Genomic DNA, 56,379 nt, shown 5'->3' with positions numbered 1-56,379 from the left:
AGAACAGGCACTGGACAGGGGGGAACGACGACTTCTCAAGCATGTGACCTTCGTGCGACCGAAAAAGCAACAACTGCGGTCTCCCGTTTTTTGATCTTGCCCGCATAACAACGTACTCCCTACCCGCCCATTTAATGCAGAGATGGCGGATTGAGAATTGAGAAAAGTCAAAGAAAAGCAAGCCGCCCATCGCCAAAAACAAACACCCGCTGACTCTGCCGAGCCAGCGGGTGTTGCGGGTGAAAAAAGTCAGATTCAGCGGTTGCTTGGGAAGCTGAACAGCGTGCCGTCCCGCACACCAGCCGAGGGCCAGCGCTGCGTGATGGTCTTGCGTTTGGTGTAGAAGCGCACGGCATCCGGGCCGTAAGCGTGCAGATCGCCAAACATCGAGCGTTTCCAGCCGCCAAACGAGTGGTAAGCCACTGGCACCGGCAAGGGCACGTTCACACCCACCATGCCGACCAGAATGTTGTCGCTGAAGTAGCGTGCCGCCTCGCCGTCGCGGGTGAAGATGCAGGTGCCGTTGCCGTATTCGTGGGCGTCGATCAGGTCCATCGCTTCCTGCAGGCTATTCACGCGCATCACACCCAGCACCGGCCCGAAAATCTCTTCCTGGTAAATCACCATGCCGGGTTTGACGTGGTCAAACAGGCAGGCGCCCAAAAAGTAACCTTCTTCATGGCCGGGCACCCGGATGCCACGGCCATCGACCACCAGCGTCGCGCCCTCGGCCACGCCCTGGTCGACAAAACCCTTGACCTTCTCAAAGTGGGCCTGGGTAACCAGCGGGCCCATGTCATTGGCGGCATCGGTGCCGGGTCCCACCTTCATCTTGGCGATCTCGATTTTCAGGCCGGCCACCACGGCATCGGCCGTGGCATCACCGATCGCCACCACCAGCGGGATCGCCATGCAGCGCTCGCCGCAGGATCCGTAGGCCGCGCCCATCAAGGCGCTCACGGCGTTGGCGATGTCGGCGTCGGGCATCACCACGGCGTGGTTCTTGGCGCCACCCAGGGCCTGCACGCGTTTGCCATTGGCGCAACCCGTGGCGTAGATGTATTCGGCAATCGGCGTGGAGCCGACAAAGCTGATGGCGGTCACGCGCTTGTCGGCCAGCAGCGTGTCCACGGCTTCCTTGTCGCCGTTCACCACATTGAGCACGCCCGGTGGCAAGCCGGCTTGCAGCGCCAGTTGCGCCACCAGCAAGGCGCTGCTGGGGTCGCGCTCGGATGGTTTCAGCACAAAGGTGTTGCCACAGGCGATGGCCATGGGCCACATCCACAGCGGCACCATGACGGGGAAGTTGAACGGCGTGATGCCGGCGGTCACGCCCAGCGCCTGAAACTCGCTCCACGAGTCGACCCCGGTGCCGACGTTCTTGCTGTGCTCGCCTTTGAGCAGCTCCGGGGCGTAGCTGGCGTATTCGACGTTTTCGATGCCGCGCTGCAACTCGCCCATGGCGTCGCCCAGCACCTTGCCGTGTTCGGCGGTGAGCAGGGCGCAGATTTGTTCGGCGTTTTCTTCCAGCAAGACTTTCAGCTTGCTCATGACGCGCGCGCGCTTGAGCGGCGGCGTGGCACGCCAGGCCGGGTAGGCGGCGTGGGCGCTGGCGATGGCCTGCTCGACCGTGGCTTTGTCGGCCAGCAGCAGGCGCTTTTCGGGCTTGCCGGTGGCGGGGTTGAAAACGTGCTGCGAGCGGCTGCCGCCATCGACCAGTTGGCCGTCGATCAGGTGTTGAATCAGGGGAAGTGTTTGCATGGTAAATGGGCTTTAAGCGGTGTGGCTGATGGTTTCGCCCAGCGCATTGATCAGACTGTCAATCTGGGCCGGGGTCGAGATGAATGGTGGCGCGAGCTGGATGGTGTCGCCACCGTAGCGCACGTAAAACCCCTTGTTGAGCATGGCCATGGCGATGTCATAGGGACGACGGGCCGGTTCACCCGGCAAGGCGTCGATGGTGATACCGGCGGCGAGGCCGTAGTTGCGGATGTCGGTGACGTGTTTGCTGCCCTTGAGGCTGTGCACGGCATTTTCAAAATACGGCGCCATTTCTTTGACCCGGTCCACCATGTTTTCTTTTTCCAGCAGGTCCAGCGTCGCCAGGCCGACAGCGCAGGCCACTGGGTGGGCCGAGTAGGTGTAGCCGTGCGCGAATTCGAGCATGTAGTCCGGTCCGCCTTGCGCCATGAAGGTGTCGTAAATGTCTTTTTTGGCCAGCACGGCGCCCAGGGGCTGCGAGCCGTTGGTTATCTGCTTGGCCACGTTCATGATGTCGGGTGTGACGCCAAAAGCCTCGGCGCCGGTCCAGGCGCCACAGCGGCCAAAGCCGGTGATCACTTCGTCAAAAATCAGCAAGATGTTGTTGGCGGTGCAGATCTCGCGCAGGCGCTGCAGGTAGCCCTTGGGGGGAATCACGACGCCGGCCGAGCCGGAGAAGGGCTCCACAATCACGGCCGCAATATTGCTGGCATCGTGCAGCGTGATAAGCCTGAGCAGGTCGTCCGCCAGTTCGGCCCCCTTGTCCGGCATGCCGCGCGAAAATGCATTGCTGGCCAACTGGGTGTGGGCGATGTGATCGGCCTCGATGCCCTGGCCAAACATCTTGCGGTTGGCGGCGATGCCGCCGACCGAGATGCCGCCAAAGTTGACGCCGTGGTAGCCTTTTTCGCGCCCGATCAGGCGCGTCTTGCTGGCCAGACCCTTGGCGCGCCAGTAAGCGCGTGCCATCTTGAGCGAGGTGTCGGCCGACTCGGAGCCGGAGCCGGTGAAAAACACATAGTCCAGCCCGGCCGGGGTCAGTTCCTTCAGCTTGTTGGCCAGCTCGAAGGACAGTGGATGGCCAAACTGGAAGGCCGGGGAGTAGTCCAGCGTCGCCATCTGGCGGGTGACCGCTTCGGTAATTTCCGTGCGGCCATGGCCCAGGCCACTGCACCACAGGCCCGACAGGCCGTCAAAAATCTGCTGGCCATGGTTGTCGGTGTAGTAGCAGCCTTTGGCACTCACCATCATGCGCGGGTTGGCCTTGAAATTCCGGTTGCCGGTGTAGGGCATCCAGTGCGCATCAAGCCAGGCAGCGTCCGTGCGGGGCGTGGTCAGGGCTTGGGCATCGTTCATGTTCATGGGGTGTCCTGAATGGAGGGAGGGATTGGCGATTTTGATCGGCTCTGTTACTCTTATAAATGTATATGTATCACTATTAAGTTAACAATTTATGCAAGTAAATAGCCGCGCTGCCTTGGGTCAGTTGAGCGATATGGACATCCGCCTGCTGCGGGTGTTCAAAAGCGTGGTCGAGTGCGGCGGCATGGCGGCGGCCGAGCTGGAGCTCAACATCGGCACCTCTACGGTGAGCCGTCACATCAAGGACCTGGAAACCCGGCTCGGCCTGACCTTGTGCCGCCGCGGCCGGGCCGGTTTTGCCCTGACCACCGAGGGCCAGCAAATCTACAGCGAGACCCTGCGCCTGCTGGCCGGGGCGGATGCGTTTCGCAATAGCGTGGACGAAATTCACCGGCGCATGGGTGGGCAGCTCAATATTGCGGTGTTTGACAAGACCGCCAGCAACCCCCAAGCCCACATTGGTGAAGCCATCGCCCTGTTTTCGGAGCTGGCGCCCGAAGTGAGCCTGCACTTGTTTGTTGCGCCCCTCAATGCCATTGAACGCGGCGTGATCGACGGGCAATTTCAGGTCGGGGTGATTCCGGGCCATCGCAGCTCGGAGACTTTGGCCTACGACGCCTTGTTCACCGAGACCATGTTCCTGTACTGCGGCGCGCAGCATGGCCTGTTCCAGGCCGAGCCGCCTGAGATGACGTGGGACGATGTGCGCACCCATGCCTTCGCCGGCCTGGGCTACCACTCGCCCAATATGGAAATCAGCCAGCAGGTGCGCCTGACGCGCAAGGCCACCGGTTATGACCAGGAATCCATTGCCACGCTGATCCTGTCGGGCAAGTACCTGGGGTTTTTGCCCGATCATTACGCCGAAGGTTTCGTGCGCACCGGTCAGATGCGTGCCGTCAAACCGGCGCTGTTTCGCTATACCTGCAGTTTTCTCAGTATCGTGCGGCGTTCGCCGCAGCCGTCCCGGGTGACGCGCGCGTTCCAGGACTGTTTGCTGCAAGCGCATGGCGTGACCGGTCGATCCGTGATTTTATAAGCTAATTTGGCCTGTAGCCCACGTAGAATAAGCGTAAGTAGCTATTATAATAATAGCTACCAGCTGTACGTCAGCGTCATCTGCAGGCCGCTTCCGGTGGCACCTGTGCCGCCCTGGCCGATGGAATAGTCGGTGGTGCGCGAATACTCCAGCTGCACCTTGAGTCCTTCCTGCAGCCATTCGCCGGCGGTCAGCGTCCAGCGCGAGCGCGGCAGGAAGCCCACGCGCGTGAGCTCCCCGTTCAACAGCTGCGCTGCACCGGCGAGGTCGCGGCTTTGGGAGTAGCCGAGGGCCACATAGGTGCCCTGGGCGCCAATGGTCTCGACCCACGGGTTCCAGTCGAACTGATAAGCCAGGGCCAGCTGCCAGGCGCTCGGCTTGATGCTGATCGGCGTGCCCGCGCCATCCTGGAACACGGCGCGACCGGTGGCGCCGGTCCATTCGCCCACCAGCTGCACCGGGCCGAGTGACATTTTGACCGTCGACGCCAAGCCGCGCACGGCCCCGAACTGGTCCAGGAATGGACGGTATTCCGAGGCGAGGAAGCGGCTGTCGAAGACCGATGAGATGTAGTCGACGCTGAGGTCGAACGACCAGGGGCAGAAATCGGTGCGGCGAAGGTCGCTGTAGGGCTTGCCGCAATGTCCGCCGGTCCGGTAGCCGATCCGGCCGTTGACGTTGTGGCTGAAGCCGCGCGGTGTGCCCACGTTGTGGCCTTCGTAGAACAACAAGCCACCGTAGAAGGGCGGCGCCTCGGGCGGGAAGCTCACCGGCGTGGGCGGCGGCAGGCGTTCGGGCGGTGGCGCGTAGCCGAGTTGCCGGCCGAGAGTGCCTACCAGCGGCGCCAGCAGCAGCGGCCGCACCGTCGGCACGATCACCGGCGGTGGCGTGCGGGAGAGGGCCGGCGTCGGCCAGCCGAAGCCGATGCCGATGGCGTCCCGTCGCGTCTCGAAGGCGTCAGTCGTGAGCGGGTTCTCGATGGAGAGCACGTCCGCCCGATGCACGCCGGTCGAGCTGCCATAGCCCAGATTCATCCGACCCGCCTTCAGGTAGAGCGGGAAGCGCTGCACATCGCCGATCGTGATCGACGCGGTGTCCACGGTGAATCGGTCCACTGCGGAATCGAAGCCCCGGGTGTCCTGGAACAGCACGTCGCTGCCGTCAACATAGCCGACCACCAGATTGGCCGTGGTCCACGGGTTGACCTGAATGTCCAGGTCCAGCTCGGCGGTGTTGAGCCGCAGCGCACTGGTCGTCGTCCCCGAAAAATCCCGGACCCGGCCCGCGAGCATCTCGACGGCGCCGCTAAGAGACACGGCCGAATTAATTTTGGACCCCAGCGTTGAGACGGAATTGCGGATGATGGTGCGCGTCGCATCGGCCTGGGCGCCTTTGGTGATTTCCAGTTCCTTCACTCGCTGCGCGAGCGCCTGGTTCTGCGCCCGCAGTTCCTCGATGGCGCGCATCAACTCGGCCACATCGGCGTCGCTGGCCGCGGCGCCGCGGCAGGGCGCGCCGACCGCCAGCAACAACAGGGCAGACGCGATGCTGCGGGCGAGGGCGGAGTCAGGGTTCATGGGGGCCTTTGAATCAGGAGTTATGGAAGGCTTCTGCCGGTTCGAGCCGCGCGGCCCGTGACGCCGGGTAGAGCCCCGACAGCAAACCGATCACGCCACCGACCACGGGCGCCAGCAAGGGTGCCGCCGGGTCCAGCACCGGGCTCCAGACTTGGTAGGCCGAGACGCCAATCACGACCAGCACACCGAGACTGGCACCGAGGATGCCACCGACCACGCCCATCGACGCGCTCTCGAACAGGAATTGCAGGGCGATATGCCGACGCGTCGCGCCCATCGCCCGGCGCAGGCCGATCTCGCCGGTGCGTTCCATCACCCCGACCAGCGTGATGTTCGCAATGCCGAGCGCACCCACGATCAGCGACAGGCCGCCGAGGATCAGGAACATGAGGTTGAGGTCACTCTGCACCTCATCGCGCACGCGCTTGGGTTCCTGCGGTACCTGCACTTTCAGCAAACGCGGGTCGTCGGGCCGCAGCGCCAGGCGGGCCTGATCGGCGATCAGGTAGGCGGCGCCGATTTGGGTCTCGACGACCACGGTACCCGGTCCGGTCAGGCCGAAGTAGCGGCGCGCCGTGCCCTCGGGAATGAGGACGGAGCCCAGCAGCTCCGGCTTTCTACCGACGTCGCGCAGGACCCCGATCACCATGTAAGGCTGGTCACCGATGGCGATCGCCGGCAGCCGCTCCAAGGCGTTAATCCCCAGCCGCGTCGCCGCATCCGGCCCCAGCACGGCGACCCGGTCGGCGCGGCCGGAATGGCCGGCGTCGGGAAAGCGCCCGCTCGCCAGATCGGCTCGCACGGCACGGAACAAGTCGGGCGAGGCAGCGCGCACCGCCAGCTTGAGGGCACTTTGGTTCAGGGGATCGCGCACGGGCGAGGCGCTCACCAGGGCATCGCCGATGTCGACATCGCTGAGCAAACCCACCGCCGCCACCCCGTTGAGGCGCTGCAGCCGTGCCGGCGCGTCCCAGGGAATGGCGCGCGGATCGACCATGCCCGTGGCCGTGCCCGGGCGCGCGGTCACGAACAGCTCGGTGGCCGCCAGCTGGTCGAACTGGCTGATGATGCGGTTGCCGGCGGTGCGCGTCAGACCAACCGTTGCCACCAGCGCCGACATGCCGATCACCACGCCCAGCACCGTCAGCAGCATGCGCCCGGGCCGGGCGAACATGCCGGCCAGCGCTTCGTTCAGCAGGTCGTGTGTGCTGATGCCCGAGCGTGGCACGGTCGCGACGGCGGGCGGGGATGCAAGCTGGGCCGGCGCATGGTGGTTCGTGGCAACGCTGGCATCGGTCTCGGTCATCACGCCATCCACGATGTGTACCCGCCGGCGTGCCCGGCGCGCCACGTTTTCGTCATGCGTGACGATTACCAGGGTCAGCCCCTCGGCGTTGAGTTTCTCGAAAAAATCGAGGATGGTCGCCGAATTTTTCGAGTCCAGGTTGCCGGTGGGCTCGTCACACAGCAGCAGGCTGGGTGAGCCCACCAGGGCGCGCGCGATGGCAACGCGCTGGCGCTCGCCGCCCGACAGCTTGATGGGAAGAAAGTCGGCCCGGTGCGCGAGCCCAACCCGTTCGATCGCCGCCATCGCCCGCTCGCGCCGGCCGCGCTGGGGCAGGCGACGGTAGACCTCGGCCAGCATGACGTTTTCCAGCACGCTGCGGTACGGCAGCAGATGAAAGGACTGGAACACAAAGCCGATGCGCTGACTGCGCACGCCGGCCCGTTCATCGTCGCTCAGGCTGGTCGTATCGATGCCATCGATGAAGTAGCGCCCGCGGGTCGGGCGGTCGAGACAGCCGATGATGTTGAGCAGGGTCGACTTGCCGGCGCCCGATGGGCCGGTGATGCTCAGCCAGTCGCCGCGCTCCAGCGACAGATTGATATCGGTCAGGGCATGCACCGCCGGATCGGTGCCATATTGCCGGCTGATGCCACACAGTTCAAGCACCTTGGCCGGTGCGTCGAGCCCAACCGGGATCATTTCTCGTCCCGGCCCTTGGGCTGGTTGTAGCCGACCACCACCAGTTGCCCCGGCTCCAGCTTGCCGCTACGCGGGGTCACTTCGACGAAGCCGTCGGCGGCCAGCCCGGGCACGACCACCACATAGGCCAGCCCGCCATTGTCTTGCACCTGGACCCGTGAGCTGCCATCGGCCGCCAGCGACAGGGCACTGACGGGAACGGCTGTGACCGCGCCATTCGTCGACTTGATGGGAATGGTCAGTCGTACGGAAAAGCCTTCGAGCGGCGTGGCGGTCGGCTCCACCCGCACTTCGAAGTAAATGTGAAAGCCATCCGCGCCGCGCGTGCCTGGCGTGCTGGCCACCTGCTGAACCACGCCCGTGGCGCTAACCGCCAGGGCCGGCTCGTCGATGGTGACCTTCATGCCCGGCTTCACCAGCGGCGCGGCTTCCAGCGGCAAGGTCGAGTCGATTGACAATTGGTTGTCGGTGACCGACAGGACTGGCCCGCTGGCGGCGGCGCCGACCGTCGCCTTGATTTCTTCAACCCGGACCGGCAGGGAGCGAACAAACACCAATTCGTCGACCGGCACTTGCACGCCGAGCTTCTTGCGCGCGAATGCCAGCTCCTCGGCCAGCTGGTGCGCCCGCTGGTTGGCGAGGCGGGCGTCCAGCCCGGCCAGCGCCTGGGCGTCCAGCGCCGCCCGCACCGCGCGCTCGCCTTCGAGGCGGGCGGCCTTCTCGGCCATGCGCGCCGAGTTCACGGCAGCCTGACCGAGCTCGACCTTGCGACCCACCTGCGCCGCGGCCCGCTCTGCAGCCAGCACCGCCGCCTGGCCTTCAAGACGCGTCTTGTGGGCCGTCGTGCGGGCCAGTTCCACCTTGGCCCGAGCCGCCAGGCGCGTCGTCTCCGGTTGGCGCGGATCCAGGCTGATCAAGGCCTCGTCGGCGATTTGCGCGGCCAGGTCGGTCTCGGCGGCGGTGTTGGCGTGTTCGGCTTTGGTGCGCTCGTATTGCAGCGCCAGCACGGGATCGGTCTCGCGGCCGGCTTCAAGCCCGCGCAAATCGTCCAGCCGGACGGCGAGCTCGGCCGCGGCCGTGCGGGCGTTGTGCTCGGCCGTGGCACGCGCCGCTTCGACCGCTGGCGCTGCGGCGGCCGCCGCCGCCGTGGCGGACATGGCGGACTTGGCGGCATCACCCGATTCGCGTTCAAGTGTGTGGATGGCGGCCAGTTGCTCGCGCGTCGGTCCGAACGGCTCCCAGCCCTTGGCCTTGTACCACTGGGCCACGGCCGCCGCGGTCTGCTGGTCGTAGACGCCGTCGACCGGACCGGGATTGAGGCGCAGCCGAGTCAGCGCCTGCTCCAGCTGGCGCACATCATCGCCACTGAGGCCGGGCACAAGGTCACGGTAGGCTGGCAGATCGCCCTGGAGCACGAACACCGGGCGCCCAGACGCGGTGAGCAGCACGCCGCCCTCCTGCACCTGGGTGTTGCGCACCGGCAGGATGGTGATCAGGCCCGCGGCCGCTTTCAGCGTCGAGGGCGCGATCGACACCGGCTGCGGCAAGCCGAAGCGGGCCGTGCCACGCGTGACGATGCTGGCGCCGAGCACGCGCTTCTCGACCGGCACGAAGATGGGCGAGGGCGTGGGCGGTGCGGTTCTGGCCGCAACTTCCGCCGGCGACTCAATGCGGGAACCTGCAACCCAGGCCAGTCCCGCGGCCACAGCCACCCCCGCCAGCACGGTAGACAGAAGTCTGATGCGTCGGGAGGCCATGCGTCACCCGCCCGTGCGGCTCATGGCTTGCCCGTCTTGTTGCCAGCGCGCGTGAACATTTCCTTCGCGATTTGTTCCTCGACCGGTTCGATCAGCGCCTCCATCATGTCGAGGTTCTTCTTCGCGACCCGGCGTTCATAGTCCTGCAAGGCCTTCAGCGCCGTGCGCTGTTCGGCCGACAAATTGTCGGCCGGGATTGACTGACCTTGCGTCAGCGCGTCAAGCCGTTTGCGCACATCGGCTTCGACCTGGTCTGGATGCGTGTAGTCAAAGCCCAGTTTGCGCATGCCATCTGCATATTTGCGCAGCGCCGCCTTCATGCGCGGGTCCCTGTTGATCTGCTCATCTTTCGGGTTGTAGTAACTCGCCGCCAGCTGCTCGGGGGTAAAGACCTGCTCCACCGCCTTGCGCGTGCAGCCGCCGGCGCGGGCGAAGTTCTCGCGCTCCAGACTGGTCGCAAAGGTGGCGTCCGGGTTCTGGCCGAACAGGGCGCGGCTGTAGGCCACCTGGTCGGCCGCGGACAGTCCTTTGTAGAGGGCCACGTTGCGTTCGCCCAGACCTACCTTGGCGGGGCTGTAGCCGGTTTCCAGCTGCGGTGGCCGTCCGGTATACAAGGTCGATACACCAAAGCCGTACTTCTCGGTGAATTCCGCTTCGCTGAGGCCGGGCAGGTTCTTGTCCGCACTCATGCCTCGGCGCACGGTGTCGTAGTCGACCGCGAGGTATTCAAAACCCTGCGCCCGCATGCACTGGGCAATCAGGCCTTCCACCTTCTCGACCGATGTAACAAGTTCTTTGTGGCTCATGCCGAACTCCTCGGTGCCGGCATCCTTGCGTACTTCAGCGCTGCTGGCACTTCCCGCGAGCAACAGCCAGACCGCAACACTTGCAGCCGCTGGACGCAGAATTTTCATGGTCTCACTCCTGCGGTCAGGGAACAAATTCATGGAGTCTTCGCCAGCGGGACGTGCTCAATCGGCGACGGGGGATACATGGAGCCGCGTTTCTCCAGCTCCAGTGCCAACGCACGGGTCTTCGCGAGTTCGTCGGGGCTTAGCTGGTGTACCTTGACCAGATTCAGCACCTCGGCCGAATCCCCTTTTTTGCCCCTGTGACCCACCGCCACGTTGCCGACGCCGCGCGCGTAGTACTTGAGCTGGAATACGCCGGGATTGCTGGCATCAAATTCATCCATGATTAGCACATCCTCGTAGCTTCCGGCCGGGACTTTGATCTTCTGGCCCATCTTGTGGACGCGCCCGCGGTCGGTCCAGTTATAAGGCGCGGGTGCATAGCCCTGGGAAAAGCTCGGCGTGCCAGGCTGCGGATTCGCCGGCATCACGATGCCGGCTTTGGCGCCGTCCGGGTTGCCGAAATGCCAGATCTGGCCGCCAACGAAGCCGCCTTCCTCATGCACTTCGACATATTGCCCCAGATGCCAGACATTACCCCCCTTGTCTTGAGCAAAGAAGGTCAACTCCTTCTCGACCAATACACCGTTGCTGTAATCAGCGTCGAAAATCACGCGGCTGCGGACGCCCCCGATCTTCTTGACAAGGTCTGTGACGCTGAACACCAGGCGATGCGGGATGCGCTTGCCCTCCTCCTCGGTATAGCCCTCGAAAACCCACTGCATGCCGGGTTTTAGCGGCAGCCATGGGTTGTCAATATTCTCCGAACGGTCGAATTCCTTCAGGTCAAGCTCTTCAAATTTCTTGGCCCCCTGCTCGATGGGGGTGTCAGCCGCCGGATCGGCCTTCGCTTTCTTGCCCGCCGCCACGGCGGCGGCGCCCAACAGACCCAGTCCAACACTGGCGACAAGCAGCGCCCTCAATAATTTCGCGATCGGCGCCAGGCCCATGCCGAACCGGTTGTATCTTGTTCTCATGGCTGATGTCCTTTTTGCAGGTTAAAAATGAGTCGATAGGGCGCTGCCTGGGCGCTCAGTCCGTACCGACGACCGCGCCCGACTGCATATCGATGAAGACATCCTTTTCTCCCTGGCTCTCGGTCATGACCTCAACGACGTAGACGGTCTTGCCGCGCTTTTTCTCGATAGCCACGTCAGTCACCTTGCCGGGCATTTTCTTGAGAGCAATCGCCTTGGCTTGTTCCTCGCTGATTTTGACGGCCTGCTGCGGCTTGTTCTCGGCGCTGGCCACGCTGGCCAATGCCAATGCCGTGCAGCTGAGGATCAGCGCGCTGCGAGTCCGGCGACTTATCCCTTGCAGTATGTGAGCTCGTTTCATGAGGGCTTCCTTGCACAGACGTCAAAGTCATTTCTTGCCGGTGACGAACCCGGTCTCGATGAACGAGGAGTTGCCGTCCCGGGCCACGGTGCCGACAGCCAGTTTGTATTCAGTGTCCGGCCGCAAGAAACCGTTCGGCACATTGAACGTCGTGGTGTTGGCCGGCAGGTTGACCTTGATTTCTCGACCCGAGGCCTCTTGCTCGATGACCACGATATACGCCGCCAGCCCCTTGACAGGGCGCCAGTTGACCTTCAGCCCTTGGTGCGGCACGTTTGTCGCGTCGGGCCGCGGGTGTACGAAAGCCGTTGGGTCAGGGAACACATGGCTCAGCATCGCTGTGCCTTCGAGCCGTTCGCCACTCGCGCTACGGCCTGAGAAGGTGTAAGCGCCGGCAGGGAAGTCAGCCTGCACACGGCCATCGTTCTTGGGTTCGGGGGATTCGAGCAGCACGGTTCGCATGCCGAGCCGGGAGTCGGGCGCCTTGAAGTCGATGACGGTGCGGCCGTCAGGTGCCTTGACTTGCAGGCTGGTGAGACCCCCTTTACCACCGGTGGCCTCGATTTTGAATTCAGCATCCTTGTCCTGAACGTTTTGTTCCAGGAAGACCTTGATCCGCTCGAACGGTTCGTCCGCGTAGGCGATGCCGTGGCACACACCCAGAACCAGGGCCGCTGCGATGAACTGTCGTCCCATGCTGATCTCCTTGATGACACGGCTGCGAGGTGACGGCGCGGCGTGTTTGGGGCGGTGCGAGTTCATACAGCGGCGGCCTTGAGTGTTGCCGTACGCATTGAGTCCTGCGCGGTCCCGGCGCCAAAACGCAGGTACAGGGCGGGCACGATGAAGAGGTTCAGCAAGGTCGAGGTGACGAGACCGCCAAGGATGACCACCGCCATCGGATACTCGATTTCCTGCCCCGGCAGATTGCCAAAGATGACCAGCGGCAGCACGGCCAGCCCGGCGGCACCCGCCGTCATCAGGATCGGCGAAAGCCGCTCGCGCGCGCCGCGCAACACCAGCGACAGGCCGAAGGGCTCGTCTTCATGCAGCTCCAGGTGCTGGTAGTGGCACATCATCATGATGCCGTTGCGGGCGGCGATGCCCAGTACGGTGAGAAAGCCCACCAGTGAGCCCAGTGAAATGACGCCGCCGGCGATATAGGCGGCAACCACCCCGCCGACCAGCGCAAAGGGCAATGTCAGAAAGGTAATCATGGCCAGCTTCCAGCTGCGAAAGGTCAGTTGTAGCAGCAGCAGGATCGCAACCAGCGCGAACCCGGTGTAAAACAAAATGCGCTCACGGGCGGCCTTCAACTCAACGTACTCGCCCTGCAACACGGCCCGGTAGCCGATCGGGAAGTCAATTTTCTGCAGCCGGCTCTGCACGTCCTGGGCCACCGATTCGAGGTCCCGTCCCTTCACATTGGCATCGACATCCATGCGGCGCGAAGCGTTCTCGCGCTTGATCACATTCGGACTCGGCACCACCGCGATATCGGCCACATCGCCCAGGCGTACCCGTTCGCCCGTGGGCGTGTCGATCAGCATGCGCTGCAGCGAGGTCAGGCTGTGGCGCCATTCGCGCGAGGTCCACACTTGCACGTCGTAGGTGCGGCCACTGTTGAAAATATCGCCAACCTCCTCGCCCGCGACCAGGACGGCCGACGCGCGCCTGACGTCACCCGGTTTCAGACCATAGCGCTGCGCCGCATCGAGCTTCAGTTTGACTTGAATCTCCGGTACCTCCACGATCAGTTCCTTGTGCAGGTGATCAAGGCCCTCGACGTCTGCCATAGCGAGTCGTACTTCCTCCGCTTTCTCGCGCAACACGTCCATGTCTGAACCGAAGATGCGCACCACAATGGCTTCGCCTGAACCCGTCAACACCTCGCGGATACGCTCCTTCAGGTAGGTCTGCAGGTCGCGGTAAAGGCCTGGGTAGCCTTTGACCAGCTCATCGATCGCCGCAATCGTCTTGTCGTAATCGACGTCGGGCGAAATGCTGATCCAGTTCTCGCCGAAGTTGACGCCCACCACTTCGTCGGCCGCGAAAGCCTGGCCGATATGGGCGCCGAAATTGCGCACGCCGGGGATGGCCCGCAGTTCCTTGCTGGCCTGGGTGGTGATGCGCACCATCTCGGGATGGGATGTGTCGGGGCTGGTCACCCAATGCATCAGGAAGTCGCGTTCCTTGAACGACGGCAGCAGTGAATGGCCCAGCAGTGGCCACATCACCGCGCCACCAAGTGTGACCAGCACAACCACCACCGTGGGGGTCAGGCGCGGGCCCTGAACGATTTTGCTCAACAGCACGGAATAGCGTTGTGCAAGCCAGGTCACCAGCGGCGAGCCTCGACCTTGCAGCGGGGCGTTGCGCAGCAAGATCAGGCCCAGTGCGGGCGTCACCGTAACGGCTACGACCATGGATGACAGGATGGCCAACACATAGGCCAGTACCAGCGGTTTGAAGAAGGCACCCGACAAGCCTTCCATGAAAAGAACCGGCATCACGGCCATCACAACAATCAGAGTCGCATAGACGATCGGCCTGCGCACCTCCAGTGAGGCTTCGAGGATCACCCGTGCGGTGGTGCGATGACTGCCTGCGGCCCGTTCCTGGCGCAGGCGCCGCATGATGTTCTCGATGTCGATGATGGCATCGTCGACAACCGCGCCAATCGCAATCACGAAGCCTGCAAGCACCATCGTGTTCATCGACACGCCGCTGCTGGCGAGCAGCAAGCCGGCCGCGAGCAGGGACAGCGGAATCGCCACGCTGGCAATCAGGGCCGCGCGCCATTCGTAGAGAAAGGCGATCATGACGAAGACGACCAGCACACAACCGATCAGCAGCGCCTGCGACAGGTTATTGATTGAATCTTCAATAAAGGTGGCGGGCCGGAATATCTTGGTGTCGATTTCGACACCGGGCAAGCCGGGTTTCATGGCTTCAAGCGCAGCCTCCACGCCACGGGTTACCTCTAGCGTATTGCCCCAGGGAAACTTCTCGACAATCAGCATGAGCCCTGGCCCATCATTGATGACGGCGTCGCCAATCGCGCCCTGTGGCCCGAACACGATGTGCGCCACCTCGCCCAGCAGCAGTGGCTTGCCGCCTTTCAGGCCGATCGGGACCTGCGCCAGCGTTTCGGGCGTCTGGCTGGCGGAGGTCAGCAGAATTTCCATGCGTTGGTTGGGTGTCTCGATAAAGCCGCCAGTACCAATATGGGCGCCACCCGAGTAACGCAGCAGGCCCACGTCAAGCGTGTCGGACACGGCCTCCTGGACATCGTCAAGCGTCACGTTGTAGGTGGCGAGGCGATCCGGATCGACCTCCACCTGCAGCATCTTCAGCTGCTCGCCCCAGATGGCCACATTGGCCACGCCAGGCACGCCCAGCAGGCGCGCCCGAATCGTCCAGTAGGCCAGCATCGACAGATCCATCACAGAGTGCTTCGGTGACGTGATGCCGATTTTCATCACGCGGCTGGTCGACGACAAGGGCGGCATGATGAACGGGGGCGCGGCCCAGGTTGGCAGGCTCGGGGTCGCCAGGGCGACGCGTTCGGTCACGAGCTGTCGGGTCTTGAGCTCATCGACACCCGGCTTGAAAATGACAACCACGGAGGACAACTGCGGCACTGACTTCGAGCGCAAATCGGCAACGCCCGGAACGCCGGCGAGTGCATTCTCAAGCGGTACGGTGATCAACGACTCCACCTCGGAAGGTGAGAGGCCGAGTGCAATCGTCTGGATCTCGACCTTGGCCGGTGCAAACTCGGGAAACACGTCGATCGGCATTTCCCGCAGGCGCAGAAATCCGAAGTACATGAGGCTCAGGCCGATCGCCATCACGAGGAAGCGAAAGCGCAGGCTGGTTCCGATTACCCATCGCATCATGACTTTCTCCTCCGGGTGGTGGCGTAAGGACTAGTGCCCCACGCCGCTTTCAATGCCGTGCAATTCGGACGCCCCGACCACGACGACCACGGTGCCCGCAGGTGGGCCTTCTTTCAAGAAGGCCACCCCGCCCTTGATCGATTCGACGACGACGGCGTGCCGTACATACACGAGGGGTTCGGGGTTGGTATACGCCCACGTTTTGCCGTTTCGGTCATACAGCAATGCGCCGTAGGGCGCGGTCATGATCCCGGATGAATTGACCGCGACTTGACCGGTCTTGATGTCGAGTCGTTCGGCCGCCCGCTGGCTCAGGGTTATTTTCTTCAGCGCTGAGCCGTTAATTTTTTCGACCGTCGACGCGGCGGCCGTTTTGGCCAGGGCGACACCGCCAGCAGCCATCGCAGCCCACGGTGAGAGCGAAGCGCCCAGTACCAGTGTGACAAGGCCTAGTCGATTCAAAGTGTTCATGTCGGGTCTCCATTCATCGTTGGAAGATTGGCGTTGCTCAGGCTGACCCGGCCGCCACGTCGAGCGTGCCTTGCGCGGAGCGCGCACCGAAGCGCAGATAGAGCGCCGGAATACAGACCAGCAGCCACAGCGTGGTACTGACCAGCCCGCCAAGGATCACGACCGCAGATCCGTGCAGGATTTCGAGGCCGGCCACATCACCCAGCACTACAAACGGCAGAACCAGCATAGCGGTGGTGATGGCACTGATGAGTACGGCCGGGATACGCTCACCCATGCCCCGGCGCACCAGGGCCGCGTCAAACGCTTCGCCGTGCAACTCGAGTGACTGAAAGTGCCGCACCAGCAATACCGTGTTGCGCACACTGAGCCCGAGCACTGCGCCGAATCCGAGCATGGACCCCAGCGTGAAGCCGTCATCGCCAGCGAGCACCGCGAGGAAGCCCCCGAGCATCGCAACCGGCACGCCGAGAAGGCTGAACAAGGCCAAACGCCAACTACCGAAGGCTGCTTGCAGGAGGAGGAAGATCAACGCCGCGGCAGCCAGCAAATAGCTGTACAGCGAACGCAATGCTGCCTGACGAGCGAAGTGCTCGCCCAGCACTTGCGCGTGGTACTCGAACGGAAAAGGCATTTCCTTGATGCGGCGGGCCACTTCACGCGACACGGCGGAAACATCGCCCCCGGTGACGTCGGCCTCGATATCGATCCGCCGCGATACGCCCTGGCGCCGGATCACGCCGGGCGAGGCCGTCGTGTTCACGTCGGCAATGTCGCCCAGGCGCACCTGGGGCCCAGCCGGCGAATCAATCAGCAGATTGCGCATGTCGCTCAGGTTGTTACGCACGTCCGGGCTGCCCACGACGATGACATCGAACACCTTCTGGTCCTCAAACAGCGCGCCAACCGTGATGCCCGACATCAACGTCGAGGCGGCGCGGCGCACGTCGCCCGGCTTCAGGCCGAAGTGACGGGCTTTGTCGAGATCTCCCTTGACCTCAATGGTGGTCTTCTCGGCATGCGCCTCCACGCGCGGATTCGAGATGCCGTCGATTTTGGCCAGCACGTCGCGAATCTCCTCAGCCTTGTCTTGAATGATCTTTTGGTCGTGCCCATAGACGCGCACGCTGACGGTCTCGTCATCGCCGGTCAGGGTTTCTCGCATTCGTTTCGACAGGAAGGTATGGACTTCGCCTTTGAGGCCGGGGTATCCGGCCACCACCTGCTGCATCGCTTCGAGCGTGTCTTCGTAGTCAGCATCTGGATCGATGCTGACCCACACTTCGGCGGAATTCACATCGGCTACTTCTTTGGAAAGCACTGCACGACCTACTTGGGCGGCCGCGTTGCGAACCCCCTTGAGCGCCAGCAAATCCTTCATCACGGAAGCCGCCGACCGGTTCATCGCCGGCAGCGAAGTTCCCGCGGAGCCCTCCAACTCCACCACGACATCGGTCTCCTTGAAGCCCGGCAGATACGTGCGCTCCGAATTGGTCCAAACCAGCACGCCAACAACCACTCCGATGGCGCCGAGTGCGAATGCCGGTAGCGGTGTGTGCAACGCGGCATCCACCAGACGAGCGGAGCCGCTTTTCATCTTCATCATCACGCGCGATCCGGTGCGCTCTGGCAAGGAAGTGGAGGACAACAGCAACAGGCTGAGTGCCGGTGTCAAGGTCAATGCGACTGCCAACGACGCCAGCACCGCCACAATGTAAGCCCAGACCAGTGGCTGGAAGAAAGGAGCGGACGCGCCCTGCATGAAAAGGGCGGGCAGTACCGCGAGCAGAAGAATCGCCGTCGCATACAGCATGGGCCCGCGCACCTCAAGGGCCGCCCGAACAATGATGTCCAGCGCTGGCTGCTGACTGTCCTCGCGGCGCGCTTCGCGCAGCCTGCGCGCAATGTGATCGACGTCAATAATCGCATCGTCAACGATGACAGCCACCGCCAGCATCAGGCCCGCAACCATCAGCATATTGATGTCGGCGCCCCATGCTTGAAACACCCAGACCGCCGCCAGCAGCGACGTCGGAATGACGAGTGCGGCGACCAATGCCGCCCGCCAGCTGCCAAGCAGCAGGCCGACCGCAATGACGACCAACAGATAGGCGATCACGATGCCGGTGGCGAGATTCCTGGCGGCGCGTTCGATGAAACTCGCCGGCCGATAGATCTTGGTGTCGACCTCGATGCCCTTCATGCCAGGGCTCAGTTCCCGCAGAGCCGCCTCGACGCCTTCGGTGACTTGCGTTGTATTGGCGCCAGGAAACTTTTCGACCACCAGCAACAGGCCGCTGCCGTCCTTGAGAATGGCCGAGCCAATCTGTGGCTGGCTGTCCTCGACCACCCGAACCACATCCTGCAGCGGCAACGAAGTACCGAACACGGGTACCTTGGCAAAGCTCTCCGGAGACGATGTGGGCGATACGTGCCGCACGCCGAGGCGCTGGTTTGGCGTGTCGATAAAACCACCCGCGCCCGGCGTCGACGAGTTGAGATAGGTCAATGGCGATGCCCATACGGACTCGCCTGCGGTCTTGACGATCTGCTCAAGCGTGACGCCTTTCGCGCGCAGCCGGGCGGGGTCGACCTGCACATGCACTTGCCGGTTGTGCATTCCCCACACCGAGACGTTGGCTACCCCCGGTACGCCGACCAGGCGCGGCACAATGTTCCAGCGCGCCTGCACCGACATCTCAATCAATGACACGGTCTTGGAGCTGAGTCCGATATTCATGATCCGGCTCGCCGATGAAACCGGTTGCAGCATCACCGGTGGACTCGATACATTCGGCAGCGCGTGGGCCTGGGTCAGCCGTTCCTGCACCATCTGGCGCGCCTGCATCAAGTTGGTTCCCGGCGCGAAGAACATCTCGATCGACGACAAGCCGGTGATCGATTCGGATTCGATCGAGTGCAGCCAGGGTACGCCATTGAGCAAGTCCGCCTCCAGCGGTACCGTGATCAAGGACTCCACTTCGGACGCCGACAAGCCGAGCGCCTCTGTTTGAACTTCCAGGGAAAGTGGCGAGAACTCCGGTACCAGATCAAGCGGTACGTTGCGGGTGTGCCAGATGCCACCGACGAGGAGCACTACAGCCAGGGAAATCACGACCGTTCGAAGTCGCAGGCTTGAGGAAATGATCCATTGCAGCATGACATGACCCTCCGTTCCGAACTGGGAGAGCCAGCGGCGGTGCGCGTTGTTCTCCTTCACGGGCCGCCTATAACCAACCGTTACGCCTTCGCACCAATCGTTACGCTCTCATGGTGAATACTAGGTATGCGGGGGGCGTTCGTTTTTGCGAAATGTCAATGGCAAGGGTGGGGGGAGCGTGGCCTGTGAGTCGCCTGTAGTCAACGCGACTGCTTGTCGCATTCATACGATAAAAAAGCGTTCTGGAACCGGGGTTTCCCCTGACTCCAGAACGCCCGTGTGGCCTATGCCTCAGTCGGTTAAGCGCGCTTGCTGGCGACCACCGGCACGGCGACCGGTTGTGGCCGCTTGCCGCCGGTCAGCAGCCGGACCGCGAACCAGGCCAGGCACAGGGTGCCGATGGTGAAGACGATATCGCCCGGCACCCGCAGCCAGACCATGGTTTCCATGAACGGTGAATGGACAAACTCCGCGGAGCGGGCATACCACATGCCCTCGGTGACGCTGGCCCAGGCTTGGTAGATGCCGGCCGGCACCAGCGAGAGAAACACCATCATGGCCAGGCCGATATTGAGTGACCAGAACATGACTTGCAGCAGTTTGTCAGACCAGGCGGCCCGATTCGACAAGCCACGCAGGCAGAACAGCAACAGGCCAATGCCCAGCATGCCGTAGACACCAAACAGGGCGGCGTGGCCGTGGGCCGCCGTCATGTTCAGGCCTTGCATGTAATACAGCGCGATCGGTGTGTTGATGGAGAAGCCCAGCAAGCCGGCGCCCACCACGTTCCAGAAGCCGACGGCGATGAAACACAAAATTGACCACTTGTAGCTTTGCACCCAGGGCGCGGCCTTGGAGCGCTGGTAGTTGCGATAGGCCTCAATCCCGATCATGGCCAGTGGCACCACTTCCAGCGCCGAGAACATGGCACCGATGGCAATCACGAAAGTCGGCGTGCCGGTGAAATACAGGTGGTGCAAGGTGCCCAGAATGCCGCCGAACAGGAACACGATGGTTTCCAGCACGATGGCGCTGTTGGCGGTGCTGGCGCGGATCAGGCCGAGGCGGGTGAACAGCAGGGCAATCACGGCGGTGGCGAACACTTCAAAAAAGCCTTCAACCCAGAGGTGGACCAACCACCAGCGCCAGTACTCGATCATCGAATAATGGGTGCGTGGGCCCCAGGTCAGGGAGGTGGCATAAAAGCCGCCGATGCACAGCGCGGCCAGGAACACCATGGCAATAAGGCCGCGGCTCTCGGAAGGTTTTTTCAGGGCCGGCATCAGGCCGCGACCCAAAAGCGTGACCCAGAACAGCAGGCCGATGAACAGCAGGATTTGCCAGATGCGGCCCATGCTGGTGAATTCCAGGCCCTGGTTGCCGATCCAGAAAGAGAAGTCATTGCCCAGGCGCTGCAAAGTGCCGAGCCAGCCGAAGGCGGTAGAGCCGACGACGATGAACAGCAGGGCGTAAAACAACACGTCAACCCCGAGCTTCTGGTATTTGGGCTCATGGCCGGAGATCGCCGGGGCGATGTACAGGCCGGTCGCCAGCCAGGCGGTGGCAATCCACAACACGGCAAACTGGGTATGGATGGTGCGGCTCACCGTGAAGGGCAGGATCTGCCCGAGCGGGAAGCCAAAAAAGCTCTGGCCCTCGACCGCGTAGTGCGCGGTGATCACGCCCATGCCGACCTGCGCCAGGATCAGGCCGATCACCACGTAGAAGTATTTGCGCGTTGCCTTCATCGACGGCGTCGGTTTCAGGTCGAACAGCGGATCGTTCTTGGGCGGCGTCGGATCGCCCTCTTCCTTGTGGGTGGAGTGGTAAAAAATCATGCCGGCGATGGCGGCGAGCATGAAGATGATGCTGGCAATCGACCAGATGCCGGCGCCTGCCGTCGGGGTGTTGTCCACCAGCGGTTCATGCGGCCAGTTGCTGGTGTAGCTCAAATCCGTTTCGCCCGGACGGTCCGTGGCGGCCGACCAGGACGCCCAGAAGATAAAGGCGGGCAGGGCCTGCAGGTCCAGCGGATCGGCCAGGGAGTCGGGGTTCATCGCATACTGTTCGCGCAGCTTGTCGAGCGACGGCTCGTTGCCAAACAGGCCGACGTAATGGGCCACCACCTGGGCCACCGCCTCGGCGCGCTCGGGCGAGAGGGTCAGGTTGCCGGTGCTGGCGTCATAGCTGTTGCGCCGCATCTCTTCCTTGAGCCGGCCGTTGAGTTCGGCTTGCGGGCCCACCTCCAATTGCGCATAGGGCTTGCCGAAATCACGCTGGGCCCAGACTTCACGCAGGGCCAGCGCTTCGCGGTGCAGCCAGTCGGCCGACCAGTCGGGGGCGAGATAACTGCCATGGCCCCAGACCGAGCCCAGCTGCTGGCCGCCGGCCGACAGCCAGGCTTCCTGGCCGCGCTGAACCTGTCCTTCGGAGAACAAAACCGTCCCCTTGGTACTGATGACTTGTTTGGGAATAGGCGGCGCTGTCACATAAATCTCGGTCCCGACCCAGCCCAAAACGGCGAAAGACAGTACACAGATGACGGCGAGCCAGGTCCAGAGTTTGCGTGTGGCATGCATGGCAAAGATTCCTTGTTGGTGGGTTAAAAATTTCAGTGGACAGAGCGTGAGCCCGGCATCACTTAAGAGGTATTCTAAATGCATCTATAAATAAGATGCAAGTAAAATACTTCTTTTAAATGAATTTTTATTACCACCCATGACGGCCATGCTCCAACGCTTGATCAAAGCCCCTGACGGGCGCAGGGTGCTGCATGGGCAGGCCGCATAATGAGCCCGATCAGAGGCGCGCGCGCCAGCGCCAGCGCTTGAAAAACACCATCGACAGGTCATCCCATGAACACATTGCCAGACATCGAATTTTCCGAAGCACTGATACGCCGCTTTGACAAACTCGGTCCCCGCTACACCTCGTACCCCACGGCCGACCGTTTCCATGCGGAATTCACCGAGCAGAGCTATATCGAGTACCTGGCGCAGCGCAGCACGCAGGCGGGCAACAATCCGCCGCTGTCGATTTACGTGCATTTGCCGTTTTGCGAGTCCTTGTGCTACTTTTGCGCCTGCAACAAGATCATCACCAAGGAACATGGCCGCACCACCGAGTACCTGCGTTACCTGGCCAAGGAGATGGCGCTGGTGGTCGCCCACATCGGCCCGGACCGGCGCACGGCGCAGCTGCATTTCGGCGGCGGCACCCCGACGTTCTTAAGCCCGGATGAACTGCGCGAGTTGATGACGATGCTGCGCAGCCATTTTGATTTTCTGCCGGACGCCGAACTCGGCATCGAGATCGACCCGCGCACCGTCAGCGACGACACCATGGCGATGCTGGCGGAACTGGGCTTTAACCGCACCAGCTTCGGCGTGCAGGACTTCGATCTCGCGGTGCAACAGGCGGTGAACCGGGTGCAGCCCTACGAGATGGTGGAAAAAGCCGTCACGGCCAGCCGCAAGGCGGGTTTCGAGTCGATCAACGCCGACCTGATTTACGGCCTGCCCAAACAGTCGCTGGAGAGCTTCAACCGCACGCTGGACAGTGTCATCGAGCTGTCGCCGGAACGCATCGCGCTCTACAACTACGCCCATCTGCCGAGCCGCTTCAAGGCGCAGCGCCTGATTGTCGAAGCCGACCTGCCGACCGCCGAGGCGCGCCTGCAGATCTTCCTGATGTCGGTGCGGCGCTTGCTGGACGCCGGCTACATCTACATCGGGCTCGACCATTTTTCCAAGCCGGATGACGAGCTGAACAAGGCGCGGCTGGACAAGAGCCTGCACCGCAACTTCCAGGGCTACACCACGCGCGCCGACTGTGACTTGATCGGTTTTGGCGTCTCCGCCATCGGCAAGGTCGGTCATTCCTACAGCCAGTCGGTGCGCACCGTGAACGCCTATTACCAACATCTGGACGCGAATCGGCTGCCGATCGAGAAAGGCTTTTCACTCAGCGCCGACGATGTGCTGCGGCGCCAGGTGATCATGGAGCTGATGTGCAGCGGACCGGTTGACTTTGCGGCGATCAACCGCACGCACGGCATCGACTTTCGCAGCTACTTTGCGCAGGAGCTGGCGCAACTGAAACAGTACGAAGAGGCCGAACTGATTCAGGTTGACGAGCACCGGATTGCAGTCACGCCCAAGGGGCGGATGTTCGTGCGCGCCGTCGGCATGGTGTTTGACAGCTACCTGGCGCAGCAATCCAGCGCCAAGTTTTCAAAGTTGATTTGAGCGCTGGTGCGCGATCCGCTTGCCGTGCGGCAGGGTGGCCAGGCGCGTGAACATGTGCCGGCAGTAACCGCTGATCTGCAGGCATTTGTTGATCTCATCGACCGGCAAGGGGCCGGAGACCACCACGATGTCATTGGCGCGGTCCAGCGCGCCGGCGGCGCGTAAGCGCCTGCGGGCCGTGGTGGCCCAGGAATTGATGCGAAAAGGGCTGCCATGCTCATGCAGCGCGCCGGTGCTGGCGTCAAAAGCAATGGCGACGTTGTCGGTTGTGAGGCGCAAGCGGTGTTCCCCGGTGACCGCGCTGGCCGGTGTGCTCATGTCGTACAAATGGTAGTTACCTTCTTTGAGCTGGTATTGCAATGCCATGGGGTCTCCTCGTTGAAGTGTATTGTGGGTTGCGGCGCGCCGGCACTAAAGTTAAAAAAGAGGGTAAAAACCAACGCTGTTTATTCGTCCCCTGAAGGCAGGAGTGCCGCGCCGGAAGCTGGACTCAGGCGAGTCGGACTTGCAGATAGTCCAGCACGTCGTTGAGGGAGACCAGCCGGGCGTAGTCCGCCTCCGGGATGTTCACGCCAAAACGCTCGTGCAGGCTCACCAGAAAATTAAGCCAGTCCATCGAGTCCAGATCCACCTGCTGGCGAAGCGGTTGCGCGAGTGCCAGCGCCTCAGGCTCCAACTCGGGCGCAATCGAACGCAACAGGGTGATCACGGTATCCGTCAGGGTCTGACGATCAAGTGTCATGAGGAGGCTCCTGGCTTGGGTTGGCTTGGGTTATGGCGTGGCGCAGGCGTCCGCCAGCGCTTGGGGTTGCTGCAACAGTTCGCGCAGCTCGACCAGAAACAGGGCGCCACGGTGGCCATCCGAGGCGCGGTGATCGGCGGCCAGGGTCGCGCACACCAGTGGCTGCGCGCGCACGTCGCCGTCCACCACCCAGGGGCGCGTGGCGATGCTGCCAAAGCCCACCAGCGCTACCTGTGGCGGGTAGATCACGCCAAACACTGAGGCCGCACTTTGCTCGCCGAGGTTGGTGACGGTGAGGGTCGGGTCGCTCATTTCGGAGCTGCGCAGCGAACCGGCCCGCGCCCGCTTGACCAGGTCGGCCAGCTCGCGCATCAGCTGCGCCAGCGGCTTGGCGCCGACGTCGTGTAGCGCGGGCGCGACCAGGCCCCCACCCCGCAGCGAAATCGCCACGCCGGTGTGCACCGCCGTACTCGGCTGGAACTGGCCGTCACGAAAGAAACCGTTGAGCTCGGGCGTGCGCCGCAGCGCCAGCGCCACCGCCTTGAGCAGCAGCACGGCCGGCAGGATGCGTTCGGTGATGGGCAGGCCTTCGTTGTGCTGCTGCAGCCAGGCCAGCGCCGTGGCCATTGAAATCATCTCGCTCAGGTAATAGTGCGGAATCTCGCGTTTCGAGCGGCTCATGGCTGCGGCAATCGCCTTGCGCATTTCCTTCTGGCGATCGACGCCGGCTGGGGTGGCCGAAGCGGCTTCGGCGGCTGGCACTGCAGCGGCTGCGGCGACCGGTGGCGCAGGCGCATGAAGCCGCGCCGCCGCTTCGATGTCGGCCAGCGTGACCGAGCCCTGCGCGCCGCTGCCACGCACGCTGTCGGGGTCAATGCCGAGTTCCTTCGCCCGTCGGCGTGCGGACGGCGACACCGCATGGCGCGCGGCACTGACGGGCGCTTTCTCAAACGCGGGCATGGGCTTGGGTGCAGCGGTCTCGCCCGGTTCCAGCAGCGTCGCCAGCACGGTGCCCACCGGCACCTTTTCGCCCGGCTGCACCAGCAGTTCATGCAGGATGCCGTCATGCCAGATCTCCACATCGACCGCCGCCTTGGACGTGTCCACCACCGCCACCACCTGGCCGCGGCGCACCGTGTCGCCCGGCTTGATTTGCCAGCTGAGCAAAGTGCCTTCGTCCATGTCGGCGCCGAGCGAGGGCAGCTTGAACTCGATCACGCCGTGTTCCCCAGCAAGGCCTGCACCGCCGCCACGATCTTCGGCACTTGCGGCAGTGCGGCTTCTTCCATGTGGCGGGCGTAGGGAATCGGCACCTCTTCGCTGCACACCCGCGCCAGCGGTGCATCCAGATCGAAAAAAGCCTGCTCCATGATCCGCGCCATGACCTCGGCCGCCAGACTGCCGGAACGCCAACTCTCGTCGATGACAAGCGCACGCCGGCACTTGCGCACCGAGGCCATCACGGTGGCGTCATCCAGCGGGCGCAACACGCGCAGGTCGATCACCTCGGCGGCAATGCCCAGGGCCGCCAGTTCCTCCGCCGCCCGCAAGGCCTTGGGCAGGCAGCCACCATAGGTGATCAGGCTGACATCGCTGCCTGCGCGGCGAACGCAGGCGCTACTAATATCCACCGTCGGCGCGTCCCCGTCGGGCAGTTCGCCCTCCAGGTTGTAGAGCTGCGCGTGTTCGAAGATCAGCACCGGGTCCGGGTCGGCCAGCGCGGGTGCCAGCATGCCGCGCGCGTCCTCCACCGTGGCCGGGGTCAGCACGCGCAGGCCGGGCACATGGGCGTACCAGCTCTCGAAACTGTTGGAATGCTGGGCCGCCACCTGGCGCCCGGCGCCGGTGGCCATGCAGATCACCAGCGGCACCGAAAACTGGCCGCCCGACATGTGGTGCAGCATGGCCGCCGTGTTGACGATCGGGTCCAGCGCCAGCAGGCTGAAGTTGACGGTCATGACTTCGACAATCGGGCGCATGCCCCCCAGCGCCGCACCGATGCCGGCTCCGACAAAACCCAGCTCGGACAGTGGCGTGTCGCGAATGCGCTCGGGGCCGAACTCTTCCAGCAGCCCCTTGGACACCGCGTAGGTGCCGCCATAGCGGCCCACGTCCTCACCCATCAGGAACACGCGCGGGTCGGCCTGCAGTGCTTCGCGCAGCGCCTCCCGCAAGGCTTCTCGGTAGCTGATACGCCGGCCCATCACAGCGCCCCTTCGGCTGTGTACACATGGCGCAGCAACTCTTCCACCGGCTCCCAAGTACCGGCCTCGGCAAAAGCCACCGCGGCCTCGACCTCGGCCTGCGCCGCCGCATCCAGCGCCAGGAACTCGTCTTCCGTCAGGCTGCCTTGCGCCTTGAGGCGGGCGCTGTAGGTGTGAATCGGTCCGCGTGTCTTCCAGGCCTCTACCTCGCGTTTGTCGCGGTACAGCTCGGGGTCAAACATGGAGTGGGCCCGGAAACGGTAGGTGCGCAGCTCCACAAACACCGGGCCCTTGCCGGCGCGCACCTGCTGCGCGGCGCCCTGCACGGCGTCCACCACGGCCACCACGTCCATGCCATCGACACTCACGGTCGCCATGCCGTAGGACGCGGCTTTCACGCACAGATCAGTCTGCGATTCGGAGCGCGCCAGCGCCGTGCCCATGGCGTAAAAATTGTTCTCGCAGCAAAACAGCACCGGCAGCTGCCACAGCGCGGCCAGGTTCATGGCTTCGTGAAACGCCCCCTCGGCGATGGCGCCTTCACCGAAGAAGCAGGCCGTCAGCGCCGGGCGGCCGGCCATCTTGTCAGCCAGGGCCAGCCCGACCGCCAGCGGCAGGCCGCCGCCGACGATGGCTTGCCCGCCGTAAAAGCGCGCCGCACGGTCGAACAAGTGCATCGAGCCGCCCCGGCCATGCGAGCAGCCCTCCTGTTTGCCATACATCTCGGCCATGATCGGCCCCATGCCAACGCCGCGCAACAGCGCGTGGCCGTGCTCGCGGTAGGTGGCCACGACGTTGTCGTCCGCCGTCAGTGCGCGCACGGCGCCGACCGCCACCGCTTCCTCGCCGATGTACAGGTGCAGGAAGCCGCGAATTTTTTGCTGGCCATACAACTCGGCCGCCTTTTCCTCCATGCGACGCACGCGCAGCAGGTCGGACAGCACGGCCAGCGCCAACGGCTTGTCCCAAGGCACCGGGCCACTCGGTGGCGCGGGCACTTGAAACGAGTTCATGCGCCGCCTTCAAGCGTCGAGGTATCGCCTTCCGGCAGGCCCAGTTCGCGCGCCTTGAGCAGGCGGCGCATGATCTTGCCGCTGCGGGTGCGGGGCAAGCTGGGCAGAAAAGCGATTTCCTTCGGCGCCACGGCCGCCCCGAGGCGCTTGCGCGCATGGGCCGAGATGTCCATGCGCAGCCCTTCGCTGGGCTGGTAGCCGTCCTTGAGTGAGACAAAGGCCTTGACCACTTCGCCCACCATCGCATCGGGCTTGCCGATCACCCCGGCCTCGGCCACCGCCGGGTGTTCCATCAACACGCTCTCCACCTCGAACGGGCCAATCAGGTGGCCGGCCGACTTGATGACATCGTCGGCACGGCCGACAAACCAGTAATAGCCATCGGCGTCAACCCGCGCCAGATCACCGGTCAGGTACAGGTCGCCGGCAAAGCATTGGCGGTAGCGCGCCTCGTTGTTCAGATAACCGCGAAACATCGACGGCCAGCCGCTCCTCAAAGCCAGCTCACCTTCAACATTGGGGGTGTCGATGATGCGCACCCGCGGCGGCTCGCCCTCGGCCTCCAGATGCTCGACGATGAAGGCCTCGATGCCGGGCAGGGGCCGGCCCATGGAGCCGGGCTTGATGTCAAAGGCCGGGGTGTTGGCGATCATGATGCCACCGGTCTCGGTCTGCCACCAGTTGTCGTGAATCGGCAGGCCCAGCGCCTCCTGGCCCCACCACACCGCTTCCGGGTTGAGTGGCTCGCCGACGCTGGCGACAAAACGCAACGCGGGGTAGCTGTGGCGCCGTGCCAATTCGGTGCCGGCTTTCATCAGCATCCGTATCGCCGTGGGCGCGGTGTACCAAACGCTGATTTGCTCCTGTTCCAGCAGGGTGTACCAGCGCTCGGCATCAAACTCTTCACGGTCAATCAGCGAGGTTACGCCCTGCAGCAGCGGCGCGATGATGCCGTAGGAGGTGCCTGTCACCCAGCCGGGGTCGGCGGTGCACCAGTAGCGGTCATCCGGGTGCAGATCCAGTGCATAACGACCAGTGGCAAAGTGGGTCACCACGGCCCCATGCACATGCAACGCGCCCTTCGGTGTGCCGGTGGTGCCGCTGGTGAAGTGCAGCAAAGCCGGGTCGTCGGGCTGCGTGGCCACCGTGCTGAAGGTGTCGGGTGCTAAGGCCATCAGCGTGTGCCAGTCGAGCGTGCCCGGTTCGTTCGTGATGCCACCATCTTCGGCCACCAGCAGCACATGGCGCAACGAGGACATCTGTTCGCGAATCTGCTTCACCTTGCGCCGGTACAGCGCATCGGTGGTCACCAGCACCTGGCCTGCGCCGAGCCGGATGCGCGTGGCAATAGGCTCCGGGCCAAAGGCGGAGAACAGTGGCGTCACCACCGTGCCATTTTTCAGCGCCCCGAGTACCGCAACATAGAGCTCGGGCATGCGCCCGGCCAGTACAAACAGCCGGTCGCCCTTGTTCACACCCAAGTCCTGCAACACGTTGGCAAAGCGGTTGGTTTGCTGCGCCAGCTGGCCGTAGCTGAGGTCCAGGGCGGGCGTGTTGCGCGCAACGAAACGCAGCGCAATGCGGTCGCGCAACACACCGCCAGCATGCCGGTCCACTGCCTCGAAGCCCATATTCAGGCCACCACCTGGCAGACCCTGCAAGGCCCGCCGGGCCAGACCCCACACATCCACGCGACGCTCCGCCTCAAAGTCGGTCCAATGCGGCGGCGTGCGCTGCTCAGACGCGAGCTTGTGAATGATAGCCGGTCTCTCCATACCCGCCCTTTGGTTGGTGCACGCCGGGGTTCGCCCGTGCCGCGTCAAGTCCGCTCGGTGACTTCCCGGTCCCGCGCGCCGGCCAGCCCGGCGGTCAGGTCCGCCAGTTCGCGCGTCAGGAGTTCAAGGATGTCTTCCATCGTCACGATGCCCATCAGCCGGCCGGCGTCGTCCACAATCACCAGGCGACGCAGCCGGTGCGTCTTCATCAGTTGCACCGCCTCCATCGCGTCCATGTCCGGTATGGCCAGGACCAGATCCACCGTCATGATGTCGCCCGCGGTAAACACCGCCGGATCCAGCCCTTCGGCCATCAATTCCAGCACCAGGTCACGATCCGTCACGATGCCGACGGGCCGGCTTTTTTCCTGGGCCTCCACGACGACCAGAGCGCCGATGTGATGCTTGCGCATGAGCTGCGCCACGACCAGCGCAGGCGTTTCGGGCTCGACCACGGCCACCACCGAGGTCGCGAAGTCCTTCAATTGCGTTGCCATCAGCGTTCTCCCAAAAAACTCGGCGTGCTAGGCATCGTCAGTCGTCAGCTCGTTGTTGACGCGACTCACCCCCGGGGCCGACCAGGTGGCTCCTTCGGCCGCACTCCGCTCGGCCCAGGAGTGAACATGCCCGCGCAAGGTCACCACGCTGCCGTCGACTGAAATCTCGATCCGGCGCGCTTCGCGCTCGGCCTGGCGGGTGAGCGCATCCTGAATCCGGTGGGTCAGGTTGGCCGGTATGGGCAGTACCTTGAGCCGGATGTCGTCGGTGATGCCCACCACCCCCTTGAGTGGCCGGACCATGCGCTCCACCGCGCGCCGCTGAAAATTCCAGTCGAGTTCCCCACTCAGGGTGACCCAGCCTTTTTCCACCATCACCTTGACCCGATCCTGCGGCACCGAGGTGTTCCAGCCCAGAACATGTTCCACCGCCGTGGCGATTTCAGTGTCGCTGCGCTGGTGAACGCCGAGCGGGACAACATCCAGCTCCACGGCAATCGCCTTCACGCCGGCCACACGTTCAACCGCGCGCTTGGCTGCTACCTTTTCCGAATAGGTGTCCAGATGACCGGTCAGGGTCACCACGCCTTCGCTGACCGCAACACCGACACGGGCTTCAGGCACGAGCGGATCCCATGACAACTCCGTCAATACATCCTTCTTTAACTCTGAATCAGTTTTCATGTTCGCTCCTGATAGAGAAATGGCAAAACGACGCTCGCCATGCCATCTCAGGATAATCTGGACAGGGTGCCTCACGTTGAGAAAAATCAAGTTGGCATCGGCGCAAGTCAGCAGACTTCAGCATCACAGATGAGGGATTTTTTACAACGGGGAGGTGAATCATGAAGCTGTCAAATTTGGGGTTGAGCGCGGCCTTGCTGGCGCTGACTTGGTTCAGTAGCGCAAGCTTCGCGCAAGGCAGTGCTGACTTGGGAAAAAATGAGTACATGGCCAGTTGTGCCAGTTGTCACGGGGTGTCTGGAAAAGGCGATGGGGCGATGCGCAGCTACCTCACCAAGCCGCCGTCTGATCTCACTATGTTGTCCAAGCTCAATGGCGGCGCTTTCCCCAGTCAGCGCATCGGAGAATGGATTGACGGGAGAACATCGGCTGTGATCGGCTCCCATGGGGCGCGTGAGATGCCCGTGTGGGGCCAAATCTACCGTGCCGAGGATACAGGGCCGAAGGACTTGAATGCGCGCAACCGCATCACTGCCTTGCTCGATTACCTGTCGCGGATTCAAGAAAAATAACGCGCTTGTCGACGTGGTCCATGTTTCGCGATCGTGATGAAGCGGCCATTCGGCTGGCCGAGAGGCTCAAGGCCTACCGGGGCAAGAATCCGCTAATCCTGGCGATTCCGCGTGGCGCGGTGCCGATGGCCAAAATCATCGCGGACAAGCTGGCAGGGGAATTGGATGTCGTGCTGGTGCGCAAGTTGCGGGCACCGAACCAGCCCGAACTGGCGATTGGCTCGGTCAATGAAAGTGGCTGGATGTATCAGTCCGACTACGCTGAACTGTACGGGGCAGATTCGGCCTACATCGAGTCCGAGAAGCGACTGCAGATGGATACGCTTCGGCAGCGCCGCGCCCAGTACACGCCGGTGCGCGCGCCGATTGATCCCGCTGGGCGCATCGTCATCGTGATCGATGACGGCTTGGCCACGGGTGCCACCATGATCTCCGCGCTGCACGGCTTGCGCGCACGCCGGCCCGCCAAACTGATCTGCGCCGTGCCGGTCTCACCGCCAGACACGCTGCTTAAAATGGCGGATCTGGCCGATGAAGTGGTGTGTCTCGAAGCCCCCGCGGTTTTCCAGGCGGTGGGCCAGTTTTACCGGCATTTTCCGCAGGTGGATGACGAGGAGGTCATCGAGTTACTGCGGAAGAATTGAGCCCCGTCAGGAACAGACCGCTGTCCGCGGCGACTTCAGGCTTTCAGATACTGGCTGAACCAGATGGCTGCCTGGCGTGCCACTTCCTCCAGCGTGCCCGCTTCCTCGAACAGATGCGTCGCGCCCGCAATGATGCTCAACTCCTTGGTGCAAGGCAGGCAGGCATAGGCCTCGCGGTTGAGTTCAAGCACCTCTTCATCCCGGCTGCCTACCAGTAACAAGGTGGGGGCTTTGACCCGGGCGAGATCATGGTTCCCCGCCAGATCGGGACGCCCGCCACGCGACACCACGGCATGAATTTCCTCGCCCAGGGCGGCTGCGGCCTGCAGCGCTGCAGCGGCGCCGGTGCTGGCACCAAAGTAGCCAATCGGAAGGTGCCGGGTCGGGGGCGTGTGCGTTCTGACCCAGCGTGTGACGGCCAGCAGGCGGTGGGTCAGCAAGTCAATGTCGAAGCGGGTGTGGTAGTCCAGGTCCTCAGCGAGCGTGAGCAAGTCGAGCAGCAGTGTGCCAATGCCCTTGTCGTGCAGCACCCGGGCGACATAGTTGTTGCGCGGACTGTGGCGGCTGCTGCCGCTGCCATGGGCAAACAGCACGATGCCCTGTGCACCGGTCGGTAGTTCCAGCAGGCCCTCGACATGGACATCATCCACCGGGATCTGGACAAGTTGCGCATTGCTTTCGTTCATGAAATGATCTTTCCTCCCCTCAGGCATGCATCGCGATCGGGATGCGTTTGCGGCCAAAGTTGCCGGCCTGCGCGGCAAAGCGCCCATTCACGGCGGTGCCACAGTCAGGGCAGTGGCCGTCAGCGGCAAGCCGGTATTGTTTGATCTGGTACCAGTCGCGCACGATCAGCGGTGCATGGCAGTCCGGGCAGTAAGTGGTGTCACCCTCGATATGGTGCACATTGCCGGTGTAGACGTAGTGCAGCCCGGCTTCGAGCGCCATGTTGCGGGCGCGCACCAGCGTGGCGGGAGGCGTGGCCGGAACGTCCTGCATCTTGTGGTCGGGATGGAAGGCCGAGAAGTGCAAGGGCACATCGGCGCCGAGTTCCTTCAAAATCCATTGGCTCATCGCAGTAACTTCCTCATCCGAATCGTTATGGCCGGGTATCAGCAAGGTGGTGATCTCGAACCACACATCGGTTTCGCGCTTGAGGTAGACCAGGGTATCGAGCACTGGCTGCAAATGCGAGCCGGTGAGCTTGAAATAAAAAGCCTCGGTGAAGGCCTTCAGATCCACATTGGCTGCGTCCATTTTGGCGTAGAAATCACGCCGTGGCTGGTCATGCATGTAACCGGCAGTTACCGCCACGGTCTGGACGCCGCGCGCATGGCAGGCATCGGCCACGTCCATGGCGTACTCGGCAAAGATCACCGGGTCGTTGTAGGTAAAGGCGACGCTCTTGCAGCCATGCCTGAGCGCTTCCGATGCTATGGCCTCGGGCGAGGCCTGGTCCATCAGCCGGTCCATGTCGCGCGATTTGCTGATATCCCAGTTCTGGCAAAACTTGCAGGCCAGGTTGCAGCCGGCGGTGCCGAAAGACAGCACACTGCTGCCTGGATAAAAGTGGTTGAGCGGCTTCTTCTCGATCGGGTCAATACAGAATCCCGATGAGCGTCCGTAGGTGGTCAGGACCATCTGCTCGCCTTGGCGCATGCGCACAAAGCAGGCGCCGCGCTGGCCTTCGTGCAGCCGGCAGTCGCGCGGGCACAGGTCGCACTGGATGCGGCCATCCGGCAGGGCGTGCCAGTAACGGCCAGGGTAGCTGGATTCCTGCATCATGACCTCTCGGTTTCCTGCCATTTGATGACGGTGTAACGGTGCAGCCGCACACCACTGGCCCAAAAATCAGGCGGTAAACCGGCCTTGCGTTTAAGTTGGGCGATGAACTCGGACGTCGTCGGCAATTGTTCCCATACCTGCGGCAGGAATGTGCTGCGGTAACGCTCGTACTCGAACAGGACACCGTCGACGCCGGGCTGCAACTGCGTCAGCGCATGCGCTTCACTGTCAAAACGCATGGCCTGCATCGGGGACAGCAAGGACACTTCAATGGCGGTGTTGTCTAGTTCTGTCGCTGTCAGCGGTGAAAAGCGCGGGTCACACAAGGCGGCGGTCACGGCGTTGGCCTTGACATCGTCGAGCAGGGTGCGGCGCGCTTCCAAGGTGCCAATGCAGCCGCGTAGCTGCCCCTGCTGGGTCAGCGTGACAAAACAAGCCGCCAGCGCCTGTAACCAGACGGCATCTTCGGCCACTTTCGCGGTGCGACCCAGTGCCGTCGAGATGGCGGCGCGGGCAATCGACAGCAATGTTGGCCCGGGCCGGCCCAGGCTGACCGATTGGAGGGTGTCAATGGATGTCATGGGCTTCTTCCATAAACGCAAATGCGGCGTAGCCGACCACGCGGTTTTTGTCGCCCGCCGTATCACCCGAGTTGCAAAGTCCGAGCAGTCGCGGCTGCAAGTGATGTTGTTTGGCGGCCAGCAACAGGCCGTTGACTGGCGTGCCACCGCAGGCTTGCTCATGGGTGAGTGAACTGTTGAGATTCATGATGTTTTGTACCGTTTCGCGGTCCATCGTCTGTGCCGCGCGGTAATGCAGAAAATGGGAGAGATCGGAGCTGATCACGATCAGTGTTTCCGGGCCGCCCCAGAGTGCCTCCAGCACCTGCGCCACTTCCGGCGGCGTCGCATCCCCCACGGCCAGCGGCAGCAGTTTAAAGTCATCCAGCACGGATTGCAAAAATGGCAGCTGTACCTCTAAAGAGTGCTCCAGGCGGTGGGCCATGGGGCTGACCACCACCTGGGGCAATGAGGTGATGGTCGCGACGGCGTCTTGATCCACCTCAATCTCGCCCAAGGGTGTGGCAAAGGAGTCGGCATCTGGCAGGGCCAGACCCCGCACCGGCACGCGGTGCACGGGGCCCAGCAGAACCACGCGCCGGATGGTTTCCCGCCCGGCGGCCAGGCGCGCATAGGCCAGCGCCGCCGTCGGGCCTGAATAGATGTAACCCGCGTGGGGAACGATGATGGCCTTGGGTGCCTTGGCGGTCGTGTCCGCAACGGATTTTGCCGCCGCCAGCATGCCCATCACATCAATCGACAGTATTTTTCCCTGCCCGGGATAAAAGGCGCCAGCGACAGCGGGTTGACGGACTCGGTGCATAAGTGCCTCCATTCACGAAGAAGCTTATGCCACCGAAGATCAGGGTGATTTGCTACTTATCAAGTCACATTTGACAAGACGGTCAGTTAACCGGGCAGGCACAGACTGACCCGGGTGCCCTGCCCAAAGGTACTTGCAATGCTGATGTGGCCGCGATGCAGTTCAATGATTTCCTTGACGATGCTCATGCCCAGACCGGTGCCTGCAATCTTGCCTGACGTGTCGGCGCGGTAGAAGCGCTCGCACACCCGCTGCAACTGCTCGGGTGTCATGCCAATGCCCTGGTCGGTGATGTGAATGCAGACCTGCCGTGGCTGCCCAGCATCGACCCCGACTTCAATTTTGAAAACGACTGAACCGCCCGCAGGCGAGTACTTGTAGGCGTTGGACAGCACATTCAACAGAGCCTGGCGCAACTTGCCGGCGTCCGCCATGACGTACAGCGGCAGAACCGGCATCACCAGTTCCGGCAAAGCGCGACCCGGCGGCAGCTTGAAAGCCTTGACCAGGTCGCCAGCCAATTCTTGCAGACAAACCCGGGTGTAATGGAAATCCTTGCCGCGGCGCGCCTCGATCCGGGCCAGGTCGAGCAACTCGTTCAGGATGTTGGACATCCGTTCCGACTGTTCGTAAATAATGGTCAGAAATTCACGCTGCGTGGCGGCATCGAACTCCTGCGATAGCAAGACCTCGGAAAAACCAAACACACTGGCCATCGGGGTGCGCAGTTCATGCGCCGCAGTGGAGAGAAATTCACTCTTCATCTGGTCGACTTCGGTTTCGTGCGTGACATCACGGAAGTACAGGATTTGCGACACCGTGCTTGACTCGCTGAGGCGCAAGCCGACTTGCAGCACCCGCTTGCCATTGCGTTCAATTTCAATGAGCTCGAACGCGTCAGGTTTGTCGCCGGTGACCCGGGCACGCAGGGCAGAAACGCCAGCAAAGGGGGTGCCGGATTCGCAGCGCTGGGCGAGCCAGGCTGAAAATTCCTGCTCATCAAGGCCTTCAAGCCGCACCGCGCCCAAGGCCGTCATTTTGACAAAGGCCGGGTTGACATACTTGACACGGCGTTCCTGGTTAAACGAGACAAAGCCATCCGGGCTCAGGGCAAAAATGGCATTGAGTTGTTCGGTACGGTCTTGAATCTGGATCAGCGCAAACTGGCGCGCCGCAATCACCTGGCGGATCTGTAACAAATATCGGGTCAGGGCGCCGGCCAGCGCGACGATCAACAGGCTCACCAAGGCCGCCTGTATCCTCAATGCATCCCGGTTGCGGTAGTGGTTGCTCAACAATTCCTGCGTGTCCAGTCCGGCCGACACGACTAGGGGGTACTGCGGTATCTTGCGGTAGAAGTACATGCGCTCAATGCCGTCAACTGGCGAGCGATTGGTATACGAGCCAAATTCATCGCCTTTGGCAATGCGCGCAAACATCGGGGCCGAGGCCGCGTTGACGGCAAACTCTTCCTTGTCGCCGACCCGGCGCGCGCGCGCGATGCCATCAAGACCATACAGTGCCGCGAGACCTTTTGATCCGAGCTTGATGTCCCCATAAAAGCGGGTGAAATAACCCGGGTCCATCGAGATCACCACCACGCCCGCGAATTCGCCATTGGGACGCGTGATGCGCCGGGTGAGTTGAATCGATAATTTGCCGGTGGTTCGCCCGAGCACCGGTTGGGAGACAAACAGTTCGTCCGTGTCGGCCGCCACGTGGACTTTGAAGTGCTCGCGGTCTGACAGGTCCATCTGCGCAGCGAACAGCCGGTTGGACAAGACAAAAATGCCCTGCGGATCGATGACGCCCACCTGATTGAAGATGTCGGCATCGATCACACCTTTCGCGGTCAGGTCCTTCAGGTCCAGGCGATTGCCGATGTCGAGGTAGCGCGACTGGACAAAACGAATGACCTGGTCGGCACTGCGCAGCGTGCGGCTGGCATGCTCCTGGCTGACACGGGTGATGTTTGCCAGGTCACGCTCGGCGGCGGTGAATTCTCTGACCCGGCTATCGCTGACCAAGGCAAACACTTGCCACCAGGTCAAAAAAATCAGCACGCCAGCGGCCAGCCAGATGGCGACAAGTGTGCGCTGGTTATTCGTGGCGGTGTTCAAGGTCGCGGCAGTGGGCATCGGCGGTCGTGGTCAAGCCTGGGAGGGCGCCAGCTTGCTGCGGACCCATGCAAGCACCTGGCGCGGACTGAAGGGTTTGATGAAATACGCATCGGCGCCACGCTGGCGGGCGTCGTCACTGTCCGCGGCCTGGCCCCGTGCGGTCACCATCGCCACCAGAATATCTCGGGTCAGCGGGTTGCCCTTGATGGCGTCGAGTACCTGCAAGCCATCCAGGGTGCCGGGCATCATGACATCGAGCAAAACGACCTTGGGGTGATGGCGCCGAATGGCTTCCAGCGCGCCCAAGCCGTCTTCGGCCTCCAGAATTTCGTAGTCCTGGCCCAAGGTGATGGAGAGCAGGCGCCGGATAACGGCTTGGTCATCAACGATCAGGATTTGGGGCATGGCAGGGGCAAACAGTCAAACCGGTGGCCGTTGGAAGCGTCCCTGGTTAACGATGTCCGTGGCGATGGCCAGCAGTCGGTTGAACGGAATCGGTTTGGGCAAGACCTCGATTCCGGGAGGTATGCCGCCGCGCTGTTCGATCTCGGCCGCATCAAGCCCGCTGACCGCCACGATGGTGGTTTCGGAAAATTCGGGGGATGCGCGCAAGACGCGCAACATGTTGAATCCATCCATGCCCGGCATGTGAAGGTCGGTCAGCAGCAAGTCCGGGCAGTTGCGACCCATCATCAACAGCGCGCTCACGGCGTTGTCCGCCAAGGCAACTTCTGGTGCCATGGGCCAGCGGGAAATATTGGCGTCATAGAGACGCAGGAGGTTGGCATCGTCCTCCACCACCAACACACGCAAGCGGCGCAGGTTGGGCGCGGGCGTGGCATCGGCTGGCGTTGACACGGGTTCTTTGTGCAACAGGCGATCCACCGAATCACGCAGCACGCGCCGGTGGCCACCGGCGGTTTTCCAGGCCTGCAGCAAGCCGCTTTCAACCCACAGTTGCACCGTGCCAACCGACACGCCCAACAGGTCGGCGGCCTCGCGGGTGGTGCAAAACGATTTTTTTATGCTTACTTCTTGCATTGAAATACAGCCGATCTTAGCTGCCCACTTAGAAGGTTTCCCAATCAGCATCGCCACCCGCGGCGGCTGTCACTTTGGGGGCTGCTGGCTTCGAAGCCAGCAGCTTCGCAGGCAGGGCATGGTCTTGGGCTGGCGCGGGTGCACGCGAGCGGGCGGTGGCGCTCTTGGCTGTGCCTGCGCTACGCCGATCCGTGCTCTTGAAATTCAGGGCCGCGGGCTTGGGCGAGCGCACCGCCGCAGTCGACAGCGGCTGACTCTCATTGGCCCCCAACTTGAAGACGGCAACCACCTGCACCAGGTCGCTGGCTTGCGTTTGCAGGCTGCTGGCCGCCGCCGCCATTTCTTCCACCAGTGCCGCATTTTGCTGTGTCACCTGGTCCATCTGGACGACGGCTTCACCCACTTGCGACACCCCGGCACTTTGTTCGCTGCTGGCGGCACTGATCTCACCCATGAGGTCGGTGACGCGTCGGATGGAACTCACCACCTCGGTCATGGTGGTGCCGGCCTGGTCCACCAGCACCGTGCCTTGCTCGACCCGCTCCACACTGGCACTGATCAATAATTTGATTTCCTTGGCGGCTTCGGCCGAGCGCCCGGCCAGGCTCCGTACTTCCGAGGCCACCACGGCAAAGCCGCGTCCCTGGTCGCCGGCGCGGGCGGCTTCCACCGCCGCGTTCAGCGCCAGGATGTTGGTCTGAAACGCGATACCGTCGATGACGCTGATGATGTCGGATATCTTCTTCGAAGAATCGTTGATGCCTTTCATGGTGTCGACGACCTGGGCCACCACGTCACCCCCCCGGATGGCCACGCTGGAGGCACTTTGCGCCAGCTGGTTCGCCTGTTTGGCGTTGTCGGCATTCTGCTTGACGGTGGCGCTGAGCTGCTCCATGGAAGCGGCGGTCTCTTCAAGCGCCGAGGCTTGCTCTTCGGTGCGCTGACTCAGGTCGTTATTGCCCTGGGCAATTTGCGCACTGGCGGTGGCCACGCCTTCCGCGTTCTGCCGCACGTGGTTCACCACCGTGGCCAGGCTGGTTTGCATTTCCTTGAGCTGTGCCATCAGGCTTGTGCTGTCACCCGTCCTCAGCGCGATCGGCATGCTGAAATCACCGGCGGCCACACGCTGGGCCAGACCTGCAGCTTCGCCGGGCTCGGCACCGAGCTGCCGCCCGATATTGCGCACCAGGACGAAGCCGAACAGCGCGGCGAACAGCAGGCCGCCCCCAATGGCCGAAATCGAGACCAGGCGAATCGTGGCGTAGCGGGCGGCGGCCTCTGTGTATTCTTTCTGGGCCACCTCAATCTGCAGCTTGATCAAGGCGTCGCTGCCTCGCTCGGCAGGCACGGACATCGGACGGACCTTCTCGACCAGCAAGCGCTGCGCCTCTTTCAGATCGTTGGCGCGTAGCGCGACGATCGTCGGCCTCAGCCCTTCCTGCACGAGCTTTTGGCGATCCTCGGTGAAGGTCTTGGCAAGCTTCGCCTCTTCCGGCGTCAGATAGGTGGCCATGTACGCATCCCAGGTCTTGCTGATGGCGGCGATGTTGGATTCGATCTCCGCAGTCCGCTCGCTGATGACTTCGGGCGTTGGGGTCACCAGCGCGATGTTGAGGTCCATCCGGTTGCGTAGCATCAGGGCGCGGATCTCACCCAGCTGCGCGGTGGGCACCGTACGGTCCTCATAAACCGATTTCAGCGCATCGTTGGACTTGCCGATGCCATACAGGCCCAGGCCGCCGATCAGCACGAGCAAGGCTGCCAGCATACCGATCACCAGGGCGAGTTTGGTGGAAATTTTCAGCTCATTGAAGTTCATGATGCGTGTCCTTTGAAAGTTGCGCTTTGGGCGACGTGATGCTAATTAACCCCGGTAGATCGAATTCAATGGTTGAATTCTATGGAATATTTTGTATTGTTGGTAAATTTTATTGAATTTTGATATTTTAAATCTGACATTGATCCATCCGGCCGACACCGGGCGACGAGCCGGCGCGGTGTTCGATCCCCGTTGGTTCGGATTGGCCGGCACAAAGCCACGAAGCGAAAAGCCATTTCCGGCGGATGCGTCCACAAACCGGTCGGCGCTCAGGTGCGGCAGATATTTATGTCATATTGGTCTCTAGCCCCCGTAGAACGTGCGCATACAGCTATTAAAATAGTAGTGCGACCGGGATTCTCCCGCCGCACGGCATCGTGCTTGTACAAGGACGCGGCCTCGGGAACCACGTAACCAGCGGCCCAGGCCTGGACGAATGATGGTTTTCATGGCCGCCATGTGGCGTATGTTGTGCAATATGAGAGTTAAATTAAACTTTCCGGAAAAACATTAGACTTTCTAATTGAGGTGGCTTGCATGAGTACTTTTGATCCCAATGCGCTGGAATGTCTCGCGGCCATCGTCGAAGAGGGCGGTTTTGAACGCGCCGCCGTCCGGCTCTCGATCACCCAGTCCGCCGTGTCGCAGCGCCTGCGCTCGCTTGAAGTTCAGGTGGGCACGGTCCTGATCGTGCGCAGTCGCCCGCTCAAGGCCACCTCGGCCGGGCGTTTGCTACTCAAGCACGCCATGCAGATGCGCTTGCTGCGGGCCGACCTGGAGCGCGATCTGAAGGATCTGGCGCCCGGCGTGGCGAGCGGTGGGCACGACGTGGAACGGATCTCCATTGCCATCAATGCGGACAGCGTTGCCACCTGGGTTTTGCCCGCCTTGACCGGCCTGGCCCGCCAGGGTCTCGGTCTGGAGATCATCACGGATGACCAGGATTTCACCATCGAGTGGCTGCGCGAGGGTCGGGTACTGGGTTGTGTGACCACGCTCAAGCAGGCCTTGCGGAGTTGCAAAATGGTGCCGCTGGGGGCCATGCGCTATGTGGCCGTCGCCGAAGCCGGCTATGCGGCTGCGCATTGCCCGGACGGCTTGTCGCCACACAATTTCCGCGACGTGCCCTTCATTGCCTTCAACCGCAAGGATGATTTGCAGGCTGAATTCATCGGGCAAGTCTTCCATCTCAACCGTGTCGCCCTGAGTCAGTTGTATGTGCCCAGCTCGGAAGGCCAGGTGCGTGCCGTTGTGGCCGGATGGGGCGTTAGCGTGCTGCCGGAGCTGCAGGTGCGGGAGCATCTGCAAAGTGGCCGGCTGGTGGACGTTGCGCCGGGTCACGCCTTGCCGGTGGAGTTGTACTGGCATTGCTGGAATCTGGACTCTGTCGTGCTGGATGCGCTCACCGGTGCCTTGACTGCCGCCGCCGCCGTGTCGCTCACGCCAGCGCCGGCCAGAGCTGTGAAGTAAAGCCTGCTGGGGGCCACGAAACCCGCCAGCCAGACGCGTCTATCGCACCAGCAGCACCGGTACCTTGCAGTGCGCCAGCACCTCGGTGGCCACCGAGCCCACCACCAGATTGACCAAGGTGCCGTGGCCATGCGAGCCCATGACGAGCAGATCGAATTTCCCGGTGTCCGCGAATTTGGCGATGGTTTCGCCCACATGCCCGGCCTTCCAGCTGCTCTTGGCATCAATGCCGTGGCGCAACAGGAATTTGGTCACGGGCGCCAGCACCTTCTCGGATTCTTCTTCATAGTACGTATCCACAATCTCCTTGCCCACGGCAGCCCGCGCTCGCGGCGGCAACACCGGCTGGACCGTGAACACGGTGTAGTCGTTGCCGTGGCTGAACAATTCATGCGTGGCCATATAAGCCAGCATTTTTTTGGTGTAGAGACTGCCGTCGACGGCGAGAAGAATCTTCATTTTTTGCTTTCCTCGTGTAAAACCTCAGTGTACCCAAGGCCGTTGCGGGCCTCAGAGATCAATGCAATAGGCGGATAGAAAAGCCGACTGCTCGCTTTTTCTGGCGTAGCCTAAGGGGTTGGCCATGACGCGACAACCCTCTTTGACGTAGTCGCTGGGTGCGTGCAGGTGCCCGTGCAACCACAGCTGCGCGCGCGGCAGCAAGTGGTCCAGCGCATTGCAGAAGCCGGCGCTGCCCGGGGCGAGACCGTAGCGCGGGTCAGCGCTCATGAGGCTGGGCGCGAAATGGGTCACCACCACCGTCGTGCCGTCAAACGGTTGCGCCAATGCCCGGGTCAACCAGTCCTGGCACACCAGGGCCTGCTCACGCACGGCCTCGGCCAGCATGGGCGCGCCGTGTCGGGTCGTGCCGGTCTTCTTCAGGTAGTAGTTGGCGGCGCGAAACGCCTTGTCGCGGGCTTTCAGCTGTTGCATCAGCAGCCCGGCGGTGGCCGTTTCATCGGCCGAAGCAGGCGGACCGAGCGCATCAAAGTCGCTCCACAGGGTGGTGCCTATAAAACGTATGGCTGGTGGTGTGGGTTTGTGCTGGACTTTGTCGTGCGCCATCGGCCAGGTGATGACTTCCCGCTCCAGCCAGGTGATGCCAAGCCGTTCGCAGGTTTCCCTCAAGCGCGCGTGCGCCACATCAAAGTCCATGGTGTCGTATTCATGGTTACCAGGCACGAACAATACGGGCGTGGGCCAGCCGTTCCGGGGGGAAAAGCGGGACAGGCCAAAATCCTGATCAAGCAATAGCGAACCAGCCTGGTAGGAGCCGATGTCCCCGGCCAGCACCAGCAGGTCTGCATCCGGTGCCGGCGTGGCCACCCAGTGCGGGTGCACTTCAAGGTGCAGGTCTGACAGGAGTTGAATCTTCATTCGGTGATTGTGCGTGCTGGCGGGGGCGGCCGGGCTCAATGGGTGAATGCCGTTTTCGCCACCGCTGAGATCGTCTCGCGCAGCCATTCATGGGCGCTGACGCGGTGGACGCGGTGGTGCCAGAGGGCATCGACCTGTACCGTGGGTACCGGGTAGGGCAGCTCCCGCAGCACCAGTTGATCCGCGAAGCCGGTGACGTTCACAAAATGACGCGGCAGAACGGTCAGCAGATTGGAGTGGGCCACCACCTTGCCGGCCGTAAAGAATTGATTGACCGTGAGGACGATGCGGCGCTCGCGCCCCAGCAGCGCCAGTGCCTCGTCAACGAACCCAAACGGGCGGCCGGAAAAACTCACCAGCATGTGGCGGGCCGCGCAATAGCGGTCCAGCGTGAGGGGCTCGCTGGCCAGCGGGTGCTCACGACGCATGACGCAGACGTATTCGCCGCTGTATAGCCGCTGGTGCGCGAAGGCGACCGCTTCACCGGCCTGCGCCCGCGCTGTCAGATCGGCGAAAGCGGCGGGAAAGTAGCCAATCGCCAAGTCCACGGCCTCCGCGTCCAGCAGATGACGTGGGTCGCGGGTGGTCAGTGGCACCACGCGGATCGAGATGCCTGGCGCATCGCGGTCCATGACCTCGACCACGCCCGGCATCAGTTTGGCGGCAGTCGCGTCTGCCATGGCCAGCACAAAGGTGGTGTTGGCTTCAGCCGGGATAAAACTGCTGGGGGTAATGACTTCCTGCAGCTGGCGTAGCGCGTCGCGCACGGCCGGCCACAACGCCAGGGCGCGGGGTGTGGGGGCCATCTCCCGACCACTGCGTTTGATCAGTTCGTCACCCAGCGCCTCCCTGAGCCGCCGCAGTGCATTGCTGACGGCCGGCTGGGTGATGGAAAGTTTTTGCGCCGCCCGGGTCAGGCTGCGCTCCGTCATTACTTCGTCGAAGACCCGCAGCAGGTTCAGATCAAGTGTGCGGAAATTGTTGGGGCTCATGGTAGTAATTAATCACTGATGTGAATATATAGCATCACAAATATAAATTAGGAAAATATCAGTATTAACCCTAATATACGAACCATCCCTGCCATTCAGGTGGGGTATTGAAGGAAGGATTTCACCATGACCAGCTTTATACAACCCAGCTTCCCCACGGAGCATCCAGGCGTTGTCCGCATTGAGTCTGCGGCCGCTGCACTGGGAGAAATGCGCCGAGGCTTTAACAGCACCAAAGGCTTGAGCACCATGTTGCTGGCCGCCATGGTCTCCGCCCTGGTGGTGGTGGCTGACCAGTTGATTGATACGTGGGCTGATGGCCATTTGTTGGCGGCCTGGGTCGCCCTGTGGTTGGTCGGTTTTACGGCCGTGGCCGTGTTTGCCGGATCTGCGCGCAGATTGGCGGCGACGGTTGTGGGTTCTCTGGATGCCTGGTCGCAGCGTGTCGCGAAAACCCGGGCTGACGAACGTCTCTGGGCCATCGCCCAGACCGACCCGCGCGTGATGGCTGATCTGACCGCCGCCATGACCCGTAACCAGCCCTGACAAGACGCCAGCGCGCCAGCACTGCCGCAGTTTGCGCGGCCTATAAAAAAAGCCACTGGATTCAGTGGCTTTTTTGTTGCCCGGGTGGTTCACCCGGGGGTTTCTCCGTCAAAGTGCAGATCGTGCACTCTGACAGTTTCTCCTGCGGGTCGTGTCAGGCCGCGAGGCGCTTTTCGATTTGCGCCTTTGTCTCTTCGAGTTCCTTCGGAAGATGGTAGGCCAGTTGCTGGAAGAGCTCGGCGTGCAGCTTGAGTTCTTCGGTCCAGGCGGCTTTGTCAATGCTGGTCACGGTGTTGAACTGCTCAGGGGTGAAGTCCAGACCGGTCCAGGTGATTTCGTCATACGTCGGGCTGACGCCAAACAGGTTGTCCGCGCCTTGTGCTTGGCCTTCGAGGCGGTCGATCATCCACTTGAGCACGCGCATGTTTTCGCCGTAACCGGGCCAGACGAACTTGCCGTCGTCGCCCTTGCGGAACCAGTTCACACAGTAGATGCTGGGCAGCGTGCCACCGGAGGCTTCGAGCTTGTGCTCCATGTCCAGCCAATGCTGGAAGTAGTCGCTCATGTTATAGCCGCAGAACGGCAGCATGGCGAACGGGTCGCGGCGCACCACGCCCATCTGGCCAACGGCGGCGGCGGTGGTCTCGGAACCCATGGTGGCGGCCATGTAAACACCTTCCATCCAGGTTCGGGCTTCTGTGACCAGTGGCACGGTGGTGGAGCGGCGGCCACCAAAGATAAAGGCATCAATCGCCACGCCATCGGGGTTGTCCCATTCCGGGTCAAGCGCCGGGTTGTTGCCGGCAGCCACGGTGAAGCGTGAGTTCGGGTGCGCGGCCTTGGCGCCGGTTGCCTTGGCAATCTCGGGCGTCCAGTCCTTGCCTTGCCAGTCGATCAGGTGCGCCGGCACGCCGCCACCGTCTTTTTCCATGCCTTCCCACCACACGTCGCCGTCATCGGTGAGGGCCACGTTGGTGAAAATCACGTTCCTGTCCAGACTGGCCATGCAATTGGGGTTGGTATGGAAGTTGGTGCCCGGTGCCACGCCAAAGTAGCCGGCTTCGGGGTTGATGGCGTACATCTTGCCGTCCGCATGGGGCTTGATCCAGGCGATGTCGTCGCCAATCGTGGTGACGCTCCAGCCGTCAAAACCGGCCGGCGGCACCAGCATGGAGAAGTTGGTCTTGCCGCAGGCGCTGGGGAAGGCCGCCGCGACGTGGTATTTCTTGCCCTTGGGTGAGGTCACGCCCAGGATCAGCATGTGTTCAGCCAACCAGCCCTGGTCGCGGCCCATGTTGGAGGCGATGCGCAGCGCAAAACACTTTTTGCCCAGCAGTGCGTTGCCGCCGTAGCCTGAGCCGTAAGACCAGATTTCGCGGGTTTCAGGGTAATGGACAATGTATTTGGTCTTGTTGCAAGGCCATTTCACGTCGGTCTGGCCGGCTTCCAGCGGCGCCGCCACGGTGTGCATGCAAGGCACAAAAGCACCGTTCACGCCCAGCACGTCGTACACGGCTTTGCCCATGCGCGTCATGATCTTCTGGTTGACGGCGACGTAAGCGCTGTCGGTCAGCTCGATGCCGATGTGGGCAATGTGCGAGCCCAGTGGACCCATCGAGAACGGCACCACGTACATGGTGCGGCCCTTCATGCAACCATCAAACAGGGCCTTGGTCTCGCCAGTGCCTTGTTGCAGCAGGACGCGCATGTCGGCCGGCGCCATCCAGTTGTTGGTCGGGCCGGCGTTTTCTGATCTCTCCGAGCAGATGTAGGTGCGGTCTTCCACGCGGGCCACATCACTCGGATCGGAGCAAGCCAGAAAGCTGTTGGGGCGTTTGGCTTCGTTGAGTTTCTTGAAGGTGCCGGAATCCACCAGTTGCTGGCACAGGCGGGCGTACTCTTCGTCAGAGCCATCGCACCAATAGATGTTGGCTGGTTTGGTGAGCGCGGCCATGTCGGCGACCCAGGCGATCAGGTTCGCGTTTTTGACGTAGCTTGGGGCGTTGAGGTTCAGGCCTTGCATTACAGGTGAGTTCATGAATGTGCTCCAGAATAAAAAATCATCTTTTCAAAATGAACGGGGCACAGCCGGCATAGGGCCCCCGTCATTCATTTTGAGAAAGTGATTTTTTGCAGACGGGCTCTTGCTTCATCACTTGCCAAAATTCGCCATCCCCACTGCCGGACGATTCCGTCGGTGGAGAGAACGCTGGAGTGACGATTTTATGAACTTGATTGGCGGTTACCTTGCGATTACACAGAAAAGATATGCAAAACTTGCATGACTTTATGCGGTGAATATCGCCTTGACAGGCGTGAAGCGACCGGACACAGGCGCCCATACCGCGCCGGAACGAGGCCGGGCATACGGGGATTGGGGGCGATGGGGGGATTTGCCAGCGTGGTCGAAACCAGGTCTGGCGATACGGCTACCGCAGGGTGCAGCCGGATGTTTGCTATGCAGTGGGTAGCAAACTCATCAACAAATTAGAAAGCTGGAGGCCGATCAGGCCATGTAAACGGCAATGAAGGCCAGCAGGAACATCAGCACCGCGCCGGCCAGGGGCAAAACGAGCGGCATGGCGGAGACAACGCGTTCAACGGCGTCAGGTTCGTGGGCTTCGCTGTGGGGCGTGGGGGTGGACATGGTGATTCCTTGAATGTTCAGAGTCGAAAATTGAATTTTACCCATGTGGGTGTTATTTCCTCAACGCTCAGGTGATTCGTCTTGACAGCACGGCCAGCTGGGCTGACAGATCACGCACGGCTTCTGTCAGTGCGGCCAATTCCCGCTCCTTCAAGAAGTCGATTTTTTCGTGCAGCAATTCGATTTCCAGCTCGGCCTTGACGTTGATTTCGTAATCCGTTTCGGCATGTCTGCGGTCCAGCTCGGACTGGCGGTTCTGGCTCATCATGATGGCTGGCGCGGTGTAGGCCGCCTGAAATGACAGCAACAGGTTCAACAAAATAAAGGGATACGGGTCCCAGGCGCCGCGTCCGGTCAGAACATTGCCGGTAATCCACAGCACGATGGCTGTACTCTGGAAGATGATGAAACGCCACGATCCGATGGTGGCCGCCACCGCATCCGCTAGACGTTGCCCCCGAGTGGGTGCTGCGGGCAAGACAAGTTCGGGCGCGGCAGGCGGACGCGCCAACACTTTCTGACGATGGGCACGGCGGTGCGCGCGCAGCAGGTTAAGTTGACGCTGGTCGTCCAGCGGCAAGGAGGCGCCGTTTACGGCATGGGCGGTCTCGGTCATGGCGGTCTCTCTCTCTTAGTGAACCACCTGCGCCTCAAGTCCGGCCCGCAGCAACTGGGCCAACACCTCCTCGATGTGCTCGGGTCCGCGTGTCTGGATCACCAGTTCAATCTCGACGTTCTGGGCCGCCAGTGTGGTGAAGGCGCGCTGGTGATGCACCTCGTTGATGTTGGCGCCGGCCTCGGCCACGGTGGTGGTGATTTTCGCCAGCGAGCCTGGGATGTCGCGGGCACTGACGCGAATACGCGCCAGCCGCCCCGCCCGCACCATGCCGCGTTCGATGATGGCAGCCAGCAGCAGCGGGTCGATATTGCCGCCGGTCAGCACCAGTCCGATTCTCCTGCCCTTGAAACGCTCCGGGTACTTGAGCAAGGCGGCCAGACCGGCCGCACCGGCGCCCTCGACCAGGGTCTTCTCGACTTCAAGCAGCATGACGATGGCCTGCTCGATATCACCTTCGTCCACCAGCACCAGATCGTCGACCAGGCGCGCGATGATGGCCTGGGTGATTTTGCCGGGTGTGCCCACCGCAATGCCCTCGGCGATGCTGCTGCTGCCCTGGGGGTGGTGCGTGCCCTTGATGGCGTTCACCATGGCCGGAAAACGCGCGGTTTGCACGCCAATGATTTCGATATCCGGCTTGATTGCTTTGGCGGCCGTGGCCATGCCCGCAATCAGGCCGCCGCCGCCTACCGCCACCACCAGTGTGTCCAGATCGGGCACGTCCTGCAGCATTTCCAGCGCGACCGTGCCCTGGCCCGCCACAATGTCAGCATCATCGTAAGGGTGCACAAAAACGAGCTTCTGCTGCGCGGCCAGCGTCAAGGCATGGGCTCTGGCCTCGTCCAGTGTGTCGCCATGTAGCACGATCTCGGCGCCGAAGCCGCGGGTGCGTTCCACCTTGACGCCCGGGGTGAAGCGCGGCATCACGATCACGGCGCGCAATCCCAGGCGCTGGGCGTGGTAGGCCACCCCTTGCGCGTGGTTGCCGGCGCTCATGGCGATCACGCCGCGATGCCGCTCCTCCTCGGTCAGCTGCGCCAGCTTGTTGCAGGCGCCGCGTTCCTTGAAGGAAGCGGTGAACTGCAGGTTTTCAAATTTGAGGAAGATCTGGGCCCCGATGATGTCGGACAGGGTTCGGGACGCCACGCAGGGCGTGCGCAGCAGCTGGCCTTGTAGGCGTGCGGCGGCGGCTTGGATGTCGTTGAGTTGGATCATGGCCGCATTGTCTGATGAAAATGGCACGACGTGCGTGCCGGCGCAGGGTCCGCCCACTCAGTTTCGCCGCGTCCCCAGCAGTGCCGCGCCGATGATCATGAAGGCGGCAAGCGCAATGCTCCAGCTCAAGGCGCGGCTGGTGACCAGCATCAGCAGCACCGTGGAGCCCAGCGGCGTCAAATAGCTCAGGATGCCGATATGCCGCATGTCCCCCTGCTTCAGGGCTTTGTCCCATAGAAAAAATGCCGCACCCAAAGGCCCCAGGCCCATCAGAGCCAGCAGCAGCCATTCATGCGAACCCAAGTGCACCGAGGGCTCCAGCACCCAGTGGCACATCAGGGACAGCAGGCCCGACACCAGGCCAAACAGACCAATCGCGGCCGTGGGAAAACCTTGGCCCATCAACTCCGCGCGCTTGGTTTGCAGGGAGTAGTTGGCCCAGATCAGGGCCGAGCCCAAGGCCAGCAGGTAACCCAGACCCGCGGCGCCCCAAGGCGAGCCTGTGGGGCTGGTGACGGCCGTTTCGCGCCCGCCCAATATGGCCAGGGCCGCACCCACAAAGCCCATCAGGGCCGCCAGGCCATGGACGCGGCGCAGTGCGACGCCGGGCAGGTACAGCGGTGCCAGCACCACAATGAACAAAGGCCACAGGTAATTGACCAGGTTCACTTCGACGGCGGGCGCCAGACGCAAAGCGATGAACAGCAGGAAGTGAAATCCAAACAGGGTAAACACGCCCAGGCCCAAAGTGCCCGGCGAGATTTTCCACTGCGCAGGGTCTTTCCACACCGACGGCCAGGCCAGTGTGCTGCCAATCATCAGGGCAATGCCGGTCAGCAAGAAGGGGGGAAGCTGCCGCAGCGAAAGCCCCAGGGCGGCGAGGGAGGCCCACAGGGCGATGGCGGCAAGCGCGTACAAATTGGCTTTCATGTCCACCGAGCTTAGCCGGGTCACCCAGTGCGAAACGACGGTGTGAAGATGCCAAACGACGCTTGGAAGGCCGAAGTCCAGGAGCGTCGCGACGTGTGACGGCAAGACTTCCTGGCCGTCAGGCCTTGCCGCCCTGCGAACGCCAGGCGGCCGCAAACGCCGACGCCGACTGGTAGCCGCAGCGTTGCCCCGTCTGCACGAGGCTCAGCCCGGTGGCCCGTAGCGCGCGTGCCCGCGTCATGCGCAGCTCGCGCAGCCATTGCATGGCACTCATGCCGGTTTCGCGGCGGCAGCGCACGGCGAATTGCGTGGGGCTCAAAAACACTTGTTGCGCCAGGTCGGCCACGGTCAAGGGTTCGTGCAAATGCCGTTGCGCCCAGTCGGCCATGGCCTGCCAGTCAATGCGCCGCTGGCTGCGCGCGGGCGCCGGCGTGGGGACGCGCCAGCAATCGAGCAGCAGCAGGGGGCCGTATTGAAGCGCCCGTGTGTTGCCTTGCGCCAGGGCCAGTTGGAGATAGTTCGCCAGCGCCAGCGCCGAAGCGGCGTGCGCGGGGGCGCCGGTGCAATCGGCCCACCCGAGGTGCGCCGTGTCCAGCACCAGGCAGCGGGCATGGGCGCGGGCTTCAAAATCATGGCGCTGGCCCGGCGCAATCACGCAACCCTCGCCGACTGCGATGCGCTGGCCTTTGCCCTGAACTTCCAGCTCCAGCTCGCCTTGCAGGCCTAACAGCACCTGAAAGTGGTCGTGTGCATGGCTGCCGGGCGATGGCCCGTACTCGCGCAGCGACAGCGCGCCGTTGGCGGGGCGCATGTCAAGCCGGACGCTGGTCGGTCGAGGGGCGCTGCCACAGGTTGATGCCGCCCTCCACCGCATGCTGGTCGATGGCGGCCAATTCCTCGGCGGAAAATTGCAGGTTTTGCAATGCACCGGCCAGCTCGGTGATTTGCGCCGGCCGGCTGGCGCCGATCAGCGCCGAGGTCACGCGCGCATCGCGCAGCACCCAGGCGGTGGCCATCTGGGCGAGGCTTTGTCCTCGTGCCTGGGCGATCTCGTTCAGGGCACGCACATGCGTCAGGTTTTGTTCGCTCAGGTGTTCTGCCTTGAGCGAGCCGCCGCCGGGTCGGTTGATGCGGGCATCCTCGGGAATGCCGTTCAGGTACTTGTTCGTCAGCAGGCCCTGCGCCAGCGCGCTGAAGGCGATGCAGCCCATGCCGGTGTCGGCCAGCGCGTCCAGCAAGTCCTCTTCAACCCAGCGGTTCAGCAGGCTGTAGGACGGTTGGTGGATCAGCGGCGCCACGCCCATGGAACGAAGAATGGCTGCGGCTTCACGCGTCTTGGCGGCTGAGTAGCTGCTGACGCCCACGTACAAGGCCTTGCCCTGCTGCACCGCACTGGCCAGCGCGCCCATGGTTTCTTCCAGCGGTGTGTCCGGGTCGAAGCGGTGCGAATAAAAAATATCCACATAGTCCAAGCCCATGCGTTTGAGGCTCTGATCCAGGCTGGCCAGCACATGCTTGCGCGAGCCGCCGCCCTGGCCGTAAGGGCCGGACCACATGTCCCAGCCGGCCTTGCTGGAGATGACGAGTTCGTCGCGGTAGGGCTTGAAGTCGCGCCGCAGGTGCTCGCCGAAATTGGTTTCGGCACTGCCGTAGGGCGGGCCGTAGTTGTTGGCCAGGTCGAAGTGCGTGATGCCCAGATCAAAGGCGGTGCGCAACATCTCGCGCTGGGTGGCCATCGGCGTGGTGTCGCCAAAGTTGTGCCATAAGCCCAGCGAGACGGCCGGTAGTTTGAGGCCACTGCGACCGCAGGGCCGGTAGGGCATGGTTTCGTAGCGGGTAGGGTTGGCGCGGTAGCTCATGTCGGTATTCGCAGGGTTTGAGTGAAAATGGCCTCTAGCCCGCGAATAATAAGCGCAGGCAGCTATCAAATAAATAGCTAACAAGAGGGCGAAATCAACTCATTTTCGCCAAATACCGGCTTCCTGCGCAAGCCGTCCATCCCCGCAAAGTCTGCCTTCCCTCTCGCCCTGCGCGCCCGCCCGGGTTCAAGCCCGTTCTGGATTCACGCCGCGCCCCACGGCACGCCCTGCTCGGCAAATATTTGGGTCATCCGTTCATCCTTGGACATGTCGTTGACTGCAGATTGCAGTACACGGGCCAATTCTGTCGAATTCTTTTTGACGGCCATGCCCACGGCCCAACCGCTGCGGGGTGCGCGAGGGATGGGCATGGGGATAACCCGGTATTGCTTGTCGCCTTTCAACACACTGTGCAGTTCCGATGCATTGCCTGCCGCGACGGACACCTCGCCGGACAAGAGCAGGCGGGCCGCCGCCGCGCCATCGTCCATGCGGGTCATCAGCTGTTCCCGATAGGCGCCGCCGTCAGCGCCGATCAACAGCCAGCCCGCCAGCGTCTGGCCGGCGACGGCCACCTTGTTGTCTTTTAGATCGGCCAGGCTTTCCAGCTTGGGAACACGGTCGACACGGTAGGCCACGGAAACAACCTCCCGGTAATAGGGGGCAAAAATCAAGGCTTGGGACTGACTGTCCATGAGGGGTTTGTCCACCGGAACATGCAGCAGAACATCAGCCGGGCCAAAGCCGAGGTAATGACCCTTCCAGACCATGTTGCGGAGATCGTCCTCCATGTTTTCGCCCGCATTGAAGGGCAGCAGGCTCAGTTTGACCCCCAGCGTCAGGGCCAGCTGCGCGGCAATCTTCACATCAATGCCGCTGCCGTCCACATTGAAAGGCGGCATAGCGTTGTACACCGCGACGATGAGGCTCCCGCGCTTGCGAATCCGTGTCAGTGCGTCGGATTCCTGGGCCTGCGCCCAGGCCATGGCGCCACTCAAGGGCAAGAGGGCGCCTGCTTGCAGCAGCTTGCGGCGACTCACGCTTTGTAACCGGGTTTCATTTGTCATATCAATCACCTTGTCAAAACAGTTTGAGACCATGATGCGTTCCTGTCGCCCCGCCATCACTTGGTCGCAAGCAATGGTTTTTCCCGACGCGTTTCAAGATAACTCTTGATGGACCAAGCGGCTTCCTGGTTCAGGATACCTTCAAACGGAGGCATGTAGACGGCGCCGTTGCGTGTCACGCCGCGGCGGAATTTACCGAGAAAATATTCGTCGACATCACGCACGCACATGGCCTGTTTCTTGACGTCTTTTTGGGTGGAACATTCGTTGTCAAGCCTGCGCAGGTCGGGTGCGATGCCGCCCGAGATGGCATCCAGCCCGTGGCAGCGGGCGCAGTTCTGGGTGTAAGCAGATGTACCAACTTTGATGGCTGCAGCATTGCTCCGGTAGGGGTTCTCATTTTTCCAGGCAGCGCCTAGCGGTGGCAAGGTTGAGGTGTCGACGGCTTGGGGTGTTACGTCGCCGTGAGCCCAGGCCGCACATGAGAGCGACAGCAACACTGCCGCAAGAGAGCCTGAAGAAAGCGTTGGAAATTTGAAGTGAGTTTTCATGGTCCGGATTAGGTGGAGTTGACACAGACCGACTTAACTGCAACTACTATGCCAGTTGACGAATACGGCGAAAATACCGATAGCGGGCTGATTCCACAACTCGTACACTGCGGTTTATTGCGTTCCGCGCGTGAGATGAGCACCCCGGTGCACAGCGTAGAAAAGCGCCCAAGCTGTTACGTTGATCCAATTCGCGACAAGACGCAACAGTAGTCAGCCATAGCTATACGGGATTACCCGAACAGGAGACCAGTTCATGACCGCGTCATTTGAAAATGCCACGCTCGATGCCTCATCGACGCCTGTAGCCTATACGGAGTATGGGCTGGATGCGCGACTGGGTTCTCACAATCAACTCATCCTTGAATCGCATGATCGCTGCAAGTTTCTCGGCTTGAAGTCTCTTGAGCCCTGTGATTTTTCCGCTCAAATTCTGGCCGACTTTCGCATCACGCTTGAGCGCAATGCACGCCTGATTGCGCAGGCAACCTCGGTCGTGGAAATGCTTGGCAAACGCGTCGGTGATTTTGGCAGCATGATTGTTTTGACCGATGGCACAGGCACCATTTTGCGCACCCGCTGCCAGAGTACTTTCATCGAACATGCAGAACGGGTTGCCTTGCGTCCGGGCGTCACCTGGGCTGAATCGTCAAAAGGAACCAATGCCGTGGGCACGGCCCTGATCCTGGAAACCGACATCTTTGTGCATGGCGACGAGCACTTCATTCAATCCAATCATTTTCTTTCCTGCGCGGCCTCGCCGATCATGGATCACTCCGGAAATGTGATTGGTGTGCTGGACGTTTCTGGCGACCGGCGCTCCTTTCATCCCCACACCATGATGCTGGTGGAGATGTGTGCACGAACCATTGAAAACCACTGGTTTCGCGACAAATTCCGGCAATCACTGCAAATGCACTTTCACACCCAGTCGGATCTGATCGGCACGGCGGAAGAAGGCATCATCGCCTTCGGCGAGGATGGCAAGATCCTTGGCACCAACCGCGCGGGCCTGAAGATTCTTGAGATCAGCGCATCGGCTTTGCGCATCCAGGGCCTGCGCATGCTCTTTGGGCTGGGCTTCGGGGAGCTCATGGACAAGCTGCGGCTCGCAATGTTTACACCGCTGAAAATGTACCAGTCCAACGGCAAGGAGCTTTTCGTTCGCGTCAGCTGGAACGAGGCGGCCATGTCCGCGAATACCTTGAACCCGCAGTTTAGTCACTCGCGTTCTTCCCCCGCTCTGTCGGCACCCGCCTTGACGCAACAGAACGCCACGCCCGGCGTCAGAAAAGCAGCCTACCAGCTGGACGAGCTGGACTTCGGCGATGCGCATGTCCGATCGGTGACCCAGAAAGTCCGGCATGTCATCGACAAGGATATTTCGATATTGATCCTGGGAGAAACGGGTACCGGAAAAGAGCTCCTCGCCAATGCCATCCACCAATTCAGCCAGCGTCGGGAGCGCCCGTTTGTGGCCATCAATTGCGCTTCGATACCCGAGCAACTGATCGAATCGGAACTCTTTGGCTACGAGGAAGGCGCATTCACCGGCGCCAAGCGCAAGGGGGCGGCCGGAAAGCTTTTGCAGGCGAATGGTGGCACGCTTTTTCTCGATGAAATTGGTGACATGCCCTTGTCGCTGCAGGCGCGATTGCTGCGGGTTTTGCAGGAGCGCAAGGTGGTTCCGCTGGGCGGGCACCGCCCCATGGATATCGACATCAACCTGATTTGCGCGACCCACCGCAACCTGCGCGAGTTGATCGATCAACGCGGTTTTCGGGACGACCTGTACTACCGGATCAATGGCATTTCAGTCAGGCTGCCACGCTTGCGCGAGCGAACCGACCTGGCGCCCCTGTGCCAAAGAATCCTGCGCGAGTTGGCGCCCCATCGCACCCTGTCCATCCAGCCGACCTTGATGGAGGCCTTTCAGCGTTATTCCTGGCCTGGCAATCTCCGGCAGCTGAACAACGTGCTCAAGACCGCCGCCATCATGGCCAGTGATACCCACGAAATAACCGCGGAGCACCTTGCCGACGATTTTCTTGAAGAACTTTCCATGTTGATCACCGAGGTGTCCCTGAAGTTCGATGCGGCCTCGTCAGCTTCATCGTCACAGTCGACCGAGTCACCGCCCGCCACCTTCGAGTTAAGCGGCCGATGGGGTGTGCCGAGCATGCCCGCGTTGTCGCCTTCCACAATGGACAACATGGAGCAGGTGGAAATCGCGACGATCCGGCGTGCCCTGGAAGCCTGCGCAGGGAATGTGTCAACGGCGGCCAAGATGTTGAACATCAGCCGCAACACGATTTATCGAAAGCTCAATAAAAAGGAGTGAGCTGTTGGCGCATGACGGGGTGAATCATCGGTCAGGCGAGGCCGGTGCGGGAGGTCTTGGCATGAAATGTGCGGATAGGTGTCCACCTCAAGAATATGAAAATTGGCAGAACCATGTGCTCCATATCGCAACATACCGAATACTGGTTTACCCCCGGTTAGGCCATGCTGTCGATTAAGCATATCAGCAAGCGCTACGGCCATCAGGTCGCTTTGAACCAGCTGTCTCTCGACATTCAGTCTGGACAATTTTGTGCGCTTCTGGGTCCCAATGGCGCCGGTAAGTCGACACTTTTTCAGGTATTGACCGGGCTGTTTGCGCCCGACGCTGGCGATGTTGAGTTGTTTGGCATCTCACTGCGTCATCAGCCGAAAAAAGTGCTGGCCCGTTTGGGGGTCGTGTTTCAGCAGCAGGCGCTGGACCTGGATCTGTCAGTCTGGCGTAACCTCAAGTTTCATGCCCAGCTGCATGGTCTTCGCTGGCGCGAGTCACAAGGCCAAGCGCAGGCGCTTCTGCAGCAGCTGGGTCTGGAGGACGCCTGGGAGCGTCCCATCCGCGAGCTGTCGGGCGGGAACCGGCGCAAGGTTGAGCTGGCGCGAGCGCTGCTGCATCGGCCGTCCCTCATCCTGATGGATGAGCCCACCGTCGGACTCGATCCCAAGTCGCGCCGTGACCTGTTGCAAGCGGTCCAAACCCAGGTGCGCGAGCATCACTGCATGGTGCTGTGGGCCACGCATCTGGTCGAAGAAGCTGAACAGGCGGACCGGGTGCTGGTGCTCAACCACGGCAACCTGATCGCTTCCGGCACGCCCCTCGAAGTCACGCAGCAATGGGGTGCCGACACCCTGGAGCAGGGCTTCATTCAGATTTGCCAACCCTCCCGCCAAAAGGAAAATGCATGATTGCCAACCCGTATCGGCTACGCGTCCTGTCACTGTCACTGTCGCTGTGCCTGTTGGGCGCCATCACCGTCC

The 56,379-nt window shown here is 62.2% G+C and carries 51 protein-coding genes (2 of these 51 only partly in view); 9 read left to right on the top strand and 42 right to left on the bottom strand.

Going from position 1 to position 56,379, the window contains the following annotated elements; all coding sequences use genetic code 11:
- From C5P05_RS23705 to C5P05_RS23695, 3 genes are all read right to left on the bottom strand, one after another.
- On the bottom strand, positions 1 to 43 hold the 5' end (the start) of the coding sequence (locus tag C5P05_RS23705) for a zinc ribbon domain-containing protein (RefSeq protein WP_157979443.1). Its footprint begins 743 nt before the window's first position; only the first 43 of its 786 coding nucleotides appear in the window; its start codon is at positions 41 to 43; its stop codon lies off the left edge, out of view.
- A 212-nt stretch (positions 44 to 255) separates the two neighbouring features.
- A complete protein-coding gene (locus C5P05_RS23700; protein ID WP_114972323.1) occupies positions 256 to 1,761 on the bottom strand; it encodes a CoA-acylating methylmalonate-semialdehyde dehydrogenase in 1,506 nt (501 codons plus the stop codon).
- Positions 1,762 to 1,773: 12 nt separating this feature from the next.
- Positions 1,774 to 3,123 (bottom strand): aspartate aminotransferase family protein, encoded by a 1,350-nt coding sequence (locus C5P05_RS23695; RefSeq protein ID WP_114972322.1) that lies wholly within the window; start codon positions 3,121 to 3,123, stop codon positions 1,774 to 1,776.
- A 91-nt stretch (positions 3,124 to 3,214) separates the two neighbouring features.
- Here C5P05_RS23695 and C5P05_RS23690 point away from each other — a divergent pair, with 91 nt between their 5' ends.
- On the top strand, positions 3,215 to 4,162 hold the full coding sequence (locus C5P05_RS23690; RefSeq protein WP_114972321.1) for a LysR family transcriptional regulator: 948 nt from the start codon (positions 3,215 to 3,217) through the stop codon (positions 4,160 to 4,162).
- 56 nt (positions 4,163 to 4,218) lie between these two features.
- Here C5P05_RS23690 and C5P05_RS23685 read toward each other — a convergent pair whose 3' ends face one another.
- From C5P05_RS23685 to C5P05_RS23635, 11 genes are all read right to left on the bottom strand, one after another.
- Positions 4,219 to 5,739 carry a hypothetical protein gene (locus C5P05_RS23685; RefSeq protein ID WP_114972320.1) on the bottom strand — a complete coding sequence of 507 codons (1,521 nt, stop codon included), beginning with the start codon at positions 5,737 to 5,739 and terminating at the stop codon, positions 4,219 to 4,221.
- 13 nt (positions 5,740 to 5,752) lie between these two features.
- A complete protein-coding gene (locus tag C5P05_RS23680) occupies positions 5,753 to 7,726 on the bottom strand; it encodes an ATP-binding cassette domain-containing protein (protein WP_114972319.1) in 1,974 nt (657 codons plus the stop codon).
- The gene (locus C5P05_RS23675; protein WP_114972318.1) at positions 7,723 to 9,483 is read right to left on the bottom strand and encodes a peptidoglycan-binding protein; all 1,761 of its coding nucleotides are present in this window, start codon (positions 9,481 to 9,483) and stop codon (positions 7,723 to 7,725) included. Before C5P05_RS23675 ends, C5P05_RS23680 begins: the two co-directional genes overlap by 4 nt.
- A gap of 20 nt (positions 9,484 to 9,503) precedes the next feature.
- Entirely contained in the window at positions 9,504 to 10,397 is an 894-nt protein-coding gene (locus C5P05_RS23670; RefSeq protein ID WP_114972317.1) for a hypothetical protein, read from the bottom strand.
- Between the two features lie 29 nt (positions 10,398 to 10,426).
- Positions 10,427 to 11,371 carry a hypothetical protein gene (locus C5P05_RS23665; protein ID WP_157979442.1) on the bottom strand — a complete coding sequence of 315 codons (945 nt, stop codon included), beginning with the start codon at positions 11,369 to 11,371 and terminating at the stop codon, positions 10,427 to 10,429.
- A gap of 55 nt (positions 11,372 to 11,426) precedes the next feature.
- A complete protein-coding gene (locus C5P05_RS23660) occupies positions 11,427 to 11,732 on the bottom strand; it encodes a PepSY domain-containing protein (protein WP_114972315.1) in 306 nt (101 codons plus the stop codon).
- A 27-nt stretch (positions 11,733 to 11,759) separates the two neighbouring features.
- Positions 11,760 to 12,428, bottom strand: coding sequence for a fibronectin type III domain-containing protein (locus C5P05_RS23655; RefSeq protein ID WP_157979441.1), 669 nt, complete (start codon positions 12,426 to 12,428; stop codon positions 11,760 to 11,762).
- Between the two features lie 62 nt (positions 12,429 to 12,490).
- Positions 12,491 to 15,634, bottom strand: a complete 3,144-nt coding sequence (locus C5P05_RS23650) for an efflux RND transporter permease subunit (RefSeq protein ID WP_114972313.1) — start codon at positions 15,632 to 15,634, stop codon at positions 12,491 to 12,493.
- Positions 15,635 to 15,664: 30 nt separating this feature from the next.
- A complete protein-coding gene (locus C5P05_RS23645) occupies positions 15,665 to 16,105 on the bottom strand; it encodes a hypothetical protein (RefSeq protein ID WP_114972312.1) in 441 nt (146 codons plus the stop codon).
- A 37-nt stretch (positions 16,106 to 16,142) separates the two neighbouring features.
- Positions 16,143 to 19,265 carry an efflux RND transporter permease subunit gene (locus C5P05_RS23640; protein ID WP_114972311.1) on the bottom strand — a complete coding sequence of 1,041 codons (3,123 nt, stop codon included), beginning with the start codon at positions 19,263 to 19,265 and terminating at the stop codon, positions 16,143 to 16,145.
- Positions 19,266 to 19,564: 299 nt separating this feature from the next.
- Positions 19,565 to 21,844 carry a nitric-oxide reductase large subunit gene (locus tag C5P05_RS23635; protein ID WP_114972310.1) on the bottom strand — a complete coding sequence of 760 codons (2,280 nt, stop codon included), beginning with the start codon at positions 21,842 to 21,844 and terminating at the stop codon, positions 19,565 to 19,567.
- 276 nt (positions 21,845 to 22,120) lie between these two features.
- Between C5P05_RS23635 and hemN the strand changes: the two genes are divergently transcribed.
- Complete coding sequence (gene hemN / locus C5P05_RS23630; protein WP_114972309.1) at positions 22,121 to 23,512, top strand: oxygen-independent coproporphyrinogen III oxidase; 1,392 nt, start codon at positions 22,121 to 22,123, stop codon at positions 23,510 to 23,512.
- On the opposite strand, the gene C5P05_RS23625 is transcribed toward hemN, so the two are convergent.
- The 8 genes from C5P05_RS23625 to C5P05_RS23590 all read right to left on the bottom strand — a co-directional run bounded on the left by C5P05_RS23625 (position 23,498) and on the right by C5P05_RS23590 (position 30,427).
- Positions 23,498 to 23,878, bottom strand: coding sequence for a hypothetical protein (locus C5P05_RS23625; protein ID WP_114972308.1), 381 nt, complete (start codon positions 23,876 to 23,878; stop codon positions 23,498 to 23,500). The genes hemN and C5P05_RS23625 overlap by 15 nt on opposite strands.
- A gap of 124 nt (positions 23,879 to 24,002) precedes the next feature.
- Positions 24,003 to 24,254: an acyl carrier protein gene (locus C5P05_RS23620; protein ID WP_114972307.1), complete on the bottom strand. Its 252-nt coding sequence runs from the start codon at positions 24,252 to 24,254 to the stop codon at positions 24,003 to 24,005.
- Positions 24,255 to 24,284: 30 nt separating this feature from the next.
- Positions 24,285 to 25,472 carry a dihydrolipoamide acetyltransferase family protein gene (locus C5P05_RS23615; protein ID WP_114972306.1) on the bottom strand — a complete coding sequence of 396 codons (1,188 nt, stop codon included), beginning with the start codon at positions 25,470 to 25,472 and terminating at the stop codon, positions 24,285 to 24,287.
- The gene (locus C5P05_RS23610; RefSeq protein ID WP_114972305.1) at positions 25,469 to 26,458 is read right to left on the bottom strand and encodes an alpha-ketoacid dehydrogenase subunit beta; all 990 of its coding nucleotides are present in this window, start codon (positions 26,456 to 26,458) and stop codon (positions 25,469 to 25,471) included. The genes C5P05_RS23615 and C5P05_RS23610 overlap by 4 nt, the downstream gene beginning before the upstream one ends.
- Entirely contained in the window at positions 26,458 to 27,471 is a 1,014-nt protein-coding gene (gene pdhA / locus C5P05_RS23605) for a pyruvate dehydrogenase (acetyl-transferring) E1 component subunit alpha (protein ID WP_114972304.1), read from the bottom strand. The genes C5P05_RS23610 and pdhA overlap by 1 nt, the downstream gene beginning before the upstream one ends.
- Positions 27,468 to 29,246 carry an acetate--CoA ligase gene (gene acsA, locus C5P05_RS23600; RefSeq protein WP_114972303.1) on the bottom strand — a complete coding sequence of 593 codons (1,779 nt, stop codon included), beginning with the start codon at positions 29,244 to 29,246 and terminating at the stop codon, positions 27,468 to 27,470. The genes pdhA and acsA overlap by 4 nt, the downstream gene beginning before the upstream one ends.
- Positions 29,247 to 29,290: 44 nt before the next feature.
- Entirely contained in the window at positions 29,291 to 29,743 is a 453-nt protein-coding gene (locus C5P05_RS23595) for a CBS domain-containing protein (RefSeq protein ID WP_114972302.1), read from the bottom strand.
- Between the two features lie 27 nt (positions 29,744 to 29,770).
- The gene (locus C5P05_RS23590) at positions 29,771 to 30,427 is read right to left on the bottom strand and encodes a BON domain-containing protein (protein WP_114972301.1); all 657 of its coding nucleotides are present in this window, start codon (positions 30,425 to 30,427) and stop codon (positions 29,771 to 29,773) included.
- Positions 30,428 to 30,588: 161 nt separating this feature from the next.
- Between C5P05_RS23590 and C5P05_RS23585 the strand changes: the two genes are divergently transcribed.
- Positions 30,589 to 30,999 (top strand): c-type cytochrome, encoded by a 411-nt coding sequence (locus C5P05_RS23585; RefSeq protein WP_114972300.1) that lies wholly within the window; start codon positions 30,589 to 30,591, stop codon positions 30,997 to 30,999.
- 20 nt (positions 31,000 to 31,019) lie between these two features.
- Complete coding sequence (locus C5P05_RS23580) at positions 31,020 to 31,643, top strand: phosphoribosyltransferase (RefSeq protein WP_114972299.1); 624 nt, start codon at positions 31,020 to 31,022, stop codon at positions 31,641 to 31,643.
- Positions 31,644 to 31,678: 35 nt separating this feature from the next.
- Here C5P05_RS23580 and C5P05_RS23575 read toward each other — a convergent pair whose 3' ends face one another.
- The 8 genes from C5P05_RS23575 to C5P05_RS23540 form a co-directional block, all read right to left on the bottom strand.
- Positions 31,679 to 32,329: a dienelactone hydrolase family protein gene (locus C5P05_RS23575; RefSeq protein WP_114972298.1), complete on the bottom strand. Its 651-nt coding sequence runs from the start codon at positions 32,327 to 32,329 to the stop codon at positions 31,679 to 31,681.
- A gap of 19 nt (positions 32,330 to 32,348) precedes the next feature.
- The gene (amrS, locus tag C5P05_RS23570; RefSeq protein WP_114972297.1) at positions 32,349 to 33,428 is read right to left on the bottom strand and encodes an AmmeMemoRadiSam system radical SAM enzyme; all 1,080 of its coding nucleotides are present in this window, start codon (positions 33,426 to 33,428) and stop codon (positions 32,349 to 32,351) included.
- The gene (amrA, locus tag C5P05_RS23565) at positions 33,425 to 34,009 is read right to left on the bottom strand and encodes an AmmeMemoRadiSam system protein A (RefSeq protein WP_114972296.1); all 585 of its coding nucleotides are present in this window, start codon (positions 34,007 to 34,009) and stop codon (positions 33,425 to 33,427) included. Before amrA ends, amrS begins: the two co-directional genes overlap by 4 nt.
- Positions 33,996 to 34,811: an AmmeMemoRadiSam system protein B gene (gene amrB / locus C5P05_RS23560; RefSeq protein WP_114972295.1), complete on the bottom strand. Its 816-nt coding sequence runs from the start codon at positions 34,809 to 34,811 to the stop codon at positions 33,996 to 33,998. The genes amrA and amrB overlap by 14 nt, the downstream gene beginning before the upstream one ends.
- A gap of 86 nt (positions 34,812 to 34,897) precedes the next feature.
- A complete protein-coding gene (locus tag C5P05_RS23555) occupies positions 34,898 to 36,949 on the bottom strand; it encodes an ATP-binding protein (RefSeq protein ID WP_114972294.1) in 2,052 nt (683 codons plus the stop codon).
- A 12-nt stretch (positions 36,950 to 36,961) separates the two neighbouring features.
- The gene (locus C5P05_RS23550; protein WP_114972293.1) at positions 36,962 to 37,336 is read right to left on the bottom strand and encodes a response regulator; all 375 of its coding nucleotides are present in this window, start codon (positions 37,334 to 37,336) and stop codon (positions 36,962 to 36,964) included.
- A gap of 15 nt (positions 37,337 to 37,351) precedes the next feature.
- Positions 37,352 to 37,972 (bottom strand): response regulator, encoded by a 621-nt coding sequence (locus C5P05_RS23545; RefSeq protein WP_114972292.1) that lies wholly within the window; start codon positions 37,970 to 37,972, stop codon positions 37,352 to 37,354.
- A 28-nt stretch (positions 37,973 to 38,000) separates the two neighbouring features.
- Entirely contained in the window at positions 38,001 to 39,791 is a 1,791-nt protein-coding gene (locus C5P05_RS23540; RefSeq protein WP_114972291.1) for a methyl-accepting chemotaxis protein, read from the bottom strand.
- A gap of 537 nt (positions 39,792 to 40,328) precedes the next feature.
- Between C5P05_RS23540 and C5P05_RS23535 the strand changes: the two genes are divergently transcribed.
- Positions 40,329 to 41,261, top strand: a complete 933-nt coding sequence (locus C5P05_RS23535) for a LysR family transcriptional regulator ArgP (protein WP_114972290.1) — start codon at positions 40,329 to 40,331, stop codon at positions 41,259 to 41,261.
- A gap of 39 nt (positions 41,262 to 41,300) precedes the next feature.
- Here C5P05_RS23535 and C5P05_RS23530 read toward each other — a convergent pair whose 3' ends face one another.
- From C5P05_RS23530 to C5P05_RS23520, 3 genes are read right to left on the bottom strand one after another with little or no spacing between them, the layout of a single operon-like run.
- Complete coding sequence (locus tag C5P05_RS23530) at positions 41,301 to 41,720, bottom strand: universal stress protein (RefSeq protein ID WP_114972289.1); 420 nt, start codon at positions 41,718 to 41,720, stop codon at positions 41,301 to 41,303.
- A gap of 51 nt (positions 41,721 to 41,771) precedes the next feature.
- Positions 41,772 to 42,638, bottom strand: a complete 867-nt coding sequence (locus C5P05_RS23525; protein WP_114972288.1) for a metallophosphoesterase — start codon at positions 42,636 to 42,638, stop codon at positions 41,772 to 41,774.
- A 35-nt stretch (positions 42,639 to 42,673) separates the two neighbouring features.
- A complete protein-coding gene (locus tag C5P05_RS23520) occupies positions 42,674 to 43,630 on the bottom strand; it encodes a LysR family transcriptional regulator (RefSeq protein WP_114972287.1) in 957 nt (318 codons plus the stop codon).
- A gap of 126 nt (positions 43,631 to 43,756) precedes the next feature.
- Here C5P05_RS23520 and C5P05_RS23515 point away from each other — a divergent pair, with 126 nt between their 5' ends.
- The gene (locus tag C5P05_RS23515) at positions 43,757 to 44,176 is read left to right on the top strand and encodes a hypothetical protein (RefSeq protein WP_114972286.1); all 420 of its coding nucleotides are present in this window, start codon (positions 43,757 to 43,759) and stop codon (positions 44,174 to 44,176) included.
- Positions 44,177 to 44,330: 154 nt separating this feature from the next.
- Here C5P05_RS23515 and C5P05_RS23510 read toward each other — a convergent pair whose 3' ends face one another.
- The 9 genes from C5P05_RS23510 to pedF all read right to left on the bottom strand — a co-directional run bounded on the left by C5P05_RS23510 (position 44,331) and on the right by pedF (position 53,064).
- A complete protein-coding gene (locus C5P05_RS23510) occupies positions 44,331 to 46,214 on the bottom strand; it encodes a phosphoenolpyruvate carboxykinase (GTP) (protein ID WP_114972285.1) in 1,884 nt (627 codons plus the stop codon).
- 468 nt (positions 46,215 to 46,682) lie between these two features.
- The gene (locus C5P05_RS34075; RefSeq protein WP_198674843.1) at positions 46,683 to 46,823 is read right to left on the bottom strand and encodes a hypothetical protein; all 141 of its coding nucleotides are present in this window, start codon (positions 46,821 to 46,823) and stop codon (positions 46,683 to 46,685) included.
- A gap of 67 nt (positions 46,824 to 46,890) precedes the next feature.
- Positions 46,891 to 47,439 carry a DUF1003 domain-containing protein gene (locus tag C5P05_RS23500; RefSeq protein WP_198674842.1) on the bottom strand — a complete coding sequence of 183 codons (549 nt, stop codon included), beginning with the start codon at positions 47,437 to 47,439 and terminating at the stop codon, positions 46,891 to 46,893.
- Between the two features lie 15 nt (positions 47,440 to 47,454).
- Complete coding sequence (locus C5P05_RS23495) at positions 47,455 to 48,657, bottom strand: threonine ammonia-lyase (RefSeq protein ID WP_114972283.1); 1,203 nt, start codon at positions 48,655 to 48,657, stop codon at positions 47,455 to 47,457.
- 57 nt (positions 48,658 to 48,714) lie between these two features.
- On the bottom strand, positions 48,715 to 49,587 hold the full coding sequence (locus tag C5P05_RS23490; protein ID WP_114972282.1) for a DMT family transporter: 873 nt from the start codon (positions 49,585 to 49,587) through the stop codon (positions 48,715 to 48,717).
- A gap of 118 nt (positions 49,588 to 49,705) precedes the next feature.
- Positions 49,706 to 50,398, bottom strand: coding sequence for an AraC family transcriptional regulator (locus C5P05_RS23485; protein ID WP_114972281.1), 693 nt, complete (start codon positions 50,396 to 50,398; stop codon positions 49,706 to 49,708).
- Between the two features lies 1 nt (position 50,399).
- A complete protein-coding gene (mgrA, locus tag C5P05_RS23480; protein WP_114972280.1) occupies positions 50,400 to 51,446 on the bottom strand; it encodes an L-glyceraldehyde 3-phosphate reductase in 1,047 nt (348 codons plus the stop codon).
- 203 nt (positions 51,447 to 51,649) lie between these two features.
- Positions 51,650 to 52,513 carry a substrate-binding periplasmic protein gene (locus tag C5P05_RS23475; protein ID WP_198674841.1) on the bottom strand — a complete coding sequence of 288 codons (864 nt, stop codon included), beginning with the start codon at positions 52,511 to 52,513 and terminating at the stop codon, positions 51,650 to 51,652.
- A 56-nt stretch (positions 52,514 to 52,569) separates the two neighbouring features.
- Positions 52,570 to 53,064, bottom strand: coding sequence for a cytochrome c-550 PedF (gene pedF / locus C5P05_RS23470; RefSeq protein ID WP_114972279.1), 495 nt, complete (start codon positions 53,062 to 53,064; stop codon positions 52,570 to 52,572).
- Between the two features lie 256 nt (positions 53,065 to 53,320).
- Between pedF and C5P05_RS23465 the strand changes: the two genes are divergently transcribed.
- The 3 genes from C5P05_RS23465 to C5P05_RS23455 form a co-directional block, all read left to right on the top strand.
- A complete protein-coding gene (locus tag C5P05_RS23465; protein WP_114972278.1) occupies positions 53,321 to 55,405 on the top strand; it encodes a sigma-54-dependent Fis family transcriptional regulator in 2,085 nt (694 codons plus the stop codon).
- A gap of 164 nt (positions 55,406 to 55,569) precedes the next feature.
- The gene (locus tag C5P05_RS23460) at positions 55,570 to 56,307 is read left to right on the top strand and encodes an ATP-binding cassette domain-containing protein (RefSeq protein WP_114972277.1); all 738 of its coding nucleotides are present in this window, start codon (positions 55,570 to 55,572) and stop codon (positions 56,305 to 56,307) included.
- On the top strand, positions 56,304 to 56,379 hold the start of the coding sequence (locus C5P05_RS23455) for a PQQ-dependent catabolism-associated beta-propeller protein (RefSeq protein ID WP_114972276.1). Its footprint extends 911 nt past the window's final position; only the first 76 of its 987 coding nucleotides appear in the window; the start codon lies at positions 56,304 to 56,306; the stop codon falls past the right edge of the window. The genes C5P05_RS23460 and C5P05_RS23455 overlap by 4 nt, the downstream gene beginning before the upstream one ends.

Source organism: Rhodoferax ferrireducens (assembly GCF_003347515.1).
In the GTDB taxonomy this organism is placed as follows: domain Bacteria; phylum Pseudomonadota; class Gammaproteobacteria; order Burkholderiales; family Burkholderiaceae_C; genus Rhodoferax.
The sequence above is the reverse complement of the archived record's forward strand: the minus strand, read 5'-3'. Positions and strand labels throughout refer to the sequence as shown.

What these genes read in the sequence shown, in the direction of transcription:
- C5P05_RS23700 (WP_114972323.1), bottom strand. Translation starts at nt 1,761, where the DNA reads ATGCAAACACTTCCCCTGATTCAACACCTGATCGACGGCCAACTGGTC.
- C5P05_RS23695 (WP_114972322.1), bottom strand. Translation starts at nt 3,123, where the DNA reads ATGAACATGAACGATGCCCAAGCCCTGACCACGCCCCGCACGGACGCT.
- C5P05_RS23690 (WP_114972321.1), top strand. Translation starts at nt 3,215, where the DNA reads ATGCAAGTAAATAGCCGCGCTGCCTTGGGTCAGTTGAGCGATATGGAC.
- C5P05_RS23685 (WP_114972320.1), bottom strand. Translation starts at nt 5,739, where the DNA reads ATGAACCCTGACTCCGCCCTCGCCCGCAGCATCGCGTCTGCCCTGTTG.
- C5P05_RS23680 (WP_114972319.1), bottom strand. Translation starts at nt 7,726, where the DNA reads ATGATCCCGGTTGGGCTCGACGCACCGGCCAAGGTGCTTGAACTGTGT.
- C5P05_RS23675 (WP_114972318.1), bottom strand. Translation starts at nt 9,483, where the DNA reads ATGGCCTCCCGACGCATCAGACTTCTGTCTACCGTGCTGGCGGGGGTG.
- C5P05_RS23670 (WP_114972317.1), bottom strand. Translation starts at nt 10,397, where the DNA reads ATGAAAATTCTGCGTCCAGCGGCTGCAAGTGTTGCGGTCTGGCTGTTG.
- C5P05_RS23665 (WP_157979442.1), bottom strand. Translation starts at nt 11,371, where the DNA reads ATGAGAACAAGATACAACCGGTTCGGCATGGGCCTGGCGCCGATCGCG.
- C5P05_RS23660 (WP_114972315.1), bottom strand. Translation starts at nt 11,732, where the DNA reads ATGAAACGAGCTCACATACTGCAAGGGATAAGTCGCCGGACTCGCAGC.
- C5P05_RS23655 (WP_157979441.1), bottom strand. Translation starts at nt 12,428, where the DNA reads ATGGGACGACAGTTCATCGCAGCGGCCCTGGTTCTGGGTGTGTGCCAC.
- C5P05_RS23650 (WP_114972313.1), bottom strand. Translation starts at nt 15,634, where the DNA reads ATGATGCGATGGGTAATCGGAACCAGCCTGCGCTTTCGCTTCCTCGTG.
- C5P05_RS23645 (WP_114972312.1), bottom strand. Translation starts at nt 16,105, where the DNA reads ATGAACACTTTGAATCGACTAGGCCTTGTCACACTGGTACTGGGCGCT.
- C5P05_RS23640 (WP_114972311.1), bottom strand. Translation starts at nt 19,265, where the DNA reads ATGCTGCAATGGATCATTTCCTCAAGCCTGCGACTTCGAACGGTCGTG.
- C5P05_RS23635 (WP_114972310.1), bottom strand. Translation starts at nt 21,844, where the DNA reads ATGCATGCCACACGCAAACTCTGGACCTGGCTCGCCGTCATCTGTGTA.
- hemN (WP_114972309.1), top strand. Translation starts at nt 22,121, where the DNA reads ATGAACACATTGCCAGACATCGAATTTTCCGAAGCACTGATACGCCGC.
- C5P05_RS23625 (WP_114972308.1), bottom strand. Translation starts at nt 23,878, where the DNA reads ATGGCATTGCAATACCAGCTCAAAGAAGGTAACTACCATTTGTACGAC.
- C5P05_RS23620 (WP_114972307.1), bottom strand. Translation starts at nt 24,254, where the DNA reads ATGACACTTGATCGTCAGACCCTGACGGATACCGTGATCACCCTGTTG.
- C5P05_RS23610 (WP_114972305.1), bottom strand. Translation starts at nt 26,458, where the DNA reads ATGGGCCGGCGTATCAGCTACCGAGAAGCCTTGCGGGAGGCGCTGCGC.
- pdhA (WP_114972304.1), bottom strand. Translation starts at nt 27,471, where the DNA reads ATGAACTCGTTTCAAGTGCCCGCGCCACCGAGTGGCCCGGTGCCTTGG.
- acsA (WP_114972303.1), bottom strand. Translation starts at nt 29,246, where the DNA reads ATGGAGAGACCGGCTATCATTCACAAGCTCGCGTCTGAGCAGCGCACG.
- C5P05_RS23595 (WP_114972302.1), bottom strand. Translation starts at nt 29,743, where the DNA reads ATGGCAACGCAATTGAAGGACTTCGCGACCTCGGTGGTGGCCGTGGTC.
- C5P05_RS23590 (WP_114972301.1), bottom strand. Translation starts at nt 30,427, where the DNA reads ATGAAAACTGATTCAGAGTTAAAGAAGGATGTATTGACGGAGTTGTCA.
- C5P05_RS23585 (WP_114972300.1), top strand. Translation starts at nt 30,589, where the DNA reads ATGAAGCTGTCAAATTTGGGGTTGAGCGCGGCCTTGCTGGCGCTGACT.
- C5P05_RS23580 (WP_114972299.1), top strand. Translation starts at nt 31,020, where the DNA reads ATGTTTCGCGATCGTGATGAAGCGGCCATTCGGCTGGCCGAGAGGCTC.
- C5P05_RS23575 (WP_114972298.1), bottom strand. Translation starts at nt 32,329, where the DNA reads ATGAACGAAAGCAATGCGCAACTTGTCCAGATCCCGGTGGATGATGTC.
- amrS (WP_114972297.1), bottom strand. Translation starts at nt 33,428, where the DNA reads ATGATGCAGGAATCCAGCTACCCTGGCCGTTACTGGCACGCCCTGCCG.
- amrA (WP_114972296.1), bottom strand. Translation starts at nt 34,009, where the DNA reads ATGACATCCATTGACACCCTCCAATCGGTCAGCCTGGGCCGGCCCGGG.
- amrB (WP_114972295.1), bottom strand. Translation starts at nt 34,811, where the DNA reads ATGCACCGAGTCCGTCAACCCGCTGTCGCTGGCGCCTTTTATCCCGGG.
- C5P05_RS23555 (WP_114972294.1), bottom strand. Translation starts at nt 36,949, where the DNA reads ATGCCCACTGCCGCGACCTTGAACACCGCCACGAATAACCAGCGCACA.
- C5P05_RS23550 (WP_114972293.1), bottom strand. Translation starts at nt 37,336, where the DNA reads ATGCCCCAAATCCTGATCGTTGATGACCAAGCCGTTATCCGGCGCCTG.
- C5P05_RS23545 (WP_114972292.1), bottom strand. Translation starts at nt 37,972, where the DNA reads ATGCAAGAAGTAAGCATAAAAAAATCGTTTTGCACCACCCGCGAGGCC.
- C5P05_RS23540 (WP_114972291.1), bottom strand. Translation starts at nt 39,791, where the DNA reads ATGAACTTCAATGAGCTGAAAATTTCCACCAAACTCGCCCTGGTGATC.
- C5P05_RS23535 (WP_114972290.1), top strand. Translation starts at nt 40,329, where the DNA reads ATGAGTACTTTTGATCCCAATGCGCTGGAATGTCTCGCGGCCATCGTC.
- C5P05_RS23530 (WP_114972289.1), bottom strand. Translation starts at nt 41,720, where the DNA reads ATGAAGATTCTTCTCGCCGTCGACGGCAGTCTCTACACCAAAAAAATG.
- C5P05_RS23525 (WP_114972288.1), bottom strand. Translation starts at nt 42,638, where the DNA reads ATGAAGATTCAACTCCTGTCAGACCTGCACCTTGAAGTGCACCCGCAC.
- C5P05_RS23520 (WP_114972287.1), bottom strand. Translation starts at nt 43,630, where the DNA reads ATGAGCCCCAACAATTTCCGCACACTTGATCTGAACCTGCTGCGGGTC.
- C5P05_RS23515 (WP_114972286.1), top strand. Translation starts at nt 43,757, where the DNA reads ATGACCAGCTTTATACAACCCAGCTTCCCCACGGAGCATCCAGGCGTT.
- C5P05_RS23510 (WP_114972285.1), bottom strand. Translation starts at nt 46,214, where the DNA reads ATGAACTCACCTGTAATGCAAGGCCTGAACCTCAACGCCCCAAGCTAC.
- C5P05_RS34075 (WP_198674843.1), bottom strand. Translation starts at nt 46,823, where the DNA reads ATGTCCACCCCCACGCCCCACAGCGAAGCCCACGAACCTGACGCCGTT.
- C5P05_RS23500 (WP_198674842.1), bottom strand. Translation starts at nt 47,439, where the DNA reads ATGACCGAGACCGCCCATGCCGTAAACGGCGCCTCCTTGCCGCTGGAC.
- C5P05_RS23495 (WP_114972283.1), bottom strand. Translation starts at nt 48,657, where the DNA reads ATGATCCAACTCAACGACATCCAAGCCGCCGCCGCACGCCTACAAGGC.
- C5P05_RS23490 (WP_114972282.1), bottom strand. Translation starts at nt 49,587, where the DNA reads ATGAAAGCCAATTTGTACGCGCTTGCCGCCATCGCCCTGTGGGCCTCC.
- C5P05_RS23485 (WP_114972281.1), bottom strand. Translation starts at nt 50,398, where the DNA reads ATGCGCCCCGCCAACGGCGCGCTGTCGCTGCGCGAGTACGGGCCATCG.
- mgrA (WP_114972280.1), bottom strand. Translation starts at nt 51,446, where the DNA reads ATGAGCTACCGCGCCAACCCTACCCGCTACGAAACCATGCCCTACCGG.
- C5P05_RS23475 (WP_198674841.1), bottom strand. Translation starts at nt 52,513, where the DNA reads ATGACAAATGAAACCCGGTTACAAAGCGTGAGTCGCCGCAAGCTGCTG.
- pedF (WP_114972279.1), bottom strand. Translation starts at nt 53,064, where the DNA reads ATGAAAACTCACTTCAAATTTCCAACGCTTTCTTCAGGCTCTCTTGCG.
- C5P05_RS23465 (WP_114972278.1), top strand. Translation starts at nt 53,321, where the DNA reads ATGACCGCGTCATTTGAAAATGCCACGCTCGATGCCTCATCGACGCCT.
- C5P05_RS23460 (WP_114972277.1), top strand. Translation starts at nt 55,570, where the DNA reads ATGCTGTCGATTAAGCATATCAGCAAGCGCTACGGCCATCAGGTCGCT.